This is a genomic window from Kistimonas scapharcae, from assembly GCF_039540975.1.
Taxonomy (GTDB): Bacteria; Pseudomonadota; Gammaproteobacteria; order Pseudomonadales; family Endozoicomonadaceae; genus Kistimonas; species Kistimonas scapharcae.
Genome location: NZ_BAABFL010000476.1, coordinates 1 through 57,671, shown reverse-complemented (window position 1 = coordinate 57,671; position 57,671 = coordinate 1). Strand labels below are relative to the sequence as shown.

Annotated in this window: 51 protein-coding genes (1 of these 51 running past the window's edge); 44 read left to right on the top strand and 7 right to left on the bottom strand. The window is 46.8% G+C overall.

Features of this window, described 5'->3' with window-relative positions:
• From ABD892_RS25190 to ABD892_RS25180, 3 genes are all read left to right on the top strand, one after another.
• Positions 1 to 711: the 3' portion of a glutathione peroxidase gene (locus ABD892_RS25190; protein ID WP_345199075.1), read on the top strand. It extends 27 nt beyond the left edge of the window; only the last 711 of its 738 coding nucleotides appear in the window; its start codon lies beyond the left edge, outside the window; the stop codon is at positions 709 to 711.
• A 143-nt stretch (positions 712 to 854) separates the two neighbouring features.
• Positions 855 to 2,603, top strand: a complete 1,749-nt coding sequence (gene ggt / locus ABD892_RS25185) for a gamma-glutamyltransferase (RefSeq protein WP_345199074.1) — start codon at positions 855 to 857, stop codon at positions 2,601 to 2,603.
• A gap of 77 nt (positions 2,604 to 2,680) precedes the next feature.
• A complete protein-coding gene (locus ABD892_RS25180) occupies positions 2,681 to 3,346 on the top strand; it encodes an ion channel (RefSeq protein WP_345199073.1) in 666 nt (221 codons plus the stop codon).
• A 54-nt stretch (positions 3,347 to 3,400) separates the two neighbouring features.
• On the opposite strand, the gene ABD892_RS25175 is transcribed toward ABD892_RS25180, so the two are convergent.
• Positions 3,401 to 6,544 carry an efflux RND transporter permease subunit gene (locus ABD892_RS25175; RefSeq protein ID WP_345199071.1) on the bottom strand — a complete coding sequence of 1,048 codons (3,144 nt, stop codon included), beginning with the start codon at positions 6,542 to 6,544 and terminating at the stop codon, positions 3,401 to 3,403.
• Positions 6,544 to 7,773, bottom strand: a complete 1,230-nt coding sequence (locus tag ABD892_RS25170; protein WP_345199070.1) for an efflux RND transporter periplasmic adaptor subunit — start codon at positions 7,771 to 7,773, stop codon at positions 6,544 to 6,546. Before ABD892_RS25170 ends, ABD892_RS25175 begins: the two co-directional genes overlap by 1 nt.
• A 540-nt stretch (positions 7,774 to 8,313) precedes the next feature.
• Here ABD892_RS25170 and ABD892_RS25165 point away from each other — a divergent pair.
• The 4 genes from ABD892_RS25165 (at position 8,314) to ABD892_RS25150 (ending at position 12,274) form a co-directional block, all read left to right on the top strand.
• The gene (locus ABD892_RS25165) at positions 8,314 to 9,006 is read left to right on the top strand and encodes a response regulator (RefSeq protein ID WP_345199069.1); all 693 of its coding nucleotides are present in this window, start codon (positions 8,314 to 8,316) and stop codon (positions 9,004 to 9,006) included.
• A gap of 23 nt (positions 9,007 to 9,029) precedes the next feature.
• Positions 9,030 to 10,463 carry an ATP-binding protein gene (locus ABD892_RS25160; RefSeq protein WP_345199068.1) on the top strand — a complete coding sequence of 478 codons (1,434 nt, stop codon included), beginning with the start codon at positions 9,030 to 9,032 and terminating at the stop codon, positions 10,461 to 10,463.
• 93 nt (positions 10,464 to 10,556) lie between these two features.
• Entirely contained in the window at positions 10,557 to 11,255 is a 699-nt protein-coding gene (gene nfi / locus ABD892_RS25155; protein WP_345199067.1) for a deoxyribonuclease V, read from the top strand.
• Positions 11,256 to 11,419: 164 nt separating this feature from the next.
• Positions 11,420 to 12,274, top strand: coding sequence for a nuclear transport factor 2 family protein (locus ABD892_RS25150; protein ID WP_345199066.1), 855 nt, complete (start codon positions 11,420 to 11,422; stop codon positions 12,272 to 12,274).
• Positions 12,275 to 12,316: 42 nt separating this feature from the next.
• On the opposite strand, the gene ABD892_RS25145 is transcribed toward ABD892_RS25150, so the two are convergent.
• The 4 genes from ABD892_RS25145 to ABD892_RS25130 form a co-directional block, all read right to left on the bottom strand.
• On the bottom strand, positions 12,317 to 13,099 hold the full coding sequence (locus ABD892_RS25145; protein ID WP_345199064.1) for a YciK family oxidoreductase: 783 nt from the start codon (positions 13,097 to 13,099) through the stop codon (positions 12,317 to 12,319).
• Between the two features lie 62 nt (positions 13,100 to 13,161).
• A complete protein-coding gene (locus tag ABD892_RS25140) occupies positions 13,162 to 13,878 on the bottom strand; it encodes an HAD family hydrolase (protein WP_345199062.1) in 717 nt (238 codons plus the stop codon).
• 85 nt (positions 13,879 to 13,963) lie between these two features.
• Positions 13,964 to 14,683 (bottom strand): bifunctional 2-polyprenyl-6-hydroxyphenol methylase/3-demethylubiquinol 3-O-methyltransferase UbiG, encoded by a 720-nt coding sequence (ubiG, locus tag ABD892_RS25135; RefSeq protein ID WP_345199061.1) that lies wholly within the window; start codon positions 14,681 to 14,683, stop codon positions 13,964 to 13,966.
• Positions 14,684 to 14,694: 11 nt separating this feature from the next.
• Entirely contained in the window at positions 14,695 to 16,038 is a 1,344-nt protein-coding gene (locus ABD892_RS25130) for a TRZ/ATZ family hydrolase (RefSeq protein ID WP_345199060.1), read from the bottom strand.
• Between the two features lie 512 nt (positions 16,039 to 16,550).
• On the opposite strand from ABD892_RS25130, the gene gyrA reads away from it, so the two are divergent.
• The 29 genes from gyrA (at position 16,551) to ABD892_RS24985 (ending at position 47,705) form a co-directional block, all read left to right on the top strand.
• Positions 16,551 to 19,154 carry a DNA gyrase subunit A gene (gene gyrA / locus ABD892_RS25125; protein WP_345199059.1) on the top strand — a complete coding sequence of 868 codons (2,604 nt, stop codon included), beginning with the start codon at positions 16,551 to 16,553 and terminating at the stop codon, positions 19,152 to 19,154.
• 184 nt (positions 19,155 to 19,338) lie between these two features.
• Positions 19,339 to 20,421, top strand: coding sequence for a 3-phosphoserine/phosphohydroxythreonine transaminase (gene serC / locus ABD892_RS25120; RefSeq protein ID WP_345199058.1), 1,083 nt, complete (start codon positions 19,339 to 19,341; stop codon positions 20,419 to 20,421).
• A 74-nt stretch (positions 20,422 to 20,495) separates the two neighbouring features.
• Positions 20,496 to 21,590: a prephenate dehydratase gene (gene pheA / locus ABD892_RS25115; protein WP_345199057.1), complete on the top strand. Its 1,095-nt coding sequence runs from the start codon at positions 20,496 to 20,498 to the stop codon at positions 21,588 to 21,590.
• 52 nt (positions 21,591 to 21,642) lie between these two features.
• On the top strand, positions 21,643 to 22,767 hold the full coding sequence (gene hisC / locus ABD892_RS25110) for a histidinol-phosphate transaminase (protein ID WP_345199084.1): 1,125 nt from the start codon (positions 21,643 to 21,645) through the stop codon (positions 22,765 to 22,767).
• Entirely contained in the window at positions 22,757 to 25,009 is a 2,253-nt protein-coding gene (locus ABD892_RS25105) for a bifunctional prephenate dehydrogenase/3-phosphoshikimate 1-carboxyvinyltransferase (RefSeq protein ID WP_345199055.1), read from the top strand. The genes hisC and ABD892_RS25105 overlap by 11 nt, the downstream gene beginning before the upstream one ends.
• Positions 25,005 to 25,694, top strand: coding sequence for a (d)CMP kinase (gene cmk / locus ABD892_RS25100; RefSeq protein ID WP_345199082.1), 690 nt, complete (start codon positions 25,005 to 25,007; stop codon positions 25,692 to 25,694). Before ABD892_RS25105 ends, cmk begins: the two co-directional genes overlap by 5 nt.
• Positions 25,695 to 26,027: 333 nt before the next feature.
• A complete protein-coding gene (gene rpsA / locus ABD892_RS25095; protein ID WP_345199054.1) occupies positions 26,028 to 27,707 on the top strand; it encodes a 30S ribosomal protein S1 in 1,680 nt (559 codons plus the stop codon).
• Positions 27,708 to 27,930: 223 nt separating this feature from the next.
• Positions 27,931 to 28,233: an integration host factor subunit beta gene (locus ABD892_RS25090; RefSeq protein WP_345199052.1), complete on the top strand. Its 303-nt coding sequence runs from the start codon at positions 27,931 to 27,933 to the stop codon at positions 28,231 to 28,233.
• Between the two features lie 44 nt (positions 28,234 to 28,277).
• Positions 28,278 to 28,565: a LapA family protein gene (locus ABD892_RS25085; RefSeq protein ID WP_345199050.1), complete on the top strand. Its 288-nt coding sequence runs from the start codon at positions 28,278 to 28,280 to the stop codon at positions 28,563 to 28,565.
• 3 nt (positions 28,566 to 28,568) lie between these two features.
• A complete protein-coding gene (lapB, locus tag ABD892_RS25080) occupies positions 28,569 to 29,744 on the top strand; it encodes a lipopolysaccharide assembly protein LapB (protein WP_345199049.1) in 1,176 nt (391 codons plus the stop codon).
• Between the two features lie 163 nt (positions 29,745 to 29,907).
• On the top strand, positions 29,908 to 30,624 hold the full coding sequence (gene pyrF, locus ABD892_RS25075) for an orotidine-5'-phosphate decarboxylase (RefSeq protein WP_345199047.1): 717 nt from the start codon (positions 29,908 to 29,910) through the stop codon (positions 30,622 to 30,624).
• 19 nt (positions 30,625 to 30,643) lie between these two features.
• Complete coding sequence (locus ABD892_RS25070; RefSeq protein ID WP_345199046.1) at positions 30,644 to 31,117, top strand: transcription termination/antitermination NusG family protein; 474 nt, start codon at positions 30,644 to 30,646, stop codon at positions 31,115 to 31,117.
• A gap of 529 nt (positions 31,118 to 31,646) precedes the next feature.
• On the top strand, positions 31,647 to 32,555 hold the full coding sequence (locus ABD892_RS25065) for a glycosyltransferase family 2 protein (protein ID WP_345199045.1): 909 nt from the start codon (positions 31,647 to 31,649) through the stop codon (positions 32,553 to 32,555).
• A gap of 22 nt (positions 32,556 to 32,577) precedes the next feature.
• Positions 32,578 to 33,696: a glycosyltransferase gene (locus ABD892_RS25060; RefSeq protein ID WP_345199044.1), complete on the top strand. Its 1,119-nt coding sequence runs from the start codon at positions 32,578 to 32,580 to the stop codon at positions 33,694 to 33,696.
• A gap of 16 nt (positions 33,697 to 33,712) precedes the next feature.
• Positions 33,713 to 34,789, top strand: a complete 1,077-nt coding sequence (rfbB, locus tag ABD892_RS25055; RefSeq protein ID WP_345199042.1) for a dTDP-glucose 4,6-dehydratase — start codon at positions 33,713 to 33,715, stop codon at positions 34,787 to 34,789.
• 2 nt (positions 34,790 to 34,791) lie between these two features.
• Positions 34,792 to 35,664, top strand: a complete 873-nt coding sequence (gene rfbA, locus ABD892_RS25050; RefSeq protein WP_345199041.1) for a glucose-1-phosphate thymidylyltransferase RfbA — start codon at positions 34,792 to 34,794, stop codon at positions 35,662 to 35,664.
• Positions 35,664 to 36,056: a sugar 3,4-ketoisomerase gene (locus ABD892_RS25045; RefSeq protein ID WP_345199040.1), complete on the top strand. Its 393-nt coding sequence runs from the start codon at positions 35,664 to 35,666 to the stop codon at positions 36,054 to 36,056. The genes rfbA and ABD892_RS25045 overlap by 1 nt, the downstream gene beginning before the upstream one ends.
• Positions 36,057 to 36,136: 80 nt before the next feature.
• Complete coding sequence (locus ABD892_RS25040; protein ID WP_345199038.1) at positions 36,137 to 36,391, top strand: phosphopantetheine-binding protein; 255 nt, start codon at positions 36,137 to 36,139, stop codon at positions 36,389 to 36,391.
• Positions 36,375 to 37,718: an AMP-binding protein gene (locus ABD892_RS25035; RefSeq protein WP_345199037.1), complete on the top strand. Its 1,344-nt coding sequence runs from the start codon at positions 36,375 to 36,377 to the stop codon at positions 37,716 to 37,718. Before ABD892_RS25040 ends, ABD892_RS25035 begins: the two co-directional genes overlap by 17 nt.
• On the top strand, positions 37,675 to 38,436 hold the full coding sequence (locus ABD892_RS25030) for an SDR family NAD(P)-dependent oxidoreductase (RefSeq protein WP_345199036.1): 762 nt from the start codon (positions 37,675 to 37,677) through the stop codon (positions 38,434 to 38,436). The genes ABD892_RS25035 and ABD892_RS25030 overlap by 44 nt, the downstream gene beginning before the upstream one ends.
• 11 nt (positions 38,437 to 38,447) lie before the next feature.
• Positions 38,448 to 39,188, top strand: a complete 741-nt coding sequence (locus ABD892_RS25025; protein WP_345199035.1) for an acyltransferase — start codon at positions 38,448 to 38,450, stop codon at positions 39,186 to 39,188.
• Between the two features lie 33 nt (positions 39,189 to 39,221).
• Complete coding sequence (locus tag ABD892_RS25020; protein WP_345199034.1) at positions 39,222 to 39,788, top strand: DapH/DapD/GlmU-related protein; 567 nt, start codon at positions 39,222 to 39,224, stop codon at positions 39,786 to 39,788.
• A 40-nt stretch (positions 39,789 to 39,828) separates the two neighbouring features.
• Positions 39,829 to 40,929 (top strand): DegT/DnrJ/EryC1/StrS family aminotransferase, encoded by a 1,101-nt coding sequence (locus ABD892_RS25015; protein ID WP_345199033.1) that lies wholly within the window; start codon positions 39,829 to 39,831, stop codon positions 40,927 to 40,929.
• 95 nt (positions 40,930 to 41,024) lie between these two features.
• Entirely contained in the window at positions 41,025 to 41,903 is an 879-nt protein-coding gene (locus ABD892_RS25010; RefSeq protein WP_345199032.1) for an alpha-1,2-fucosyltransferase, read from the top strand.
• An 88-nt stretch (positions 41,904 to 41,991) separates the two neighbouring features.
• Positions 41,992 to 43,110, top strand: coding sequence for a GDP-mannose 4,6-dehydratase (gmd, locus tag ABD892_RS25005; protein ID WP_345199031.1), 1,119 nt, complete (start codon positions 41,992 to 41,994; stop codon positions 43,108 to 43,110).
• Positions 43,111 to 43,165: 55 nt separating this feature from the next.
• Positions 43,166 to 44,131, top strand: coding sequence for a GDP-L-fucose synthase (gene fcl / locus ABD892_RS25000; RefSeq protein WP_345199030.1), 966 nt, complete (start codon positions 43,166 to 43,168; stop codon positions 44,129 to 44,131).
• A 37-nt stretch (positions 44,132 to 44,168) separates the two neighbouring features.
• The gene (locus ABD892_RS24995; RefSeq protein WP_345199029.1) at positions 44,169 to 45,596 is read left to right on the top strand and encodes a mannose-1-phosphate guanylyltransferase/mannose-6-phosphate isomerase; all 1,428 of its coding nucleotides are present in this window, start codon (positions 44,169 to 44,171) and stop codon (positions 45,594 to 45,596) included.
• Positions 45,593 to 46,456 (top strand): glycosyltransferase family 2 protein, encoded by an 864-nt coding sequence (locus ABD892_RS24990; RefSeq protein ID WP_345199028.1) that lies wholly within the window; start codon positions 45,593 to 45,595, stop codon positions 46,454 to 46,456. Before ABD892_RS24995 ends, ABD892_RS24990 begins: the two co-directional genes overlap by 4 nt.
• A gap of 265 nt (positions 46,457 to 46,721) precedes the next feature.
• Positions 46,722 to 47,705 (top strand): glycosyltransferase family 2 protein, encoded by a 984-nt coding sequence (locus ABD892_RS24985; protein WP_345199027.1) that lies wholly within the window; start codon positions 46,722 to 46,724, stop codon positions 47,703 to 47,705.
• A gap of 38 nt (positions 47,706 to 47,743) precedes the next feature.
• On the opposite strand, the gene ABD892_RS24980 is transcribed toward ABD892_RS24985, so the two are convergent.
• Positions 47,744 to 48,946 carry an O-antigen ligase family protein gene (locus tag ABD892_RS24980; protein ID WP_345199026.1) on the bottom strand — a complete coding sequence of 401 codons (1,203 nt, stop codon included), beginning with the start codon at positions 48,944 to 48,946 and terminating at the stop codon, positions 47,744 to 47,746.
• A gap of 430 nt (positions 48,947 to 49,376) precedes the next feature.
• Between ABD892_RS24980 and ABD892_RS24975 the strand changes: the two genes are divergently transcribed.
• The 8 genes from ABD892_RS24975 (at position 49,377) to ABD892_RS24940 (ending at position 57,395) form a co-directional block, all read left to right on the top strand.
• On the top strand, positions 49,377 to 50,648 hold the full coding sequence (locus ABD892_RS24975) for a lipopolysaccharide biosynthesis protein (RefSeq protein WP_345199025.1): 1,272 nt from the start codon (positions 49,377 to 49,379) through the stop codon (positions 50,646 to 50,648).
• A 112-nt stretch (positions 50,649 to 50,760) separates the two neighbouring features.
• Positions 50,761 to 51,534, top strand: a complete 774-nt coding sequence (gene rfbF / locus ABD892_RS24970; RefSeq protein ID WP_345199024.1) for a glucose-1-phosphate cytidylyltransferase — start codon at positions 50,761 to 50,763, stop codon at positions 51,532 to 51,534.
• A gap of 5 nt (positions 51,535 to 51,539) precedes the next feature.
• Positions 51,540 to 52,640, top strand: a complete 1,101-nt coding sequence (rfbG, locus tag ABD892_RS24965) for a CDP-glucose 4,6-dehydratase (RefSeq protein WP_345199081.1) — start codon at positions 51,540 to 51,542, stop codon at positions 52,638 to 52,640.
• On the top strand, positions 52,628 to 53,038 hold the full coding sequence (locus tag ABD892_RS24960; RefSeq protein WP_345199023.1) for a cupin domain-containing protein: 411 nt from the start codon (positions 52,628 to 52,630) through the stop codon (positions 53,036 to 53,038). Before rfbG ends, ABD892_RS24960 begins: the two co-directional genes overlap by 13 nt.
• The gene (locus ABD892_RS24955) at positions 53,035 to 53,898 is read left to right on the top strand and encodes an SDR family oxidoreductase (RefSeq protein ID WP_345199022.1); all 864 of its coding nucleotides are present in this window, start codon (positions 53,035 to 53,037) and stop codon (positions 53,896 to 53,898) included. Before ABD892_RS24960 ends, ABD892_RS24955 begins: the two co-directional genes overlap by 4 nt.
• A gap of 2 nt (positions 53,899 to 53,900) precedes the next feature.
• Positions 53,901 to 54,845, top strand: a complete 945-nt coding sequence (locus tag ABD892_RS24950) for a glycosyltransferase family 2 protein (RefSeq protein ID WP_345199021.1) — start codon at positions 53,901 to 53,903, stop codon at positions 54,843 to 54,845.
• A gap of 12 nt (positions 54,846 to 54,857) precedes the next feature.
• Positions 54,858 to 55,883 carry a hypothetical protein gene (locus ABD892_RS24945; RefSeq protein WP_345199020.1) on the top strand — a complete coding sequence of 342 codons (1,026 nt, stop codon included), beginning with the start codon at positions 54,858 to 54,860 and terminating at the stop codon, positions 55,881 to 55,883.
• Positions 55,884 to 56,666: 783 nt separating this feature from the next.
• The gene (locus ABD892_RS24940) at positions 56,667 to 57,395 is read left to right on the top strand and encodes a class I SAM-dependent methyltransferase (RefSeq protein ID WP_345199019.1); all 729 of its coding nucleotides are present in this window, start codon (positions 56,667 to 56,669) and stop codon (positions 57,393 to 57,395) included.
• Positions 57,396 to 57,671: the final 276 nt, after the last annotated feature.

Sequence of the window (57,671 nt, the reverse complement as noted above, 5' to 3'; positions counted from 1 at the left end):
GTACCAAAGGTAACGTTCCGTATACGTGAAGACGGGGAGTGGGAAGACCTTTCCACCGATGACCTGTTTAAGGGTAAGACGGTGATTGTCTTCTCTCTTCCCGGCGCATTTACACCCACCTGTTCATCGACCCATCTGCCCCGTTACAACGAGCTGGCAGATGTGTTCCGTCGTCAGGGTGTCGATGCCATCCTCTGTGTATCGGTCAACGATACCTTCGTTATGAATGAATGGAAAAAAGACCAGGATGCCGAAAACATCACGTTCATTCCTGATGGCAACGGCGAGTTTTCCGATGGTATGGGCATGCTGGTTGACAAGAATGAGCTGGGTTTCGGGCAGCGCAGCTGGCGTTATTCGATGCTGGTGAAAGACGGAATCGTGGAAAAGATGTTCATTGAACCTGATGAACCCGGTGACCCTTTCCACGTCAGTGATGCCGACACGATGCTGAATTATCTCTGCAGCGATTGGCAGGAGCCCGATGCCTGGGCGCTATTTACCCGTGAGGGATGCCCGCACTGTGCCCGGGCAAAAGCGATGCTTGAGGACAGAGGGTTTGCCTATGAAAACATTCCCTTGATTCGGGGCAGTCATGCTTCCAGAGTCCTCAGGGCAGTCGCCAATGCTGGCACTGTACCGCAGGTATTTCTGAATGGCCGACTGATTGGCGGAGCCGATGATCTGGAGCAATATTTTGCCGCTCAGTGAAAAGTGTATTAACCCTTCGCATAACTTTTTCCGGCGCCCAGGCGCCGTTTTTTTTTAGGGTCAATTCCCGCTTTCGCTTTTTATCTCCACGCCGCTTGCCGTATGCTTTAAGGAGAGAATAAAAAGGGTGGGGGAATGCCGTAGTGAGAGACAGACTTGCATGGCTTTTGTCTGGCTGCTTGTTGTTGCAGGGGGCTTCGTTACAGGCTTCACCGGATGTTGCTGATTCGGTGGTGCCGGAAGAGGGAGCCGGGGCCACGTCGCAAGAGCGGGTCCGTGCCAGCGAGTTTATGGTGGCGGCAGCTAATCCTCATGCGGTCAAGGCAGGTTATGAAATTCTCCGGGAAGGCGGTAGCGCAGTTGATGCGATGATTGCGGTCCAGCTGGTGCTTAACCTGGTGGAGCCTCAATCATCTGGAATTGGTGGTGGTGCATTTGTCGTTTATTACGACAGTGATACCGGACAACTCTCGAGCTGGGATGGTCGGGAAACAGCGCCACAGGCAGTCACTGCGGATTTATTCCTGGATAAAAAAGGAAAACCTCTGTCGTTTTATGATGCCGTGGTGGGTGGTCGATCAGTGGCGACACCCGGCACATTAAAGCTGATGCATAATCTGCATGAGCGCTATGGCAAGCTGGATTGGGAGATGTTGTTCCAGCCTGCCATCCGGTTGGCTCAGGACGGTTTCCGGGTGTCCCAACGGTTGGCGGCGTTGATTGCCAAAGACGAAAATCGGCTACGCCGCTATCCTGTGACAGCGACTTACTTTTTCCCCGGTGGTGAGGCCCTGAAGGAGGGTGATTTACTCACCAATGTCATTTTTGCCAACACCTTGTCGTTAATTGCCGAAAAGGGCATTGAACCGTTTTATACAGGCGAAATCGGGCGTGACATCGTGGCTGCGGTTCGTTCTGTTATCGATAACCCCGGTGTCCTGAGTCGGGAGGACCTGGCCAATTACCAGGTCTGGGAACGGGAACCGGTCTGTATTGATTATCGGGGTGATGCTGTTTGCGGTATGGGGCCTCCGAGTTCGGGTGGACTGACCGTTGGACAGATTTTGGGGATGCTGGAGCCATTCAATCTCACTGAGTTGGGGGCTGAGAATCCGGAAAGTTGGCGGCTCATTGGTGACGCGTCTCGTTTGGCGTTTGCGGATCGTGGCCACTATTTAGCGGATGCTGACTTTGTCACGCTGCCCGAGGGGCTGTTGGACAACGATTATCTCCGGCAGCGCAGTGAATTACTGAATACCAAACGCGCCCTTACCAATGTCAAGCCTGGTACACCGCCCGGTAAGATAAATCTACAACGTGCCAAAGACGAATCAATTGAACTGCCATCAACGACACACCTGAGCATTGTGGATGCAGAGGGCAATGTCGTTTCCATGACATCGACCATTGAGAATGCATTTGGTTCACGACTGATGGTCAGGGGTTTCCTGTTGAACAATGAAATGACCGATTTCTCATTTCTCCCCAGCAAGGATGGCAAGCCTGTCGCCAACCGGATAGAGCCGGGAAAACGTCCCCGTTCATCCATGGCGCCGACCGTTGTGATGCGGGATGACAAGCCTTATCTGGTGGTGGGATCGCCAGGTGGCAGTCGTATTATTGGGTATGTGGCCAAGACATTGATTGCCCATCTGGACTGGCAGATGCCGATTGATGAGGCGATCCAGTTACCCCACCTGATCAATCGATTCGGACCCTATGATCTTGAAGCGGGCACGGCAGCAGAAAAACTGGCAACTTCTCTCAAGGCAATGGGGTATCAGGTTAACTTGCGTGATCTGAACAGTGGTTTGCATGGCATTGTAATCACGGAAAAGGGCCTGGAGGGAGCGGCAGATACTCGCCGTGAGGGTGCCGTGATGGGAGACTGATGCGATCCGGATATAAGGCTGACATAAGCGTGTGCTATAACGCTATACCATGTAAGAGGGAATTGAAGGGAGTGTGAATGGTTTTTCTGGGTAATTTTCGACAGACCGAGGTACCCCGCTTTGGGTTTTCCATGCTGTTGTTGATGCTGATGACGGTGGTGGTGGTGTTTCCCTTCATGCCGGATGTGATTCGGGCCGGTTTTATGCTGAAAGTGTCGTTGACAATGCTGCTGGTGGCCTCCGTTTATATCCTGAGTCATAAGCGCAAGTTTTTGATTATTGCCAGTATGCTTGCCTTTCCGACCTTTATTACCCTGTGGTTACCGGTACTCTATAACAAACCGACGTTTATTTTTCTGGATAACATTACCAATCTGATGTTTTTCAGTTATGTGATTTATGAATTGTTGGTACTGATCTTTTCTGCAAAGCGGGTAGATCGCAATATCATATACGGCAGTATGTGTGTGTATATGCTGTTGGGGTTGCAGGGCGCGTTTATTTACACACTCCTGGAGTTCTGGATGCCTGGTTCATTCCATGGTGAGGGGCTGGCGAGTATTCACGATATTTCAACGTTTATTTATTTCAGCTTTGTCACGCTGTCGACATTAGGATATGGAGACATTGTGCCGGCTACCCGTGCTGCCCAGGCAATCGCCAGCATGGAGGCACTTATTGGTCAGTTTTACCTGACGGTGCTGGTAGCACGACTAGTCGGTATCCACATCAGTCAGCGTTAACAAGGTGGTTAACCAATAAAAGAAAAGCCCGTCGTTTAGACGGGCTTTTGGTTTTTAGGCTGTATGGCTTTTGTAATCAGGATCGTTGTGTTCGATCAATTCACCTTTCACCCGTTCACGCATGGCCTGGATGATCTTATAAAGCACCGGCGTCAGCAGTGTGCCAAGGATCGTGGCGGCCAGCATACCGCACATGACCGTGGTACCCAATGAACGACGGCTGGCTGCACCTGCACCACTGGCAACCACAAGCGGCATAACACCCAGGATGAAGGAGAGCGCTGTCATCATAACCGCACGGAAACGCAGCCCTGCAGCATTAAGGGCTGCGTCAAAGATGCTATTGCCCTGCTGGCGTTGAACCATGGCGAATTCGACGATCAGGATCGCCGTCTTCGCCGAGATCCCTATCAGCAGTACCAGACCTATCTGGGCATAGATATCGTTGACCATGCCTGTCACGAATAACCCCGCCATGGCGCCGAACACAGCGATGGGGACTGAAGCAATAACCGCAAACGGAATGTTCCAGCTCTCATACTGGGCGACGAGGAACAGGTATACGAAGATCAGTGCCAGTGAGAACAGAATCGGCGCAAGGTTGCCTGCCTGAATTTCCTGCAGGGACTGGCCTGCCCATGAGAAGGTGTAACCGTCAGGCAGTTTGGCACCCAGTTCCTTCATGGCATTGATGGCGTCACCTGAGCTGTGCCCCGGTGATGCCTGACCATTCACCGTGGCAGACCGGTACAGGTTGAAGTGGGTGAGACTGGTCGGACCCAGGATCGGCGTCAGGCGTGCGAACGTGGAAAGCGGCACCATTTCACCGTCCTTGTTACGGACATAGAAGTGTTGCAGATCCTGAGGTTCCGCACGGTACTCGGTCTGGGCCTGGATGATCACCTGGTAGATACGGCCAAACTTGTTGAAATCGTTGATGTACAACGAGCCCAGCTGTGCCTGCAGGGTCATGAAGACGTCCGACATGGCAATGCCCTGTACCTTGACCTTGTTGCGGTCAACTTCCAGGAAGTACTGGGGGACATTGGCCCGGTAAGTGCTGAATACACGACTCAGGGCCGGATTCTGGTTGGCTTCATAGATCAGGCCGTTGAGGACTTGGGCCAGCTCCTGGGGACTGCGGCTCATGGTGTCCTGCAGGCGGAAGTCGAAGCCGCCAGTGCTGCCGAGGCCGGGAATCGGGGGCAGGTTGAAGGCCATGGCCTGTGCATCAGGGAGTGTCCAGAGGGTGCCCTGGATGCGGCCCAGAATGGCGTTCAGCTGAAGGTCCGGTGATTTCCGTTCAGCCCAGTCTTCCAGTACTGCAATACCCAGTGCATTGTTGGAGCCGGCGCCACCGAGCAGGCTGAAGCCGGATACGGAGATAAAGTCCGTGACACCTTTCTGCTGCAGCATCAATTCAGTGATGCGGTGCATCACGTCTTCGGTACGGTTGACGGACGACGCGTCAGGTAGCTGTACATCCACAAAGATAAAGCCTTGGTCTTCCTCCGGTACGAATCCTGTGGGCACCGTTTTCGCCAGGAATCCGGTACTGCCCAGCAATACCAGGAACAGGATGCCCATCAGCGTGGAGCGACGCAGCATCCAGCGCACCCAGCCGGTATAACCGCCCGTGAGCTTGGTGATGAACAGTTCAAAGGGCTTCAGGAACGCCATGTGTCCCATGCGGCCCTGTTTCAGGAGAACGACGCACAGCGCGGGGCTGAGGGTCAGTGCGTTGACGGAGGAGATCAGAACCGCAACCGAAATGGTCACCGAGAACTGTTTATATAGCTCACCGGTAATGCCCGGCATGAAGCCGACGGGGACGAAAACCGCCAACAGCACCAGTGTTGTAGCGATAACCGGGCCGGTCACTTCCCGCATCGCCTCGATGGTGGCGGCGACCGGTTCCATTTTCTCCTTGGTGATTAATCGTTCGACATTTTCGATGACCACGATCGCATCATCGACCACCACCCCGATCGCCAGAACCAGACCAAACAGCGTAATACTGTTGATGGTGTAGCCAAGGGCGTTCATCACCGCAAAGGTTCCGATCAGGGAAACCGGAATCGCGATGGAGGGGATCAATGTTGCACGCCAGTTCTGAAGGAACAGGAATACAACCAGGATAACCAGACCAACGGCCTGATAAAGGGTGGTTACCACCTCATCAATAGACGCATTAATGAATTTGGTAGTGTCGTAGGGGATATGGTATTCCAGTCCCTGTGGGAAGTTCTTGGAAAGGGTTTCGATCTCTGCGTAAACGCTCTTGGCCACCTGGGTCGCATTGGCATCAGGGAGCTGATAAATAACGATAAAGGCTGTCGGATTGTTGTTCAGCTTGGCGCTGGCGCTGTAGGTTTTGGAACCCATCTGGATTTTGGCGACGTCCCGAAGGCGAACGATGGCGCCATCGGTCTTGGCACGGATAATGACGTTGCCAAACTCTTCCGGGCTGACTAAACGACCACGGGTTTGGATCGTATATTCAAACTGCTGGTCTGGCAGGGTGGGGCCCTGACCGAGTTTGCCGGCAGCAACGATGGTATTCTGTTCCTGCAGTGCCTTCTGGATATCCGCAACGGTGACGTCCAGGGAGTGCATGCTGTCTGGATCCAGCCAGATCCGCATGCTATAGGTCATTTCGCCCATAACCTCGACTTTGGCCACACCGTCAAGACGTGCCAGGGGTTCGGTCAGGTAGTTGGTGGCATAGTTGCTCAGGAATATCTGGTCAAACTTGTTGCCTTTGGCAAACAGGTTGATACCCATCAGCATGTTGCTGGACTGCTTGATGGTGGTGATACCCTGACGACGCACCTCTTCCGGCAGGCTGGATTCAGCAATGGCGACCCGGTTCTGAACGTTGACCTGTGCCATGTCGTCATCGGTGCCACTCTTGAAGGTGACCGTAATGGAGGCTGAGCCGTTGTTGGAGGCTGTCGACTCAATGTAGAGCATATCCTCTACGCCGTTGATCTGTTCCTCAATCGGACGAATGACCGATTCTTCAACCACGCTGGCGCTGGCGCCGGGATAGACAGCGGAAACTGTCACCTGGGGTGGCGCCAGTTCAGGATACATATTAACTGGCAGGGTATAGAGGGAGATCAATCCCGCCAGCGTGATGACTATCGAGATGACAAAGGCAAACTTCGGCCTGTGTATGAAAAACTGACTGATCATTACTCGGCCCCTGCGCTGGCTTCAGATGTGGTGCCGGCGGTAGCTGAGTGGGATGACGGCTCTTTCGGGTTGGACAGGGTGCCGGTTTCCAGGTTGATGGTTTTCATGACAGGGTTAACCACAACGCCGGGACGGACCTTCTGAAGACCCTCTACAACGATACGCTCACCGTGTTGCAGCCCTTTGTTGACTACCCACATGGCGCCAAGGCGACGACCCATGTCCACCATCCGGGTTTCAATTTTGTTGTCCGCTGTCACAACCAGTACAAATCGACCCTGCTGGTTTTCCTGCACGGCGGCCTGAGGAATCAGAGGCATTTCCGTCTTTTCTTTGCTTTCGGCGATCAGGGTCACATACAGACCGGGCAGCAGGATGTTTTCCGGATTGGGGAATTCGGCCCGCATATTGATGGTGCCTGTGGTTTCATCCGCGCGGGTATTGGCGAAGTTGAAGGTGCCGGGCTGGGAGAACTCGCCACCGGTCGGCAGTCGCAGAGACAGGTCAAAATCATTCGGGCGTTCACGGCTACCGGCGTATTGCTCCAGGTACTTGATTACGTCCTTGTCATTAACAGAGAAGGAAACATACATGGGGTCAGTGCTGGTCAGTACCGCCAGTGGTTCACTGGACGGGCCGACCAGGTTGCCGACACTGTACCGCGCTTTGCCGATTTCACCACTGAACGGTGCGGTAATCCGGGTATACGACAAGTTGATCATGGCGGTTTCAAGCTCGGCCTGACGAGCCTGCACAGATGCACGGGCCTGGGCGTCGTTACTGGTCAGTGTGTCCACGTCAGACTGACTGATAAAGCCTTTGGGAAACAGTTCACGACCACGTTTCAGTGCTTTTTCCGCACGGATCAGTTCTGCCTTGCTGCTACTCAGGTTGGCTTTGGCCTGGCTGATAGAGGCTTCAAACGGGGCGGGATCAATCTGAAACAACAGTTGACCTTTTTCGACCCGGTCACCTTCGATAAAGTCACGACGGATCAGGTAGCCTTCCACCCGGGCGCGGAGCTTTACTTCTTCGACGGCTTCGGTACGGGCGACAAATTCCCGGTAATCCCCAACGGGGCGGTTTTCAACCGTGACTACGGATACCGCAGGTGCCGGTGCGGCTGTCTGTTGCTTGTCAGCATCATCGCTGCACCCTGCAAGCAGGAGTGAGAAGCCAGCGGCAAGCGCGAGGCTCGTCTTGATAGAAAATCGGTTGGTTATGGTCATTCCTGTATCTCATTCAGCTGTGCAGGCACAGACAAGTCATCCATCACTGCTGACGGTAAGACGGGTATCTGTCAGCAAGGTTGCTCTTTAGTTGTAAAAGCCGTTGTCTATCCCGAAATGGGCCTATTGCCAGTCATGGAATAGCAATGAAATACGACAACGGTAGAGTTTTGGCGTAATCGTACCACTATAAGAGCGCACCCGGTGCGACAGAAGCTGTAAAAATACGTGTTTTTTTCCGTTCCGGCAGGTTTCGACTTGCGTTAACACACGGGAGAGTATAGCGTTCATTCCCGATTGAAAACTTCACATTGTGTATAAAGCTGTCTGCCTGTTGTAAGCACTGCCTTTTGTCGTGTCAGTAATGCACGGCGACACGTCTTATTTACGGCATCCTTACAATCAGTAAAACCCATCAAAAGGTTGGTGGATTACAATAGACTCATGATGGAACGCGACGGCGAAACGGGTACTGCGAAGTAGTGGAGTTTTCTCTGCTGAATTTCCAAGATAAACAGGATCTGCAAAGCACGACAGCCTATGACCAAAATACTGCTGGTAGACGACGATATCGAACTGTGTGAACTCCTGGTCGAATTGCTCGGTACGGAAGGATTCAATGTAACCGCGGTTCATGATGGTGCGGCTGGCGTAGAAGCTGCGCTGACGGGTGAATATGAGCTGGTGCTACTGGATGTGACCTTGCCCAAACTGAATGGGTTCGAGGTTCTGCGTACCATCCGGCAGCAGAGTCAGACACCGGTATTGATGCTGACAGCCCGTGGCGATGATGTGGACCGCATTGTTGGTCTGGAAATCGGTGCAGATGATTATCTGCCGAAGCCATACAAGCACCGTGAGCTGGTGGCACGTATGAAGGCGATCCTGCGGCGTACCCAGATAGAGCCGGAAAAAACAACATCGCGTAAAAAACAGCTTGAGATTGATGATCTGATGCTGAATCTGGCCAATCATGAAGTCTATGTGTCAGGGGATTTGCTGGATGTTACCGCGACGGAGTTCATTGTTCTCAAAACGCTGATCGAGAAAGCCGGTGAGCTGGTGACACGTGATGAATTGACCCAGACCGCGCTTAGTCGTCGGCTTGAACCGTTCGATCGTGCCATTGATATGCATGTCAGTAACCTGCGTCGAAAGATCGGCAATAAGCCTGATGGGCGTCCCAGGCTGAAGACTGTGAGAGGTTCCGGGTATTTTTATATTGGCGAATGATTTCCGTTGATAAGCATCCGCCAATGTTGAAGAAGCCTGGGGCTTTCCTCAAAATTGTTCGTACTTTTTTTCTCCGTATCTGGTACCGGATCTACTGGAAGATATTCCTGTGGTTCTGGCTAGGTACCTGTGTGCTTGTAACAGCCGTTATTTTAACGTTGCTGTATACCGTTGAGCCCGGTGATTTTTTGCCTGAAAAGCGGGCGTTACTCGAAGAGTTGCAGAGCAAGTCGTTGATGGTGGATCGGGCTGGGTTCTACAACAGCGCCCCTATTGATGTCCTGGAAAAGGTCAGCCGCGCCATGCCATTGTCGTCTTATACCTATCTGGTATTGGTGTCTGGCGATGGTCGTTTGATTAGTCTCGGACGTTATCCTCTGCGGAAGGTCAGAAAAACCGTCTTTGAAATGGCGCCAGGTGTCGCACCGGAAATCCGGCTAACGGAAGGGCAGGTTATTGTTGGACCGGCTACCGTCCGTCTTCGTTCCGAAGATTATTCCTTTTTCATGGTGAAGAAGCGGCCAAGGTATCTGTTTTCCCGTGTAGACAGCATTACCCGTAGTCATCCGGGTTTTGTCTGGACAGCTTTGCTGGTCAGTGGGCTCTTGTGTTTGGTATTGACGCTTTATCTGGTGAGACCACTGCGAAAATTACAAAGTGCAGTCGGTCTCATTGCCAGTGGTGATCTATCGGCCCGTGTCGGTCGGGTAGTGTGCAAACGGCACGATGAATTTGGTGAACTTGGGCGAGATTTTGATGTGATGGCGGAGCAACTGGAGCGACTGGATCAGCATAAGCTGCAGCTGTTGCGTAATGTGTCTCATGAGCTGCGATCACCGTTGACCCGGTTGCAGTTGTCGCTGGCTCTGGCGCGAAATAAAACCATTGGCCAGGCAGAAGTTGAGCATGATCGCATTGAGCGGGAGATTGGTCGTCTGGATGAGATGATCGGCCGCATCATCCTTTGGTCCAAGATGTTAACAGCAACGTCAACCGAGCAGACAGAATCTTTCCGGCTGGATGATACAGTGAAAATGCTGGTTGAGGATGCGGATTTTGAGGCCGGCGCCAAAAACCGTTCTGTTGAGTTGATTCACTGTGATGAATGCACGGTTCAGGGCAACAAGAGCTGGTTGTCCAGTGCGGTTGAAAACATCATTCGTAATGCTATCCGGTTTGCACCGGAAGACTCAGTGATCAATGTTTCGCTGGTTAACGCTGAGCTGGTAATCACCTTGACAGTGCGTGATTATGGCCCGGGTGTCCCTGAAGATGCCGTTAGCCATTTGTTTGAGCCGTTTTACCGTGTTGATGAGACCCGTGGCGGAGATAACAGTGGCAGCGGTCTGGGGATGGCCATTGCCCGTGCGGCGGTTGAAGGGCATGGTGGTGCCATTTCAGCCCGTAATGTTGTTCCGGGTCTGGAAATTACCATTGAGCTTCCTGTTACTCATTGAATATCGTCAGTCGTGTCGTTTCATTCGAAGCGTCTTCTTTATTTCATTGATATGCTAAACCGGCAGATAGCAGGGGCTGGTCGGGACATATCAATGACAATTCTTTGTGGTAGTGATGAGCAGGCTTTCAAGTGGACTGGGGATGTGTCGGCAGCTCGTAGCCTTCAGACCCGCCTTTCCGCTTGTGTGATTCGTGAAAACCGGTGGTCTTCCCTTCAGTGTGTGGCGGGTGCTGATGTTGGGTTTGAAGAGCGAGGTGCCATTACCCGGGCGGTCATTGCAGTGTTGCAATGGCCCACTCTGTTTTTGATTGAATATGCGGTAGCCCGGCTGCCGACGACCATGCCCTATATCCCCGGGTTGCTCTCTTTTCGTGAATGCCCTGCATTGCTTAAAGCCTTGGGTCAGTTGTCAGTGATGCCTGATCTGGTGTTCTGTGACGGACAGGGTATCGCACATCCGCGCCGGTTTGGTGTTGCCAGTCATTTTGGCTTGTTGTCAGGTTTGCCGACTATTGGTGTAGGGAAGTCCCGACTTTGCGGTGAGCATGTTGAGCTGGATGATTATGAGGGTGCCAGCACGCCACTTCTGGATCGTGGGGAGTGTATTGGTCGTGTTTTAAGAACGCGTGCACATGTCAAGCCGGTCTACGTCTCTATTGGTCATAAGGTTGATCTTGATACGGCTGAGCAGCTGGTCGGTGAAGCGACACGAGGGTGTCGTTTGCCTGAACCGATCCGGTGGGCGGATGGGATTGCCTCCAGGCGTCCTTCGTTTATGAAGCGGTTATGAGTAGAGGCTGCTTAGGCTATTGATGAATAAACATAATAAACCGGTATGCCTGCTGTATTGGATCATTTTAACCTCACACGTTACTCATCTTCAGACATAAATGGAATCGGGCGTCTATCCTCTCTATTCCCCCCGACGACTGCCGTGTCTGGAGTGAATTGATAATGACTATTGATGATTTTATCCGACAATTTAATCGTGCCTGTGAAGAAGGTTCTGTGGAGGGGGTGCTCGAAGTAAATGCGCCCGATGATATTACTGGTTGGGCTTTGGGACCTGATGATAACTATATGACACTTGATGCCCTTTCGCGTGAGGCGTCAGACAGGTTTGAGTCGATAGAGACGCGTTCGCTGGAGGGGATGCGGGATAAATGGTGGTTTGGTAATGAGCAGGTGGTTTGTCTTACCTATGTGTTTGACGAAACGATCTGTTATCGCAGTGGTGAGGTAAGCCATTTAAAGGGGGTGCGGGTAACCTGGTATCTTGAGAAGCATCATGGGAGCTGGTTGATACGACATGGTCACTGGTCGTTGCCTTGTGGTGAGGGGAGAAGGCCCAGCCAGCCGATTCCGGCGCGTGGTGCTGTTTCGCAGTTTGCCTCCTGTCGTGCATCGGGAGGCCAGCTTGAGGTGTTGCTATCCTGGTTGCAGCGTTGCTCTGATTGTCTGCGGAAAAACGATCCTGAGCGCGCTCTGAATGATCTGCTGGTCGTTGATGATAATGTTGTGTACTGGCGTCTCTCGGATGCGTCTGCGCTGTGTTCGCGTCAGGCGTTTCTGGACTATTGGCGGGAGCGTTTTGTGGGTCGGGCGATGGATTTACAGTTTCAAAATCCTGTTGCTTATGTTTGTTTGCCCTATGCCTGTCTCTCGGCTGATGCAACCCTGGTTGAGCGGTGCCTCTTTTCCGGTGAAGTAATAACGGTTTCCCCTGTTCGGTGCACGTTTGTTATGGAGCAGCAGGTGGGGCATTGGCGGGCTCGGCATATCCATTTTTCTGTGCCTGATTACGTTTAGTCTACTAACCGGCTGGTGGCTGCCAGCCGGTGGGCGAATCCATTACTGGGCGTTAATTATGTGGCCGCTGATAGACAGGCTGTCATCGCCTGTAAGGTACAGGTAGGCTGCCATAATCTCTTCAGGCGCCTTGAGTGTCATCGGGTCTTCCCCGGGATAGGCGCTGGCTCGCATGGCAGTACGGACGCGACCGGGGTTGATGCAGTTGACGCGAATTTGGCTGATACCGTCTTCTTCATCTGCCAGTGTCTGCATCAGGCCTTCGGTGGCGAACTTGGATACCGCATAAGCTCCCCAGTTGGCGCGACCTTTATGGCCAACGTTGGATGTGGTGAAAATGATGGAAGCCGGGCCGGATTCCCGCATGATCGGCAGGAGTACCTGGGTCATCATGAATTCAGCATTGACATTCACTTGCATGATGCGCTGCCACATATCCGGGTCATATTGTGAAAGGGGGCCCAGTTTGCCCAGCAATCCGGCATTATGCAGAAGACCATGAAGTTGTCCGAACTCTTTCTCGATAGTGGCTGCCATGGTTTCATAGTCATGCATGGCCGCGCCTTCCAGGTTCATTGGGTAGATGGCAGCCTGGGGCCAGCCGTTTTCTTCGATGATGTCATAAACTGCTTCAAGTTTTTCCGTCGTGCGGCCCAGCAGGATGACGGTGGCGCCGTGGCGGGCGAATGCCAGAGCAGCGGCCTTGCCGATGCCATCACCGGCACCGGTCACCAGAATGACTTTGTCCTGCAGAAGGTTCTGTGGTGCCTCATAGCGGTTGGCGGGCGTGGTAGTTTCTTTATTGTTGCTAGGCTGTTGTGACATGGTGTTCTGACTGCGTGCAATGGTTTGAAAACGTGTCAAAGCTTACGGGTGGGTTGGGGAGCTCATTGGTGCGGGAGCCGCCAGCGGTTGTCATCCAACCACTCAAGTATGTGGTCGGGTTGTTCTGCATTGTAGTCTGCTTCCCAGTCCTGCGGATTGTCCGTATCCGGGATGAATCCGTACAAGGCGGCGATAGTGGTCATGCCGGCGCTGCGTCCTGCGTCAATGTCCCGCTTGTGATCCCCGATATAAATGCAGCGACTGGCTTCACAATCCAGCTGCTCACAGGCCAGCCACAATGACTCAGGATCAGGTTTACTGCGACGGACATCATCCGGACACACCAGGACACTGCTACGTCGACTCAGTTGCAACTGTTCCAGTATCGGCTCAGCCAGGTAGCGGGGCTTGTTGGTGACAATGCCCCAGGGCAGATTGTGGGCTTCTATCGCGGTCAGCAGTGCGGGAATACCGGTATACAGTGACGGCGTAGAGTGGCGCTGCTGGTCCTCAATGTGCTGAGCGTAGCACTCCAGAAAACGGTTCCGGTAAGCGTGAAAGTCCGGTGCTGATTCGGTCAAGCCATAGGCCAGTTCCACCATAGCCCTGGAGCCATTGGATACGTTGGCCCGGATAATGGGGGAGGGTAGTTCAGGGCGATTGTCTTCCGCCAGCATGGCATTCAGAACATGGATGAAGTCGTCGGCGGTGTCGAGTAATGTGCCATCCAGGTCAAACAGGATGGCGTTGATATCGGTGGTATCCAGAAGTTCGTCCATTCTCGTTCTTTATAGGTGATGGGCTTGCAGTGGTCTGGCTGAAAGCCCATCGTTTATCGTTTTATGCGTTCGGGTGCTGACCGTTTTATGGCTGCTTGCTGGTGTGGACGAGATAGTTGACGTCCAGATCCTGCTCTTTTAGCCGGTAAACCGTGGTCAACGGGTTGTAGACCATACCTGTCATATGTCTTATATCAAGTCCGGCGCTGCGACACCAGCCCGCAAGCTCATGCGGGCGAATAAATTTATCGTGCTCGTGTGTTCCCTTGGAGAGCAGTTTCAGGATGTATTCAGCACCGACAATGGCAAAGAGCCACGATTTTGGGGTTCGGTTGAGGGTGGCAAAGAACACATGTCCTCCCGGCTTGACCAGTCGTGCACAGGCGTCGATGACCTTGCCCGGGTCAGGAACGTGTTCCAGCATCTCCAGGCAGGTCACCACATCAAAGCTGCCGGGTTGTTCGTCGGCCAGCTGTTCCGCTGTGATCTGTTGATAATTGACTTCCACGCCGGTTTCCAGACTATGTAAACGGGCAACGGCGAGCGGGGCTTCACCCATGTCGATACCGGTTACAATGGCGCCCCGCTGAGCCATTGATTCGCTGAGGATGCCGCCGCCGCAGCCGACATCCAGAACGTTTTTTCCGGCTAGGCCAACCTTCTCGTCGATGTAGTTGAGGCGCAGTGGATTGATCGCGTGCAGCGGTTTGAACTCGCTTTCACGATCCCACCAGCGGCTGGCCAGGGCTTCGAACTTGGCGATTTCATCGCGGTCGACGTTGGCGTTGTAGCGTTCCTCGGTCATGCATTGGCCCCTTATGCGCGTTCGGAGATCTTTTTCTGCCACTGGCGGGCGTTTTCAATCAGGAATGGTCCATCCAGCGTGGTCAGGCGACGGTTGTCCATTAGTAGGCGGCCATTGACCCAGACATGGGTTGCCTGGTTGCGGGTGGCGGTGTACACCAGTTGGGAAACCGGGTTATAGAGCGGATAGTTTTCGATGTCATCCAGCGCGAATGCTGCTATATCGGCCAGCTTACCGTTTTCCAGTGAGCCCACCTGATCCTCAATGCCCATGGCGCGGGCGCCGTTGATGGTGGCTGCCGCCAGGGCCTCATGGGCGCTGAGAGCTGTGGCGTTATGGCCTACGGCTTTAGCCAGCAGGGCGGCAGTGCGCATTTCACCCAGCATATCCAGGTCGTTGTTGCTGGCGCAGCCGTCGGTGCCCAGGGCGACGTTGATGCCTTCCTGCTGCATTCTGTCGAGAGGCATAAAACCGCTGGCCAGCTTGAGGTTGGATTCCGGGCAGTGCACCACGTGGCAACCGTTGCGGGCAATCAGCTGGTAATCCGCTTCGTTCATCTGGGTCATGTGGACGCACTGCAGGCGTGGTGACAGGAAGCCAATGTCGGCCAGACGTTGGATTGGGCGGCGACCATCCTTTTCCATTGCCTGATTGATTTCGTCAGCGCTTTCGTGGATGTGCATCTGGACCGGCAGGTCGAGCTGTTCCGCGAGAGTCGCAATTTTCTTCAGGGGCTCGTCGCTGACGGTGTAGGGGGCGTGGGGTCCAAAGCCAACCCGAACCAGTGAGTGGTTACGGAACTTGTCGTGTGTCGCCAGGCCTTTTTCGATGTAGTCGTCAGCATCTTTGCCCCATGTGGTGGGGAAGTCCAGGATGGGGAAGACAATCTGGGCCCGCATGCCGGCATTATTGGCAGCGCTTGCGGAGGCGTCAGGATAGAAATAGTTATCGCTGTAGGTGGTGGTGCCACAGCGGATCATTTCTGCGATGGACAACCGGGTACCGTCATGGACAAATTCTTCGCTAACCCAGCGGCCTTCGGCGGGCCAGATATGGTTGTTCAGCCAGTCCATCAGCGGCAGGTCGTCAGCCAGTCCACGGAACAGTGACATGGCGGCATGACCGTGGGCATTGATGAAGCCTGGTATCAGGGCGTGACGGTCCAGGTTGTGTTCCTGTGAAGCCTGGTAGCGACCATCGACATCCGTGGTTGGCAGGATGTCGATGATGCTGTCGCCCTGAATCGCCAGGCTGTGATGTTCCAGTATGTCACGGTTGGTATTGACCGGAATAACCCAGCGGGCGTGGATCAGGGTATCGACCTGCTTGATGCTGTTTGCGGCGTTCTGTGTCATCAGGGAATCCTGTCAGGCAGTATTGTCGTGCAGTCTTTCTGCTATTTGGCTGCATCATATCGTATTTCTTGGGCAGGCGTGACCGTCGGAAACCCTTTTTATGGATATATCTGTCTATTTGTGGGTCTCAAGGTTATAGCGTGTGCTGATGGTGATGTGATGGCAGGAGTGGGAGGGGGTATGGCCAATCATTCCGGTGCCATATAGGCAGATTTAGGCCGGTATTTTTGGTGATGCAGTAAACAGCCTGTGGTATCATGCCAAAGTTTATCAAATCATTGGAAGTTGTCGGTGTTCAGGCGAACTGATAGCCGTTTATGTTCGTCAGCAGTCTTTCGGGCACTGGCAGTTGCATAACTTCCCGATACCGTTGGTCGATCAGGCAGGTTTGTCCGGTATAAGCCGGGCAGCAACCGGACAAGGGGTTCGTTTGCGCCTGTTGTCCTGGCCTCTTTCCTCAGGGGACAGGATCTTTCCGGCGGGTCATCTGTAGCAAGGAATATTGGGCGTTTATGGTGGATACTGCGAACGAAATTCTTCCGGTCAATATCGAAGACGAGCTGAAACAGTCGTATCTCGATTATGCCATGAGTGTAATCGTCGGGCGTGCCTTGCCTGATGTCCGTGACGGCCTCAAGCCCGTGCACCGCCGTGTGCTGTTTGCCATGAGCGAGCTGGGCAACGACTGGAACAAACCTTACAAGAAGTCCGCGCGTATCGTCGGTGATGTCATCGGTAAATACCATCCCCATGGTGACTCGGCGGTCTATGAAACCATTGTGCGCATGGCCCAGGATTTCTCCATGCGTTATACCCTGGTAGATGGTCAGGGTAACTTCGGTTCCATTGATGGTGACTCGGCGGCAGCCATGCGTTACACCGAAATACGCATGGACAAGCTCTCCCACGAGTTGCTGTCTGATCTGGACAAGGAAACCGTGGACTATGTGCCCAACTATGATGGCACGGAACAGATCCCGGCGGTCATGCCGACCCGTATCCCCAATCTTCTGGTCAACGGCTCTGCCGGTATTGCCGTCGGCATGGCGACTAATATTCCGCCGCATAACCTGACCGAAGTGATCAACGGTTGCCTGGCGTTGATTGATAATCCCGACCTCACGGTTGATGATCTGATGACCTATATTCCCGGTCCGGATTTTCCAACCGGCGCCATTATTAATGGTAAAGCAGGGATTCTTCAGGCTTATCGCACCGGTCGTGGTCGTATTTATATCCGTTCCAGAGCGGAAGTGGTGGATGATCCCAAGCGTAAGCGTCAGGTCATTATCATTCACGAAATTCCTTACCAGGTGAACAAGGCGCGTTTGATCGAGAAGATTGCCGAGTTGGTGAAGGAACGCAAGATTGAAGGTATTTCCGAGATTCGTGATGAATCCGACAAGGATGGTTTGCGGGTTGTTATCGAATTGCGCCGGGGTGAAGTGGGTGAGGTTGTACTGAACAATCTGTATGCCCAAACCCAGCTTGAAAATGTATTTGGCATCAACGTGGTTGCGTTGGTGGACGGTCGGCCGAAAACGCTGAACCTGAAAGAATTGCTGGAAGCGTTTGTCCGGCATCGCCGCGAAGTGGTCACTCGTCGTACCGTCTATGAGCTCCGTAAGGCTCGTGAGCGTGGGCATTTGCTGGAAGGTCTTGCGGTTGCCCTGTCGAATATTGATCCGATCATCCAGATGATCAAGGATTCGCCGACCGCTCAGGAGGCGCGTGAGCGTCTGATGGCTAAAGGTTGGGACGCAGGTTATGTGCAGAAAATGCTTGAGCGTGCAGGAGAAAACGCCTGTCGTCCTGATGATCTGCCGTCTGTGTATGGTGTTCAGGGAAATCTTTACCACCTGTCACCTGCGCAGGCACATGCCATCCTGGAGATGAAACTGCACCGACTGACAGGCCTTGAGCATGAAAAACTGCTCAATGAGTATCAGGAATTGCTGGTCAGGATTGCTGAACTCAGTCTGATTCTGGCGGATCCGGCGCGTCTTATGAGCGTTATCCGTGAAGAGTTGCAGAAAGTCGTTGCAGAATTTGGTGACGAACGTCGTACGGAGATCACCAGTTCCCGTCGCGATCTGACCGTTGAAGACCTGATTACTGAAGAGGACATGGTGGTCACCCTGTCCCACGCGGGTTATGCCAAAACTACACCGTTGGCGGAATATCAGGCTCAGCGTCGTGGTGGTCGTGGTAAATCGGCGGCATCGGTCAAGGAAGAAGATTTCGTTGAGCATATGCTGGTTGCCAATACCCATACCCGTATCTTGCTGTTCTCCAGCAAGGGTAAGGTGTACTGGCTGAAGGTGTATGAGATTCCCCAGGCAGGCCGTACGTCCCGTGGTCGTCCGGTGGTGAATATCCTGCCGTTGGCGGAAGGTGAAAAGATCACGGCCATGCTGCCGGTTGAGGCGTTTACCGAAGGGCATTACGTCTTCATGGCCACCCTGCGTGGTACGGTCAAGAAGGTACCGTTGGAACAGTTCTCGCGTCCGCGCTCTTCCGGTCTGATTGCTCTTGAATTGAATGAAGACGATATGCTGGTCGGTGCTGCGATCACTGATGGTGATCGAGATGTCATGATGCTCAGCAATAGCGGTAAGGCGATTCGTTTCAAGGAAACCGATGTGCGTGCCATGGGACGAACCGCCCGTGGTGTCCGAGGTATGCGTCTGGCGGATGATCAGCACGTAATCTCTCTGATTATTCCGGATGATGACGCACACATCCTCACTGCCAGTGAAAATGGTTACGGCAAACGTTCTGTCGTCAATGACTTCCGTCTGACAGGTCGTGGAGGTCAGGGTGTTATCGCCATGCAGTGCAATGACCGTAATGGTCAGATGGTCGGTGCGGTGCAGGTGTCTGGCGGCGATGAAATCATGCTGATTTCCGACCACGGTACGTTGGTGCGTACACGGGTTGAGGAAATTTCCGTGATGAGCCGCAATACCCAGGGGGTTCGTCTGATTCGTCTCTCTGCCGGTGAGCGCCTTGTGGGTGTGGAGCGGGTGGATGAGCCAGAGGAGGACGAGTCTGTGCTGGTGGATGATGGTATCCAGGAACCGGATGCTGAAGCGGAAGCTGCAACGGAAAGTTAAGCGTCATTCAGGCAGGCTGTCACCATAACCGGTACAGCCTGTCGCTTATATCGATGACGTAAACAATGCAGAATTGCAATAAAAACGAAAATCGAGCCAAACGAGCAAACTTTTCCGATGATTCCCTGTCTAACGGGAATTAGCGATAGAAGTGCCAAAACGGTGAACAACAGGCAGTGCCGTCATGACAAGAGCCTTTAATTTCTGTGCGGGTCCCGCCGCATTACCCACTGAAGTCCTTGAGCAAGCCCGCGATGAGATGCTGGACTGGCAGGGGCGTGGCATTTCGGTCATGGAGACCAGTCACCGGAACCCGGAGTTTATGGCGGTGGCTGCCCAGGCGGAGCAGGATCTGCGTGATCTGCTGGCCATTCCTGATAACTACCGCGTCCTCTTTATGCAGGGTGGGGCAACCGCGCAGTTTGCGACTGTGCCACTCAATCTGCTGGGTAAGCGGATGTCGGCAGATTACCTTGATACCGGACACTGGTCTTCCAAAGCGATCAAAGAAGCCTCTCGTTATTGTCAGGTAAATGTTGCTGGCAGTAGTGCAGATGCCAACTATACAACGGTGCCCGACGCTTCACGGTGGCGTTTGTCGACAGACGCTGCCTACGTCCACTACACACCGAATGAAACCATTGGCGGATTGGCCTTTGTCGATATTCCGGATACGGGTGATGTTCCGCTGGTGGCGGATATGTCCTCATCTATTCTTTCCGAACCACTGGATATCAGCCGTTTTGGTCTGATCTATGCCGGTGCGCAAAAAAATATCGGCCCTGCGGGTATTACGCTGGTGATTGTGCGTGAAGATTTGATGGGTTTTGCCTCGGATGCCTGCCCGTCGCTCCAGAACTACCAGTTGGTTTCGGATAATGACTCCATGCTTAATACGCCGCCAACCTTTGCCTGGTATCTGTCTGGACTGGTTTTTCAGTGGCTAAAACGTCAGGGCGGTCTGAAAGCCATTCAGGCATTGAATCAGCGCAAGGCTGGCAAGTTGTATGCGGCCATTGATGGCAGTGATTTTTACAGCAACCCGATTGAGACTGCCTACCGGTCCATCATGAATGTGCCGTTCCGTTTGGCAGATGATGCCCTTAATAGCACGTTTCTGAGTGAGTCCGCAGATGCAGGCTTGTTGAATCTCAAGGGGCACCGGGTTGTCGGCGGCATGCGCGCCAGCATCTACAATGCAGTGCCTGAGGCGGCGGTTGATGCGCTGGTTGCCTTTATGGCCGACTTTGAGCGACGCTACGGGTGATTGTGTTCTTCATAAAAAGCCTGTCTTCTACGCATGGCTGTTTGGCGAGTGATAACAGATAACGGGTGATCAAAATGGCGGACCAGGAAAAAGACCTGAAAGGGCTTCGGGATAAAATCGACAGTATTGATGGCAAGATTCTGGAGTTGATCAGTGCCCGTGCGGCAGTGGCCCAGGAAGTTGCCAGGGTCAAGGAAGCGGCAGGTGCCACCGATGCTTTTTTCTATCGCCCGGAGCGTGAGGCTCAGGTATTGCGTCGGATCATGTCACGCAATGATGGTCCTCTGGATGATGAAGAAATGGCGAGGCTGTTTCGTGAAATTATGTCGGCCTGTCTTGCCCTTGAAGAGCCAGTACGGGTTGCCTACCTTGGGCCTGAGGGAACCTTTACCCAGCAGGCGGCGCTGAAGCATTTCGGGCATTCTGCGGTCAGTGTGCCCATGGCGGCTATCGATGAAGTGTTCCGGGAAGTGGAATCGGGTGCGGTTAATTATGGTGTAGTACCGGTAGAGAACTCATCGGAAGGCGTGGTCAGCCATACCCTGGATTCCTTTATTCATTCTTCGATGCGCATTTGTGGCGAGGTGGTGTTGCGAATCCATCAGCATCTCCTGGTTGGGGAAAATACCCGTGAGGAAAAAATCACTCGGGTCTATTCCCATGCCCAGTCGCTGGCACAATGCCGCAAATGGCTGGATTCTCACTGGCCCATGGTGGAGAAAGTGGCTGTCAGCAGTAATGCGGAAGCCGCGCGTAGGGTCAAGGGTGAGTGGAACTCGGCAGCGATTGCCGGTGATATGGCCTGCGAGCTGTATGGGCTGAAAAAAGTCGCGGAAAAGATCGAAGATGAGCCGGATAACTCCACCCGCTTCCTGATTATTGGCAACCAGGATGTGCCAGCCAGTAATGAAGATAAAACCTCTATCGTTGTCTCTATGCGCAATCAGCCGGGTAGTCTCCACAGGTTGCTGGCGCCCTTTCACTGCTATGACATTGACCTGACCCGGATCGAAAGTCGTCCGTCGCGTTCGGGCGCCTGGAATTATGTCTTCTTCATTGATTTTACCGGCCACCGGGATGATCCGAAGGTGCAGTATGTGCTCAAGGAAGTTGAGGCATTTGCATCAGAGTTGAAGGTGCTGGGTTCATACCCCAAAGGGGTTCTGTAAATTACCTGGTGACGGGCCTGTCAGGCTCGCAATAGTGGGAGTAAAAACAGAGATGGGGTGTGATTACATAGCGCTGGCAAATCCCGGGGTTCAGGGGCTGCAACCGTATCAGCCGGGAAAGCCGGTCAGTGAAGTCGCCAGGGAGTTGGGGCTTGAAGAAAGCGCAATTGTGAAGCTGGCGAGCAATGAAAATCCGTTGGGTCCTTCACAGAGAGCGGTGGATGCGATGGCTCGGGCTGTGGGTGATTTGGCCCGCTATCCGGATGGTAATGGCTTCGCGTTGAAAGCGGCGCTGTCAGCCAAGTATGGTGTTGCGGCGGAGTGTTTTACGCTGGGTAATGGTTCCAATGATGTTCTGGAGCTTGTGGCCAGAGCTTATGTGGCGCCGGGTGATGAGGTCATTTTCTCCGAGCATGCCTTTGCGGTATATCCCATTGTGACCCTGGGTGTGGGTGGTGTCCCAGTTGTTGCTCCGGCTCAGGACTGGGGGCATGACCTGGCTGCCATGGCGGGCCGAATCAGCGACAAAACCCGCGTTATCTTTATTGCCAATCCTAATAATCCGACAGGTACCTGGCTGAAGCGCGATGCGTTGCAGGCGTTTTTGGATAGTGTGCCTGAGCATATCATCGTCGTTCTCGACGAGGCTTACTGCGAATATGTCGATGAGGTGGAGTATCCCAATGGGCTGCTCTGGCTGGAGCGTTATCCGAATCTGGTGGTGACACGTACATTTTCCAAGCTATACGGGCTTGCTGGGTTGCGGATTGGCTATGCGGTGGCCGGTGCAGCAATTACCAATGTGCTGAATCGTATCCGTCAGCCGTTCAATGTGAACAGTGTGGCTATGGAGGCTGCGCTTGCCGTTCTGGAAGATGATGCGTATCTTGCGCGTTCCCGGCAAGTGAATGCTGAAGGCCTGCGTCAGCTGGAGGCTGGACTGTCCGGTTTGGGTTTGGTGTGGATTCCCTCCATTGGTAACTTCATCACATTTGATACCGGCGGCAATGCGAATGGTATCTTTGATCGTTTGTTGCAGCGTGGTGTGATCGTACGTCCGATTGCTGCTTACGGTATGCCGAGCCATCTGCGGGTGTCTGTAGGTACAGAGGCCGAGAATCAGCAGTTTCTGGATGCCCTGAGTGCGGTCCTGAAGGAGATCGCCGATGGCGGATAAACCCTCGCTGCCGCTCCTATCGGACAGTACGGTACTGGTGATCGGGCTGGGGATGATTGGTGGCTCCCTGGCCGCCGCGCTGAAACAGCGCCATGCGTGTCATCGTGTGCTTGCCTGGGATCGTGATCGGCAATCGCTGGCCATTGCGCTGGAGCGGGGCATCATTGATAGCTATCCAGACTCTCTGGAGCTGGCGGTTGATGAGGCTGATATTCTGGTGTTGGCGGTTCCCATTCTTGGTATCGGGTCACTGCTGAAAGAGTTGGTCGGTCTTGAGGTCGACTGGTCCCGCAAAGTTATTACTGATGTAGGTAGTTGTAAGCAGATTGTCTTAGAGAGTGCCCGGAATGCTTTTGGACGCTTGCCTGAAAATCTGGTGCCAGGTCATCCTATCGCGGGTTCAGAGCGCAGTGGGGTTCTGGCGGCGAATCCTGATCTGTTTGAGGCCCACAAAGTTATCCTGACGCCGACGGAACAAAGTGCTGAAAAGGCAATTAATCGTGTAACCGGATTATGGGCAGCCTGTGGTGCCGATGTGCTTCATATGGATGTCGCTCATCATGATGAAGTACTGGCAAAAACCAGTCATTTGCCGCATTTATTAGCATTCTCTTTGGTGGACACCCTTGCGGGTGAGAAGGATAACCAGGATATCTTTCGTTATGCGGCCGGCGGTTTCAGGGATTTTACCCGGATTGCCGCCAGTGATCCCACCATGTGGCATGATGTTTTTCAGGCCAATCGCCAGGCTGTGCTGGAGGCGCTGGATGCGTTTCGGGAGGGTCTGGACACTTTGTATCAAGCCGTTTCAAGCGGTGACAGTCAAACCATGCGGGGTATTTTCACCCGGGCCAGGGCGGCGCGGGAGCATTTTACCAGCATGCTGGAAAATCAGGCGTATCTGAAACCCATGACAAACAGCCAGTTGACCTATGTGGCCCAGCCGGGCGGTTCCGTACGCGGCGATATTCGTGTGCCAGGCGATAAATCGATTTCCCACCGGTCCATCATGTTGGGTGCCCTTGCGCAGGGCGTCACGGAAGTTGATGGTTTTCTTGAAGGTGAGGATGCGCTGGCGACGCTGCAGGCGTTTCGCGATATGGGTGTGGTCATTGAAGGTCCGCACAATGGGCGTGTCATTATTTATGGTGTCGGGTTGTACGGGCTGAAGCAGCCGGCCGGCCCGCTTTACCTGGGCAATGCCGGTACCGCGATGCGACTCATGGCAGGGTTGATGGCGGCTCAGAGGTTTGATGTTGAGTTGACCGGTGATGAGTCTCTGTCAAAGCGGCCTATGGGTCGAGTGGTTGACCCTCTGCGGGATATGGGGGCGGAGATTGAGACCATGCCGGAAGGGCGTCCTCCTTTGAAGATCCATGGTGGCCGTTCGCTCAAGGGCGTGTCTTACCCCATGCCGATGGCTTCTGCACAGGTTAAATCGTGTTTGTTGTTGGCGGGTCTCTATGCCGAAGGTGAAACGTCCGTAACAGAGCCGGGCGTGACCCGCGACCATACCGAGCGTATGCTGTCGGGTTTTGGTTATCCTGTGGCTGTTGAGGCTAATCATGCTGCCCTTTCCGGTGGAGGTTCACTGACAGCAACGACCATTGATATTCCTGCAGATATATCTTCAGCGGCGTTTTTTATGGTGGCAGCGAGTATTGCGCCGGATTCCGATGTGTTGCTGAAGCATGTGGGGATTAATCCGACCCGCACCGGCGTTATTGATATCCTGCGCCTGATGGGGGCGGATATCACCCTCGACAATGAGCAGACGGTCGGTGGCGAGCCGGTGGCAGATATCCGGGTGCGCTCTGCCCAGCTTAAAGGGATTGAAATACCACAGGAATTGGTGCCGCTCGCTATTGACGAGTTCCCCGTGCTGTTTGTCGCAGCAGCCTGTGCAGAAGGGAAAACGTTGTTGCGTGGTGCAGAGGAGTTGCGGGTCAAGGAGAGTGACAGAATCCAGTCCATGGCGGATGGATTGCAGGCGCTGGGTGTTGATGCCCGGCCATTGCCGGATGGTATTGAAATTCTGGGTGGTGACATGGGTGGCGCAACCATCGACAGTCATGGTGACCACCGTATTGCCATGGCGTTTGCGGTGGCGGCGTTGCGTGCCAGTGATGAGATTATCATCAAGGATTGCAGCAATGTTGCCACATCATTCCCCAATTTTGTGGAGCTGGCCGATTCGGTTGGCTTCAGACTTAAAGTGATTGAGAAGATCAGACGTGATTGAAAACAATGTTCCTGTTGTAACCATTGATGGTCCGGGAGGATCCGGTAAGGGAACGCTTGCCCGTTTGCTGGCCCATGAGTTGGGCTGGCACCTTCTGGATAGTGGTGCACTGTATCGTTTGACGGCGTTGGCGGCTGTGAATCACGGCGTCAGTCTGGAGGACGAAGAATCCCTGAAAGTGCTGGCAGCCCATTTGGATGTGCAGTTCCTTGCCGGCTGCGATGATTCCTCGAAGGGTGGCATTGTGCTCGAAGGTGAGCATGTGGAAAATACGATCCGTACCGAGGAAGTGGGTGCCTGGGCGTCCAAGATTGCTACGCTTCCGGAAGTGCGCAGGGCGCTGCTGTCAAGGCAGCGGGCCTTTGCGGAAATGCCAGGCCTGGTGGCTGATGGCCGGGATATGGGCACGGTGGTGTTTGATGATGCGAACATCAAATTCTACTTGACCGCCAGCACTGAGGAGCGTGCAAGGCGTCGTTTTGAGCAGTTGCAAGCCCAGGGGGTAGATGTTAGTCTTGACCGCCTTTTAGCCGATATAAAGGCGCGGGACGATCAGGATAGCAACCGCGCAGTTGCGCCGCTCAAGCCCGCTGATGATGCGATTATCATAGACAGCACTAAACTGACAATACAGGAAGTGCTGGATAAAGTGCTGGATACCATGCGTCGTAACGCAGTGATCTGAAAATCGGCACCTATATTCGAATTATGCATCAGTAGATAGCTATAAGCCTTGTAGTCTTATAGTTGTGCCATGCAGTTCTGATGTGCGGCATAACGTAAAGTAGGTAGCAGCTGTTTGCTGAGGCAAGGTGGGGTGATGGTCTCGACGACCGGAAAAGTGGCAGGAGCCTTATCCTGTTGCAGGTCGTACAGCCAGTGACGGACTGTAACCCCTTTGTGATGATTAACCCGTACAGGCTGGTGGTGCGGTGGGAATCATGCGAAATCATCAACGTTTTGGTCCAGTTCAGGCCGCGTTGCTCTGTTTCGTTTGACATCTTTAACAGGAATGACAATGACTGAATGCTTTGCCGACCTCTTCGAAGAGAGTCTGAAAGAGATTGAAATGAAGCCTGGTTCCATCATCGATGGTATCGTGGTTGATATTGATGGCGACTGGGTTATCGTTCACGCTGGTCTGAAATCCGAGGGTGTTATCCCTGTGGAGCAGTTCCGCGCTGAGAACGGTGAGCTGACCATTCAGGTGGGCGACACTGTTCAGGTAGCTCTGGATGCAGTCGAAGACGGTTTCGGTGAAACCAAGCTGTCCCGTGAGAAGGCCAAGCGCGCCGAATCCTGGAAAGAGCTTGAGAAAGCCTTTGAAGCCAATGATGTGGTCAAGGGCATTATCAGCGGCAAGGTCAAGGGTGGCTTCACTGTTGACGTCAGCACTATTCGTGCGTTCCTGCCTGGTTCTCTGGTTGATGTTCGTCCGGTTCGCGACACTGCGCACCTGGAAGGCAAAGAGCTGGACTTCAAGGTTATCAAGCTGGATCAGAAGCGCAACAACGTGGTTGTTTCCCGTCGTGCCGTTCTGGAAGCTGAAAACAGTGCTGAGCGTGATGCTCTGCTGGGCACCCTGCAGGAAGGTCTGGAAGTCAAGGGTATCGTTAAGAACCTGACCGACTACGGCGCGTTCGTTGACCTGGGTGGTGTTGACGGTCTGCTGCACATTACTGACATGGCGTGGAAGCGTATCAAGCATCCGAGCGAAATCGTCAACGTTGGTGACGAGATCAACGTCAAGGTTCTGAAGTTCGACCGTGAGCGTAACCGTGTATCCCTGGGTCTGAAGCAGCTGGGTGAAGATCCGTGGATCGCCATCAAGAACCGCTTCCCTGAAGGTACCCGTGTATCCGGTCACGTGACCAACCTGACTGACTACGGCTGCTTCGTTGAGCTGGAAGAAGGCGTTGAAGGTCTGGTTCACGTGTCTGAAATGGACTGGACCAACAAGAACATTCACCCGAGCAAAGTCGTTTCCCTGGGTGATGAAGTTGAAGTTATGGTGCTGGATATCGACGAAGAGCGTCGTCGTATCTCCCTGGGTGTCAAGCAGTGCAAAGCTAACCCATGGGAAGAGTTCTCCGGTCAGCATAACAAGGGCGACAAGATCAAGGGTAACATCAAGTCCATCACCGATTTTGGTATCTTTATCGGTCTGGAAGGTGGTATCGACGGTCTGGTTCACCTGTCTGACATCAGCTGGAACGAAGGCGGCGAAGAAGCAGTTCGCAACTACAAGAAGGGCGAAGAAGTAGAAGCCGTTGTTCTGTCTATCGATGCAGAGCGTGAACGTATCTCACTGGGCATCAAGCAGCTGGATTCTGATCCGTTTGCCATGTATGCCGACACTAACCCCAAGGGCACTATCGTCAAGGGTACCGTGAAGGAAGTGAGCGCCAAGGCAGCTATCGTAGAGCTGGGTGAAGAGATCGAAGGTACTCTGAAGGCTTCTGAAATCAGTCGTGACCGCGTTGAAGACGCCACTAACGTGCTGAAGGAAGGCGAAGAGATCGAAGCTCGTATCATCAGCATTGATCGTAAGAGCCGCGTCATCAGCCTGTCCATCAAGGCGAAAGACGAAGCTGACGAAAAGGCTGCCATGAAGGAGCTTCGCGGTAAGCAGGAAGAGCCTGCCGCTGGCCCAACCACCATCGGTGACCTGATTAAGGCGCAGATGGAAGGCAAGTAAGTCTTACGACTGAATTGCTGTAAAAAAACCGCCGGTCTTACCGGCGGTTTTTTTATGCTTATCAATAAGTTGCTTGATTATCGAAGGGGAATTGGCTAGCTTAGAATTTTAGGCTCACAGGGTTCCGGGCAGTGAATTATCAGGCGTGTGAATTGTGTATACGCTTCGTCCGGTACGGGAGGCATGGGGGCGCGGTAACCTACCGTGATGAGGGAAGCACACTATGACACGATCGGAATTGATAGAGCGTATAGCTGAGGCGCAGGATCAGTTGATGCTCAAGGATGTTGAGTTGGCGGTAAAGGCCATTATTGATCAATTGTCTGGCTCATTATCATCGGGGGCGCGAATAGAAATACGCGGATTCGGCAGCTTCTCTCTCCATTATCGTGCGCCGAGAAAGGGCAGGAATCCCAAAACGGGTGAAACTGTCGCGCTTTCCGGTAAATATGTTCCTCATTTTAAACCCGGCAAAGAGTTGCGTGAGCGGGTGAATCAGGCTGCACTGGACGGTGTTGGCCGGTAATAATTCGGGTATGTAATAACATGGTCATCAGGTGGGTGTGTCTATTGCTGTGGTCTGTTCTGGCTATAGCGCTGTTTTTCCTGCTTTTTTCTTTTGTGCTGGAAAATCCGGTTGAGGTCACATTGACTATCCTGGGTTACCCCTTGGCGCCAGCTTCTCTCTCGGCGGTTGTTATTACTGTTTTTTTGCTGGGCGGCGTTGTTGGTGTCTTTTCTGGCATGATCATGGTGGCGCGCTTTCGTGTCAGGCATGTGCTTTTGAAGCGTAAAAATGAGCAGCTTGAGACGGAGGTCAAAAAACTGAGAATGAATGCGCTGAAAGGGTTGAGCTGATCCATGTTTGACCCCCTTTTGCTGGCGCTAATAATGGTATCCATCGCAGCTGGCTTTTTCCTGGGATATCGTCAACGCAGGCAGTCGCAACGCCAACGGCAGGAAGGATCGCTCAATAGCGAATACTTTGTCGGTCTTAATTACCTGTTGAATGAGCAGACCGATGAGGCGATTGAGTCGTTCATAAAAGCGCTGGAAATTAACGCTGATACAATCGATACCTACATTGTGCTTGGGCGCTTATTCCGCCGTCGTGGTGAGATCGAAAAAGCGATTCAGGCGCATCAAGACCTTCTGGCCAGGCCAAGTCTCACCCATGAGCAGTCGCTTCGCGTTCAGCTGGAGTTGGCGCATGATTACATTAAAGCTGGTTTGCTGGATCGCGGTGAGTCATTGCTTGAGGATATGCTGAAAACGCCCTGGTCGGGAGCGGATGAGTCTGTCCAATTGCTATTGTCGGTCTATGAGCAGGAGAAAGAGTGGCAGAAGGCGATTGATGTCATTCATCAGGCCCAAGGTGTTGATAGCCATCTCTATCAGCATCAGTTAGCGCATTACCACTGCGAGCTGGCGGAAGCGGCGCTTGAAGGCAATGATGTGTTGACTGCACGAAAGAATCTTCGTCTGGCCTTTGCGCGGGATCGGGATAATGTGCGGGCGACATTAATTCTTGGTAGTCTTGAGTGTTCGTTGAAAAGTTATCGCGAATCTGCGCGTGTTTTACAGCGTATCTATCAACAAAATCCCCTGTTTATCTCAGAAAGTATTCCATTGCTTGAGCGCTGTTTTGAGGCGCTGTGGTCCAGTCGTGGATTGTCGGTATATCTCGGAAAGTGCCTGCGTGAGTATCCTTCTGCGGCAGTTGTGTTGGCTTCTGCCAGGCTGATTGCGCGGCAACAGGGGGATAAGGAAGCGGGGAGGTTTATTGCTGAACAAATCGTTAAGCGTCCTTCGCTAAAAGGTTTGAATGCACTGATTGACCTCAATATTGAAAATACGGAAGGTCGTCCGCGACAAAACCTTATGTTGCTGCGAGAGTTAACGGGTCGCCTTCTTGAAAGTAAGCCTGTGTATCGTTGTACGCAGTGTGGTTTCGATGGAAAAACACTTCACTGGCGATGCCCTCGGTGTCATCAGTGGGGCACCACTGAGCCAATCATGGGTATTGAAGGGGAATAAGTTAACCGATTTTGGTGATGGGTTTGTGTGCAGCGTGACGACTTGTTTGGTTGTTTTGAGCATTGCTCTACTTGGTCAGCAAGATGCATTGTAATTTTTCATGCTGTATACTCGTTCAGAATTTTGCCCCAGCTGTGCTCATTTCTGAGAGATCGCATTACTCATGATTTCAACCACTTCACATTGTTCTTCCCCTGTCATTGTCGCGCTTGATTTTCCTGAGGCTGCGTCGGCGCTTGCCATGGCGGATAGGCTGGATCCTGCGATGTGTCGTGTAAAAGTGGGTAAGGAGCTGTTCACCTGTGCAGGGCCTTCCGTTGTTGAAGCGTTGCAGAGTAAAGGATTTGATGTTTTTCTTGATCTGAAATTCCATGATATCCCCAATACAACCAGTAAGGCGGTTGCCGCTGCAGCCAGGTTGGGGGTATGGATGGTGAATGTGCATGCTTCAGGTGGCCGTCGTATGATGGAAGCTTGCCGAGAAGAGCTTGAGCGGCTTCAGCTTGATCGCTCGCCATTGTTGATTGCGGTTACCGTGCTCACCAGTATGAGCGATGAAGAGTTGCTCGAAATTGGCTACAAGTCCGGTGCTGCAGAGATGGTGCGTCATCTCGCTGCTTTATCAGTAGATAGCGGTATGGATGGTGTTGTGTGCTCGGCTCAGGAAGCGGCAATGCTCAAGCAGTCCCATGGTATAAATATCAAGCTGGTGACGCCCGGTATTCGCCCGGAAAATTCCGATGTAAATGATCAGCGTCGTATTGTAACGCCGGCTCAAGCTGTGCAGAATGGCAGTGATTACCTGGTCATTGGTCGGCCGATTACGCAGGCTGCAGAACCGGTTAACGTGCTGGAGACGATTATCGCCAGCCTGAACTGAGCAACAGGGAAAAACTCTTATGGATGAGTGGTATTTGCTGCGTAGCAAGCCCCGGCAGGAGCTGCGGGCTGTTGAACATCTTGAGCGGCAGGGTTTTACCGCTTATTGCCCAATGCTGCAGAAGAAGAAAGCCAGAATAGAACCTTTGTTCCCTGGATATGTCTTTCTCCAGCATGAAGCATTTGAAGATAATCCTGACTATGGCAAGGTGCGGTCGACACGTGGTGTTATGACGTTTGTTCGCTTCGGTGATGAGTTTGCAAAAGTACCTGAAGAGTTGCTTGAAGGGGTTCGTCATCAGGAGGAAAGCCTAAAGGGCTGTCCTGCATTCGTGGAGGGCCAAATAGTGGGGTTTGCTGATGGCCCATTTTCTGAAATTCAGGCGGTATACCTGTGTGAGCGCGGTGAAGAGCGTAGTGTTGTCCTGCTCAATGTGTTAAACCGTGAGCAGCGAATGGTTGTTCGCACTGATAATCTTCGTAAGCAAAGCTGAAATATTTTGAGAGCGCCTTCAGCGCAAAGCTTGCTCGTGTATTGACACTTTTTCAGTGTAATTATTCGCTTATTGGCATGCGTTTTCCGACGATTGCTCTAGTCTGGTAGTCGTTTCATGGGTATCAATTCTTTCATACTTTCAAAAAGTTAGCAGATGCTAAAAGTCAAGATTGCATCTCGTTCGTGACCACGTAGAATTCACCTATCTTTTCTGTTTTGGCTATAACGGGTGGGTGAAGTGCGAAGTCCTGTCAGTCATCTACTAATACGTTTATGCGGTAGTTTCTACAACACCCAGCCAATACTCCATATCTCGTAATCAATCAGGCAGCAACAGTCACCACAGGTGTACAGGAGTGAGCGTAAGCAGGTAAAACTAATTCTCGACATAAAGCAGGCCGCAGTTCCGACAGGTGCGATATGAAGTTGGCGGGCGGTAGCGTGTCTGGGATTTGTGTTTAATCTGCTGATATCACTGCTCTGAGTGAGTCACAGAGTCGTAAAATGCTCAAGCTAGATGTAAACGAATGAAAACTGAGGAACGTTTGTTTAGCGTAGTCATACCCGCCTATAACTACGCAGAGAGCCTGCCACGGGCCCTGGAATCCGTTCTGCAACAACCGGGAAACGATTATGAGGTGCTGATTGTTGATGATGGTTCTACGGATGATACGAGCGCAGTCATTGAGCGTTTGAAAGCGTTATATCCGGCAAGGTTTAATGCTGTATCCAGGGAGAACTCAGGCCCTGCTGCAGTGAGAAACTATGGAATCACTAATACAACCGGTGACTGGCTAATTTTTCTTGATGCCGACGATGAGTTAATGCCTGATGCACTGGCAGAGTTGCGGCGCTTTATTGTTGAACATGAGTCCGTACGTTTGATTGTCGGCGGGCACATGGTCGCTGATACGGATGGTAGTGAGCGCTACCGTGGCGTGAAAGTGTTACCGGCAGATCCTGAAGCACGTCTTGCAGGCTATCTGTTGAAAAAGACAATCACACCGTCCAATGGTGCGACAGCTATGCACAGGAGTATATTCCAGCGTTGTCTTTACCCAGAGCAGTTTAGAAACTCTGAGGATATTCCAGTATTTGCCTATGCGCTGACCAATTTTGAAAGTGCTGCACTTGATAAGCCCATCAATCGTATTTACAAGCACGCTGATAGCCTCAGACACAACCTGATATATGCTGACGATATTGGCACGCGCCTGGTTGAGGAGGTTTTCCGTGAAGACCATATCCCGGCCCATCTCCAAAAATACAAGCGTGTTTATGCGGGGCAGCGCTGCTTATCGTTATTCAGAACGTTTTACCTCGCAGGTCAAAAGGAAGCTGCGCTAAAGTATTATCGCGAAGCGCTTCGCTATGACTGGCGTGCACTCTTTAAATTTTCGTATACCAAAAAGGCTATCCGTCTGTTGGTTGCCTGATCTAACTGATTGAATCTCATTAATGACGTCAAAACTGCGTATTCTGCAAATTCAGAATAATTTTAATGTCAATGAATCTGATCTTGCTGAGCAAATCATAAAAGGGTTGGATAGAGATCACGTTGACATTACAACGGCTTTTTTAAAGAAAAAGCCTCGCCCAGATGACCAGGTTAGTGCTGCTGACAAATCCGTGTATTTTGATTTCAGTAGCAAACAACTGAAAGGATTACAGCGGTACCTCGCTCTTTATCGTCTTTATCGTTTCTGTAAAAGCTACCAGTTCGATGTAGTGATATGTCATCGATTTAAACCAACCCATTTGTTTCTCTTATTGAACCGGTTTTTGTCATTCCGTTTGTGCATCAGTGTGACGCATGGTATTGGTGACTTTGATCGTCGCTATCGTCAGAAGGTCGTTAATCGTTTGCTGAGAAATAACTGGCGTTTCATTGGTGTTTCTGAAGCAGTAAAAAATGACTTAGTAAAACATTGCCATAGTCTGAATGATCAGAATACGCTGGTTATTAATAATGCCATTGATATTCAGCGTGCACATGACGTACAGCATTCGCGGGAAAAAGCGCGTGAGATGTTGTCAATTGATCCTCAACGTTTTGTATTCGGAACGATTGGTAGACTGGTGCCGGTCAAAGGGCATAAGTATCTGATTGATGCCGCCAGAATGCTTAAAGATAAATACCCTGCGATGCAGGTTGTGATTATTGGTGGTGGACGTCTGGATCAGACGCTTCAAAAGCAGATTGATGAGCATCAATTGAATGATGTCGTCAAACTGGTTGGCTGGAAAGACAATGCGCTGCAATATGTCAGAGCATTTGATGTGTTTGTATTGCCTTCGCTCAGTGAAGGCATGCCCATTTCACTGTTAGAAGCGATGAGTGGTGCTCTTCCTACAATTGGTAGTGATATTCCCTCTATTCGTCCAGTGATTGAAAAGGTTGGAAAGTTAGCTAAGCCTGAAAACGTCGAGTCATTAGCCCAGGTTATGGAAAGTTATCTTCAGATGTCACCGGAACAGATTACGCAGTCGGGAGAAGCGCATCTGAAATACCTGCAGGCGAATCATGCGATTGAAGATTACAGACGCCACTACAGGCAATTGATTGAGCAGGTTTGACAGTTTGTCGCTTACTATGAAAGAAAGAAATACGATCCTTGTGACAGGTGGAGCCGGTTTTATTGGATCGGCGGTCGTTCGTTACCTGATTAATGAGACAGAGCATACCGTTGTTAATGTCGATAAGCTGACCTATGCGGGTAATCTTGAATCACTCAAATCTGTAGCCAGCCATTCACGTTATCACTTTGTTAAAGCTGATATTTGTGATAACGACTCAATGATGAAAGTCATCAGAGAATTTAAGCCTGGTGCTATTATGCATTTGGCAGCAGAAAGCCATGTTGACCGTTCTATCGATGGGCCTGCGGCTTTTATTCAGACCAACATCGTAGGCACTTATGTGTTACTTGAGGCCGCACGTGACTATTGGAATACGCTGCATGATGCTGAAAAAGGTCAGTTTCGTTTTCATCATATTTCGACAGACGAAGTGTATGGTGATCTTGAGAACGATACTGATCTCTTTAGTGAAACGACATCGTATGCACCTAGCTCACCATATTCTGCTAGCAAAGCCAGTTCTGACCATTTAGTGCGCTCCTGGTATAGAACCTATGGTCTTCCTGTAGTACTGACAAATTGCTCAAATAACTACGGTCCGTATCATTTTCCGGAGAAGCTGATTCCGCTGGTTATCTTAAATGCTCTTGAAGGTAAAGATTTGCCTGTCTACGGGCAGGGGCAACAAATAAGAGACTGGCTATATGTAGAGGATCATGCCAGGGCGCTGTATACCGTTTTAACGGAAGGTAAAGCTGGTGAAACCTATAACATCGGTGGTCATAACGAAAAGCGTAATATCGATGTCGTCAAAACGATTTGTGAATTGCTGGAAGAGTTAGCGCCTAAGAAGCCTGACGGGCTTAAGCGGTACAGCGATTTGATTACGTTTGTTTCTGACCGTCCCGGGCATGACAGACGTTATGCAATTGATGCAAGCAAAATCCAGAAAGCACTGGGCTGGGTACCGGAAGAATCCTTTGAAACGGGCATCCGAAAAACCGTGAAGTGGTATCTCGATAATCTTGAGTGGTGTCGTCATGTACAAGATGGCAGCTATCAGCGGGAACGATTAGGAGTGGGTGAATAACAATGAAAGGAATCATTCTTGCCGGCGGCAGTGGAACCCGGCTTCATCCAATTACCCGTGGGGTTTCTAAACAGTTATTACCGGTTTACGACAAACCGATGATTTATTATCCGCTATCAGTACTTATGCTGGCGGGTATACAAGATATTCTTGTCATCACCACACCTGATGATCAGGTTCATTTTTATAATGTACTGGGTGACGGCAGCCAGTTTGGCATTAATCTGACCTATGCCATACAGCCAGAGCCCAAAGGGCTTGTACAGGCTTTTACCATTGGCCGGAGCTTCATTGGTAATGATCGTGTATGTTTAGTGTTAGGTGATAACATCTTCTATGGACAGGGATTTACGCCAAAACTTCAAGAGGCGGCTAGTCGGGAAGACGGTGCAACAGTATTTGGTTACCGTGTTAAAGATCCAGAACGTTTTGGTGTTGTTGCTTTTGATGAATCAGGTCGTGCGACATCCATAGAAGAAAAACCAGTATCGCCTAAATCTTCCTATGCTGTCACAGGCTTGTATTTTTACGATAATGAAGTAATCGATTTATGTCGCGAAGTGAAACCATCGGCTCGTGGTGAATTGGAAATTACTGACCTGAATCGGATGTATCTTGAAGCAGGGCAACTTCATGTGGAGTTGTTGGGACGTGGATTCGCATGGCTTGATACGGGCACTCATGATGCATTACTTGAAGCAGGACACTTTGTTCAGACAATAGAACATCGTCAGGGACTTAAAGTGGCCTGTCTTGAAGAGATTGCATTTAACAATGGGTGGTTGAGCGCCCAGCAATTGATTGATCAGAGTAAGATATTGAATAAAACTAGTTATGGACAGTATCTTCTTAATCTTGTTGGAGCCGCTGTTTGATGAAAGATTCGTTGGTGTTTAAAGAAATTAAAGACAACCGCGGTGCTTTAGTTGCTATTGAAGCTGAAAAAGATATCCCATTTGGGATTAAGCGCGTCTATTATATATACGGCACAGCTGAAAAAGTTAGGCGAGGTTATCATGCGCATCACGAATTGCAACAACTAGCAGTCTGTGTGAAAGGTGCTTGTACATTTCTCTTAGATGACGGTAACAAAAAAGAAATACTACGTCTCGAAACACCAAATAAAGGGGTGTTAATCAATAAAATGGTATGGCACGAGATGTATGATTTTACTGACGATTGCGTTCTGATGGTATTGGCAAGTGACCATTATAAAGAAGATGATTACATTCGTGATTATGATGAGTTTGTTGACTTGCTAGGTTAGAAGAATGTTTTAGTGTCATTACATAAGCGTAATGACTGTTCATTATTGAAGTTCAGTATATATATTTTTTTAAGTTTATGATGAAAGATATCATTGTTCGTAAGTTTGATGAGGCATTGGATCAGACCTCTAAAACGTTATTGATTCCGGAACTCAAGGATAATTCTGTATTGCTTGAGACAGGGCTAGACTCTTTAGGCTTTGCAGTGCTTGTCGCGCTGCTTGAAGAAGAGTTGGGCTTTGATCCGTTTCAAATGACCGATGATCCAGTTTATCCAAAAACGTTCGGGGAGTTCGTCAGCTTCTATGAGGTCATGAATGAAAAAAGAGCGTAATATTTTTTCTATCATAGAATCAATTCCTGATGATCGAGTTTTTTTGGATGATGGTCATAAAACTATTACCTATGGACAGCTGAAAGATAGGACTAGACAACTGGAGCGGGATCTCTCCCCCTTAGAAGGTAAGATTTGTGCGATAACATCAGATTCCAAGATGAGTTTGGCCTGTTATTTACCTGTTTTATCAAAAGTTTGTCGTGGTTTGTATTTACAACCTTCTGGTCTGAGTTCTGAATACTTGACTGATCTTTATAAAGAGATAGGGGTTAGTTATAGGCTTGATCTAAGAGATAATAAATTTTATCTTGAAAAAATATCAGATATAAATTCAAAAGAAGTATTGGCGTCAGGTATAATCTTATCGACTTCAGGAACATCTGGACAACCAAAGGTATTAAGTTATTCACTTTCCTCATTGATGAGTAAGACTAAGGTTGATATAAACAGAGGTTCTGATTTTAATTGGGGATTATGTTATGACCTTAATCGATTTGCTGGATTGCAAGTCTATTTGCAAGCCGTATCATCAGGGTCGACAATAACACCATTAAAAACGTGCATGCCTGTAGCTGAACAAGTTGATATGTGTATACGCACAGGCGTGAATGCTATTTCAGCTACGCCTTCCTATTGGCGTCAGCTGGTTATGGCTCCACAACTAAATAAATTAAATATGCGTTTGATAACGCTAGGTGGAGAAATTGCAGATCAGTCAATACTGACTGCTCTAAGGAAAGCGTTTCCTGAAACCAGAATTGTACATATATATGCCTCTACAGAGGCTGGAGTCGGCTTCAGTGTTAAAGATGGTAAAGAAGGTTTTTCATTGGATCGCGTTCAGTTAGAAAATACTAATTTATCTCTTAAAGTTATTGATAATGTATTATTCATAAGAAGCAATTCATCAGCTGAATCTATCCTTTATGGAAAAATAGATATAGATGGTGAAGGTTTCATTGATACGGGCGATCTTGTAGAAAAAAAAGAAGATCGTTATATATTTAAAGGTCGAGTTTCAGGCACTATCAATGTTGGTGGTAATAAAGTTCTGCCTGAAGAGATTGAAAAGGTGCTGAATTCTCACCCTGCTGTATTAATTTCAAGAGTGTACCCTAAAAAGAATTCGATACTGGGTGCTTTGGTATGTGCAGAGGTTGTTCTCAATGCCGCTGTAGATAATGCAAGTTTTAAAAATATTGACTCACAGTTGAAATCATGCTGCAAAGAACTTCTAGAGCCCTTCAAAGTGCCTGCTATTATAAAGCAGGTTGATAATATTGAAGTGTCAACTGCTGGAAAAATTATCAGGTCCTATGAGTAAGAAAATCGTTATCGTCAGCGGTGCGGGTAGAGGGCTTGGATTAGCCTTATCAAAGCAACTAATTAGCGAAGGCTATAAGGTTATTGGTATTGGTAGATCACTAACGGCTGATTTCGAAGAGCTTTGTGCTTGCAGTGATTCTGCTGCTTTCTATGTTTATGATTTTGTTAATGTAGAAGGCATATCTAACCTCGTTAAAGAGATTACTAAGGCGCATGGACGACCTTATGGTCTGATTAATAATGCTGCTATTGGAAGTGATGGCATATTAGCGACAATGCATGATAAGGATATCGCAAACGTTTTAAAGGTAAATGTCGAAGCGCCAATATTGCTTACTAAGTATGTAAGTCGTGCAATGCTGTTGAACAGAGTCGGGCGAATCATTAATGTTAGTTCCATTATTGGCTCAACTGGCTTTAATGGCTTAAGTGTTTATGGCGCATCAAAGTCTGCGTTGTCAGGATTTACTAAATCTCTATCTAGAGAATTAGGCAAGGCGAGTATTACGGTAAATACATTAGCACCAGGTTACCTTGAAACGAATATGACAAAGGGCTTGGAGGGAAGTAAGCTGGATCAGATTAAACGTAGAAGTCCGCTAGGTCGTCTTGCAAATGTTGATGATGCTGCAGCTGCTTGCATATTTTTGTTGTCGGAAGCGGCAGGATCAATTACTGGCACTACCATCACTGTCGATGCTGGTAGTACGGCATAAAGAATACTCCTATGATTCATAATACTGCTATCATCGAACCTGGTGCACGTATCGGGAATAACGTTAAAATTGGGCCTTTCGCATATATCCATAAAAATGTAATTATCGGGGATAATGCTGAGATTGGAAGTTATTCCGAACTGGGTATACCGACAGGCTTAGCAAAAGATAGCGACCTTTTGATCGGATCTAACTCAATTATTCGCAGTCACTCAGTTCTATATCAAGGATCCCGGATTGGATCCTATTTCAGAACGGGGCATTATGTTACTGTCCGCGAAAATAGTCAGATCGGTGAGCATGTTCAATTAGGATCAAGAACCGATGTTCAGGGTGATTGCATCATAGGCAGGTATACTAAATGCCATGCTGATGTACATATCGGAAAGCTATCCAATGTTGGAAATTATGTTTGGCTATTTCCTGAAGTATTGTTGACTAATGATCCTACGCCGCCAAGTGAGGAATTACTCGGTGTTACAATCAACGATTTTACTGTTGTTGCATCCAAGGTGTTGCTGATGCCTGGTGTCACTATTGGAAGAGATTGCCTTGTTGGGGCGGCTAGCCTGATAAAGGAAAATGTACCAGATAGTAAAGTCGTAACGGGTAATCCAGCTAAAGTGATTTGCGATGTTAATATTCTACGACATCATTCTAATCCTAAACAAAAAGCTTATCCTTGGCGGAGGCGGTTCCATCGGGGTTATTCTGAATCTGATATTCAATCATGGATTGAAGAGTTTAGTTGATAAATTATTTTTATGTCATAGATGAATATAGTTATGGCTAAAATTAAAAAAATAATTGCACAAGGTTTATTTCAGAATCTGAGAAAGATATTTTATATGTTTGTCTCAGAGATACCGATTAAAGCGATAATTAATCAACCTTTGCAGGCGATGGGGAAAGGGAGAGTTCTTTTAAAAGGTGATGTTACATTTGGATATGCTTATTCAAAGGATTTTTATTCAAGGTGTGGTTATATTGAAGCAAGAAGTAAATCAGCAGTCATTGAAATTAATGACAATACCTTTGTTAATAATTCATTTACTGCTATTGCGGATTCATCCAGTATCACTATAGGTAAAGACTGCCTGATAGGAACCGATGTGCAGATTTATGATAGTGACTTTCACGGTTTGGCGCCGGATGAACGCAGATCGACTTCTGGTGAATCACAGCCTGTCCATATTTCCGATAATGTTTTTATTGGTAATAATGCAATTATTCTTAAAGGATGTCGTATTGGGGTAAACTCAGTCATAGCTGCCGGTTCACTGGTTTGTAACGATATACCTGATAATGTCATTGCCGGTGGGGTTCCATGTAAAGTGATCAGAGCTCTTTAATTTTGTATTGTCAGTAATATTTATCAGTAAATGATGTAACATGATTCCATTTCTTGATTTAAAAGCGATTAATCATCAATACCAGCAGGCATTAAAAGAAGCTGCAGCACGAGTCATAGACTCTGGCTGGTATATTTTAGGCGAGGAAGTCGCTCAGTTTGAAAATGAGTTTGCTGCCTATTGTGGTACAGAATATTGTATTGGTGTTGCTAATGGTCTCGATGCATTGACACTGATTCTGCGGGCATGGATAGAACAAGGGCAACTGACAGAAGGTGATGAAGTCATTGTACCTGCCAACACGTATATTGCCTCAATTCTCGCAATTACTGAAAATCGCTTGAAACCTGTTTTGGTTGAGCCTGATCCTGAGACATTTAACCTTGATCCTACGCTTATTGAACGTCATATCAATGAAAAAACACGGGCAATACTGACGGTTCATTTATATGGTCAGATCACTGTAATCGACACAATAATGTCAATTGCCAGAAAGCATAATCTCAAGGTGATTGAAGACTGTGCACAAGCGCATGGTGCATGTTACCAAGGCAAAAAGGCTGGAAACATTGGTGATGCGGCTGGTTTTAGTTTTTATCCGGGTAAAAATCTGGGGGCACTTGGTGATGCAGGGGCGATTACCACGTCAGATCCCCAATTGGCTGAAACGCTGCGGGCACTTCGTAACTATGGGTCTCTGGAAAAGTACAAAAATATACATCAGGGTGTTAATAGTCGACTGGATGAAATGCAGGCCGCTTTACTGCGTGTGAAACTGCGTTATCTTGATATGGAGACGGAAGTGCGTCGTAGTATAGCTGAGTACTATAGCCAAAATATCGCTAACCCAGTAGTTCAGTCACCCATTGCTCAAGTTCGTGAATCACACGTTTGGCATTTATATGTTATTCGTACGGAGTTGAGGGATCGGCTCGCTGCCTATCTACAGAAGCAAGGAATACAAACTGTCATTCATTATCCTATCCCTCCTCATAAGCAAGCCGCATATATTGATTTGAATAGCATGAAGCTCCCGATCTCTGAAAAACTGCACAATGAGGTTCTCAGTCTGCCCATGAGTCCAGTGCTCTCAGCATCAGATATTGATCGAGTTGTTGATGCTGTCAATGTATTTCAATAGCAATTTATAAAGATCTACATTGTTTTACCGTAATGTATTTGAAGACTATATGTACTGAAGAGAGCTTCAATTGAGAGCCTCTACGGAGTTTAAGAATGATTATTGCCAAACCTGTAGGTGGCCTGGCGAACCAGATGGGTGTCTATGCTGCAGCCAAAGCGCTTGCCACTCATCATAATGTACCGTTAAAAGTAGATGTGAGTGAATGCAGTGAAGGGACATTGACAGAATTCAGATTGAAGCATTTGAATATCAAGACTGAGATTGCTACACAGCATGAGATAGATGCTGTTGTTGGGCTTACTGGCTATCCGTTGGTCAATAGCATTAAGAAAAAGCTTAAAAAGAAGTTTAAGTTGAATACTTGGGGTGAATATAAAGAATATTCGCTGACGTTTGACCCAGAATTCTTCAACTTGCCAGCAAAACAATATTTAAGAGGTAATTTTCCGAGTATTGTTTACTATGAATCAATAAAAAAGGTATTGCAGGAAGAGTTCACTGTTAAAAGCCTTGGGACAGACAAAACTCGTCACTGGGAAGAGCGAATCAGGAATACAAGAGATAGTGTTTGTTTGCATATAAGACGAGGTGATTATACTGATCCTAAGGTACAGGCATATCATGGACTATTAGATTTATCATACTATGAGAAGTCAATCTCTCATATGTCAAATGTATTGCTATCTCCGGAATTGTTTGTTTTTTCAGATGAAATTGAATGGGTTAAAGAGCATTTAAAAACAGATCTGCCTATACATTATGTAGATTGTCATAGTCCTTATGATGGTCATCTTGATTTTCATCTTATGCAACAATGTCATCATTTTATCATTGCAAATAGTGGCTTCAGCCGTTGGCCTGCTTATCTTTCAAATTATCCTGAAAAAATTGTTTGTATGCCTCAGGTATGGTGTGTAGATGATGAATTTAGTGATAGAGATATTGCTCCTGCTGATTGGATAAGAATATAAGCCGTTCAGGAATGAGCAGGCTTCGAAAACTCCGAAAATATAGTGCCAGCTTATTTAAATATTGATGTTTGTTGAAAGTAATATCGAAATGACAAAAAAAGCTCTTATCACAGGCGTTACAGGTCAAGATGGTTCCTATCTTGCTGAATTCCTTTTAAGTAAAGGGTACGAAGTTCATGGTATCAAGCGTAGGGCATCATCGTTCAATACCGATCGAATAGACCATATCTATGAAGATCCCCATATCAATGATCAACGTTTTATTTTGCACTACGGCGATTTGAGCGATAGCTCAAATCTGACCCGCATAATAAATCAGATCCAGCCAGATGAAGTGTATAACCTGGCTGCACAGTCTCATGTTGCAGTGTCATTTGAGTCGCCGGAATATACCGCGGATGTTGATGCTTTAGGTACATTGCGTCTGCTCGAAGCGATTCGCTTCCTCGGTCTGGAGAAGAAAACACGTTTCTACCAGGCATCTACCTCTGAATTGTATGGTTTGGTGCAAGAAGTTCCGCAAAAGGAAACGACACCGTTCTACCCACGCTCCCCTTATGCTGTGGCAAAACTGTATGCTTACTGGATTACCGTAAACTATCGCGAGGCGTATGGTATGTACGCTTGTAACGGGATTCTTTTCAATCATGAGTCGCCACGCCGTGGTGAAACCTTTGTTACCCGTAAAATCACCCGCGCACTCAGCAATATCGCTCAGGGACTGGAGCAGTGTTTGTATCTCGGTAATATGGATGCGCTCAGGGACTGGGGGCATGCCAAAGACTATGTTGAGATGCAATGGTTAATGCTTCAGCAGGAAACGCCGGAAGATTTCGTTATCGCGACGGGGGTTCAGTATTCTGTTCGTCAGTTTGTTGAGCTGACAGCTAAAAATCTGGGTATCACCCTGCGCTGGGAAGGGAAGGGGGTTGATGAGTGTGGTTATGTCGAATCCATAACCGGAGATAAGTCACACGCGCTAACAATCGGTCAGAAGATTGTTGCTGTAGATCCCCGATATTTCCGTCCTGCTGAAGTCGAAACACTGTTGGGTGACCCTACTCGCGCAAAGGAAAAGCTGGGTTGGACGCCATCGACATCACTCGAAGAAATGGTGAGTGAAATGGTTGATAATGACCTTGTATCCGCCCAACGCCATGCATTGCTCAAGCAACATGGCTTTGATGTGAAAGTGTCTCGGGAGTGAGCATCTGTCAATCGAGATTGTTTAATGAATTGACAGGGAGACACCAGGATAGATTATGCAAAAAAATATTTTTGTAGCAGGTCATAAAGGAATGGTCGGTTCGGCCATTATCCGCCAGCTGAGACAGCAATCAACTCAACATCGAATTGTGGTTGCTGATCGAAATGACATTGACCTTACCAACCAGGAAGCGGTTCGCGACTTTTTCACCAGCGAACGTATTGATCAGGTATATTTGGCTGCAGCAAAAGTCGGTGGCATTCATGCCAATAATGCCTACCCAGCAGAATTTATTTACGAAAACCTGATGATTGAGTCAAATATCATCCATCAGGCCTATACGTCGGGTGTAAGGGAACTGCTTTTTCTTGGCTCCAGTTGTATCTATCCAAAGTATGCGCAACAGCCGATAGTGGAAACGGAACTGTTAAATGGCGCATTGGAACCAACGAACGAAGCCTATGCGATTGCTAAAATTGCCGGGATTAAGCTTTGTGAGTCTTATAATCGGCAATACGGCGTTGATTATCGTTCTGTAATGCCTACAAACCTGTATGGTCCAAATGATAATTTCCATCCAGAAAACAGCCATGTCATACCGGCCATGATGCGTCGATTCCATGAGGCAACTTCTGCCAATGACAGTGAGGTCGTTGTCTGGGGATCAGGAAAGCCTATGCGGGAATTCCTTCATGTGGATGATATGGCTGCTGCCTGTTTGCATGTCATGAACCTGGATAAAACCATCTATGAAGAGAATACAGAACCCATGATGTCGCATATCAACATTGGAACCGGTGTTGATTGCACAATCAGGGAGCTGGCAGAAACCATGGCTACGGTTACCGGTTTCAGAGGCAAACTCCGGTTTGATACATCAAAACCTGATGGTACCCCAAGGAAGCTTCTGGATGTCAGTCGAATCCATAAAATGGGCTGGGAGTCATCCATTCGCATTGAACAAGGCCTGGCTGATACCTATAAATGGTTCCTGGAAAACAGTCGTACATTACGTGCATGATAAGGCTCTGGCCAGACGCCAAACAGGATAGAATATTTTGCTAATACCCGTCATATTAAGCGGCGGTTCAGGAAGTCGTTTATGGCCTGAGTCTCGTTCGCAATACCCCAAACAGTTTCTGCCGTTAACCGGTTCCGAGTCCATGATTCAGAGTACAGTGGGACGTTTGGCTGGACTCAGTGACTGCGCGCCACTTATGGTGATCTGTAATGAAGACCATCGCTTTATTGTGGCTGAGCAATTGCGTGCAGCCGGGCAGGACTACGCAAGCATCATTCTTGAACCCAGTGCCCGTAATACTGCGCCAGCGTTAGCTATTGCAGCACTGAGAGCATTATCAAATCACAGTGATGAAGATCCTGTCCTGCTGGTTCTGGCTGCCGATCATGACATCCGTAATGTAGATGAATTTCAGAAGGTCGTTTCCAAAGCGATACCGGCGGCGAATGATGGACAGCTGGTGACCTTTGGGATAGTGCCAACAAAACCTGAAACCGGCTACGGTTATATCAAGGCGGTGCAAGATAGCGGCATTCATGGCGGATGTACCTATTCTGTGGGAGCGTTTGTCGAAAAACCGGATGAAGCGACAGCTGTTGAATATATTGATTCAGGTGCCTATTACTGGAACTCAGGCATGTTCCTGTTAAAGGCATCCCGCTATCTTGAAGAGCTTGAAAAATTCCGGCCTGACATTCTCACTTCATGTAGACAGGCTATGTCTGACGCCACCGTTGACCTGGATTTTGTACGCCCGGATAAGTCAGCGTTTGAATCATGCCCATCTGATTCAATTGACTATGCTGTCATGGAAAATACGGCCGATGCAGTGGTTATCCCTCTCGATGCAGGCTGGTCTGATGTAGGGTCATGGTCTTCCCTGTGGGAGATCACTGGAAAAGATGACCAGGGCAATGTGGTGAATGGCGATGTTATGTTGGAAGATTGCCATAACAATTACATTCGTTCATCGCGTAAGTTGATAGCAGCCGTTGGTGTTGATGATCTTGTGATTGTAGACACCGATGATGCTGTTCTCGTGACGAGTAAAAACCGCTCTCAGGATGTAAAACGGATCGTTGAGAGGTTAATTCAGTCTCAACGCAGTGAAGCGTGTGCTCATCGAAAAGTGTATCGTCCCTGGGGGCATTATGATGGGATTGATGCTGGAGATAGATTTCAGGTCAAACGAATAACCGTCAAACCCGGAGCAACACTTTCCCTGCAGAAGCATCATCATCGTGCGGAGCACTGGATCGTTGTGCGTGGCACGGCATTGGTGACCAATGGCGAGCAAGAAATATTACTGACAGAAAATCAATCGACTTATATCCCGATTGGTACAATTCATCGTCTTGAAAATCCCGGTAAAGTAGATCTGGAGTTGATCGAAGTTCAGAGCGGCGCCTACCTTGGTGAAGATGATATTGTGCGCTTGGAAGATAATTACGGCCGTACCCGATGAATATGAAAGCGCTACCCTTAGTTTCTGTTATTGTACCGTGCTACAACCATCAGGATTATGTAAGTGATGCAATAAACAGCATACTGAAGCAGACATATTCCAATATTGAACTTATTGTCTTGGATGATGGTTCAACGGATAACAGCCCGGCTGTATTGGCAGAGCTTTCTGAAAAACATGGCTTTTATTATGAGCACCAGCAGAATATAGGCCTAAATGGCACGTTGAACAAAGGCCTCTCGCTTGCAAAAGGGCAATACATTTGCCCATTTGCATCTGATGATGTGATGTTTCTTGATCGTATAGAGAAACAAGTCGCATTACTTGAGTCGCGGCCTGACGTTGCAGTCTGTGCCGGCAATATGATTGCAATCAGTGAAACAGGTGAGATTGCATCAGGGCTTAAAATTAGGCCAGCCCGTGAAGTTGGTTTTGATGATTTATTTTGGAAAAATATTCCTGGTCCTGCAGCGCCGACTACAATGATTCGTTCTACGGTCCTTGATGAAGTGGGTCACTATGATCCGGACATCAGAATCGAAGACTTATATATGTGGCTTAAGATTACTCATGCAGGGCATAAAATTTATATTTTAAATGATTTGTTGGCCTATTATCGACAACATAGCGGAAACCTCCACTCTAATTATAAGTCCATGTTTGAAAATGAGTTGAGAATAATTGGCTCGTATGCGTCTCACCCTAAGTACAATGAAGTAAAAAAGCGTTTGCTCATAAGTACGTTTGTCAAAACCGCTAATCGAGACAAGCAGTTTGCAAAGGAACTATTGAGCCAAATATCATTTTTTGATGCACCACTTAAAGTTTCAAAAGGCGTTGTAAGATTGATTGCAGGTTAAATTGCCGTTGCAAATAGTATGATTTCAATTGATGCTAATATATCCCTGAAAATATTTCTATTACATGTTGAGTTTATCAAGCTAAGGCTCGATTAATGCTTTTGCACGGAAGTATAATAAATATAACTCGATTGTTTAGATAAAAGTATTGGTCAGAAAGTGATCGTCAATAATATAGTGTCCCAAGTAAAGGTTGTTATAGAGAGTGTGCACAAGAAACGGTGATTGCATCGTGCGATATACTTATATAAGTAGTAATGAATAAATGGAAAAAAAACTGATCAGTGTATTGATGCCCGTTCATAATGCAGAACTGTATCTTCATGATGCAATCAGCTCTGTGCTTGAACAAGACTATAGGGATATAGAATTTATAATCATAGATGATGGCTCTACGGATAATAGCCTCGAAGTTATACGCGGATTTGAAAAAAACGATAAAAGAATTGTTTTGCTTGAAAAAGAAAATAGTGGGATTGTCGATACGCTAAATTATGGGTTTCAACACGTAAGTGGTGAATATGTCGCCCGGATGGATGCAGATGATGTCTGTATGGCACATAGATTATCCACTCAGCTGAAGTTTATGAAAGAAAATAGCCTGGATCTCTGTGGTAGCGCGATGAGGCTATTTGGAAGTAGCTCAAGAATAAAAAAGTATCCTGAAAGCCATGATGAATTAATGACTAATCTTGCGCTATATGGAAAGACAATTCCCCATCCAACAGTGTTGATGAAGACTGAAATTTTACAGTATCACTCTTACAGTAATAAATTTCCCTATGCAGAAGATCTTGCTCTTTGGTTAGATATTGCATTCGGATCCAATTATAGATTGGGAAATTGCCCTGATGTCCTTATGAATTATCGAGTACATGGAAAGCAAACTTCAAAAGAAAAAAAGCAGCAACAGGTAGCTTCGACAATAGGTGCAACAGATTATTTTCTTAGAAAAGAGTGCGGTATCTTCACTGATCAAGAGTTGAATGCTAATTATATATTGTCGAAATCTCGAATGAAGAGTACGACTCAAAATATTTCGGACTATAGTAGCTATATTGAAAAAGTCAGAAGTTATCTTTCAAACAAAAATCTAGACCTAAAATATCTGGATGAAAAGTATTATGAAGTCTGCAGGAAAAATACCTTTCATGGCTTCATGGTAAAAGATTTGTTTCTTAAAACTGCAGCAAACCCATCTGTCAGACAAAGATTCGAGCTGAGTATCAAGGCAGCATTGAGAATTTAGGGTGAAATTAAATTCACCCTAAATAGAGAGCATTCTATTTAATGTTGTTTTGCTAAGCCAGTTTTCGTGGTTGCAATAGCTAAGGCTAATGGTAACCATGTTATAAGCCAGAATTCACCTGGTCGGTTAATCAGACTGTAAACATCTGTGACCATACTAATGCTTCCAAATAGCATCAATGCAAATGCGCACTTTGCTAGATAACTGCTCCAAAATTTCTTAACCGCTAAGAGCATGCTGACAGCCATTGCTACTAGTAAAGTAAGACCTACGAAACCGTAGTTAAGAGTCATTTGCAAAGGCAGATTATGCGCGTGAGGGACTAGCCACTTACCAATCCAAATATTAGGTTGGTGTTCAAAACCGTATCCAACTAGTGGTGATTGACGTATAACTTCAATTGCTGCCATCCATATGTTATTACGATTGTTCATGCCTGTATCGAAAATTTTGGGTGAAAGCAATACATGGCCATAATTTACCGCAACAAATAATACGCCCAATGCGCCAACAAGTAGAGCGATATTGGTTTTTGAATTACGTACAACAATAGATATCAGAGCAAAGGACGTGATGAGCGCTATAATTGGACCTCTTGACCATGTCATCAAGACATAGAAAGAAAGAACGCTGACACCTATAATAGCTGCGGCTATTTCAAATTTTGTCTTTGCTCTTATCGTTAGCCAGGTAAAGAGATAAATAGCATATACACCATAAAAAATACCTGCATTGATGGGATGTTTGAAATCACCGTACTTACCTATTCCCATGCTAAAAAGTCTATAGGAGCGATAAGCAAGTTGGTGATCTTGAATGATATAGTGGTTGATAAGTGCGATAGCAGCACTGACTGTGATGACCAGCGTCGCTAATAGCAATAGCTTTTCTAATTTACAGGTGTTCTTAGCACATTGAGTAGCGGCATATACATACAACAGTACATACAGGCAACGCTTTAATAAATCACTGAGATCTGTCTCAGTATCGCTCCAGGACCAGGATAATGCGGCCCAGGCAACAAACATAAAAAAGATTACTTCAATTGTGCCGGGCTTAAGATGACGAAAATGCCGTATTTTCAATAAAACTGAAATCGTGGCCGGCAAGATAAGCCAGACATACGTTTGAGAGATAGCGCCACCTTTTCCAAGCCATGTAATAGCCGTTAGTTGTATGAAAAGGCCGAATGGCAGCAGATAGCGGGTGATGAAGTCATCAGCCTTGTCTATTTTGCTCATCGAGTGCCTCATGCTTGAGGTCGTGTCATTAATTATCAGGTTGTTCATTAAGCTGCTGGCTGTATGGTAGTTAAGAGAGGTAGATAGAAGGCGCTTATTTTAACACTTTATGCATAACTGTCAGAGAGATTTATTTCATCTTAGAATATTGTATAGTTTAATTGTGTAAAGTACTGACATAGTAGAATCAAAATCAGTAGTGTTATCATAAAATAGTCAACTGAAAAGGAAGGTATAGCTTTATTCCTAGTCAGCTTGTTTAGCTGTATGACAACGTTAAAGTACTATTTAGTCAGATCAAGTCATGCCAAGTTTTTTCAGTATGAAAAGCTCTTATATATTTCTTGCTTGTTGATTAATAAAATTCGTAATAAGTTAAAATGATTTTCCCTTCAATGTTGTCAATAATAGATGTTTGTGAAAAAGCTTCATGATTTTATATGTTAAAAATCAAATTCTAAAAAATCCCAAAATGAATTGGGCAATAGCGGATCAAGCATTAGTTAGTGGAGCCAATTTTTTAACCGGCATTATCTTAGCTCGGCTATTAGGTTTGGAATCGTATGGCGTTTTCACACTCGCGTGGTTAGTCGTCCTATTTTTTAACAGCCTACAGCTTGCAACGATAGTGCAACCAATGATGAGCTTATCCCCGAAATATGAGGGTGAAAAGCTAAAAGAATTTTATGGTTCAATGTTATATATCCAGCTGTTATGGATTATAATTTATCTGCTTGTAATTTGTATTGGCATCGTTTTCCAAAATAAATTTGAATATGCTGCTAGAATTAGTGAATATATTATTCCAGTCTTTTCAGTTCTCATTGCTTTTCAAATACAGGACTTTTTTAGAAGACTCTTTTTTACTTTGTCGAAACCAGGAAAAGCATTTTTAAGCGATTCGATCAGCTACCTTGGTAGAATACTTCTATTCATTCTCCTTTATCATCTCGATAATCTGACCATAACAAATGTACTCTATGCAATTACATTTGTTAGTCTAGTCGCAATAGTACCTGCTTTAAGCATAAAAACTAGCATCAAAATGTTTCACTCACATCATCCACTGAATATTAAGGAGAACTTTGATTTTTCTAAATGGCTTTTAGGTTCAGCATTATTGCAATGGACAACGGGTAATTACTTTTTTGTTATGGCGGGGATGTTACTAGGTCCTTTAGCTGTTGGTGCCGTAAAAGCATGTCAGAATATTATTGGTATAACGCATATTTTATTCCAGGCCATGGAGAACTTTGTTCCATCACAGGCTACTAAAGCACTAAGAGATGGGATAGGTGGATTAAAAAAATATCTATTGAAGCTTGTTTGTCTGGGTGGCTTGGGGACTGGCTTGATAATTATGACTGTTGTTGTATTCTCCGAAGCACTTATAACACTGGTCTATGGTGAAGAGTATACGCAATACTCTTATCTGATGAGCTGGTTTGGAATTTTGTATTTCCTGTCATATTTATCCTTACCAATAAGAGCAGGGTTAAGATCTATTGAAAGAAATAGTGTTATTTTTTATGGATATATTATATCTACAGCTTTCTCTTTACTCAGCGCGAAGCCGATTGTCTCTTCATATGGTGAGCTGGGCGTGATTCTAGGAAGTATATTATCTCAACTAATTATATTGAGTGTGTTAGGTGCATGCTTCTTGCTTTATATCGTGAACTTCAACAGAGCTAAACGATAGTTGTATGTAATGTGTTGAAATTACTACTCGATAAATTGTTTCTAATGATAGGGATGATTATTAAAGCCTGAGTTTCAAAGGCGTTAATTGAAAAATATTAAGAGAGTATAATATGAAAGTGCTATTATTGGCAGGTGGTTACGGTACAAGGTTAAGTGAAGAGACGGATGTGCGTCCAAAACCAATGGTCGAAATTGGTGGTAAGCCTATCCTATGGCATATAATGAAACTCTATTCAGAGCACGGTTATGACGATTTTGTAATCCTTTTAGGTTACAAAGGCTATGTGATAAAAGAATATTTTGCTAACTACTTTTTGCATCAAAGTAACGTAACAATAGATCTAAAAAATAATTCAATGGAAGTTCTGGAAAACACCAGTGAAGCTTGGAAGGTGACTCTCATTGATACTGGGTTAAATGCTATGACAGGAGCGAGAATAAAAAAAGCTCAAAAGATAGTAGGTGATAATCCATTCATGCTAACTTATGGTGACGGCGTTTCAGATATTAATATAAATGAATTAGTCAAATTTCATAAAAGCCACGGCAAGGCAATGACTATGACCTCTTCACAGCCAGAAGGTCGATTTGGGGCGCTTATAACGACCGAAGATAACAAAGTTGAGAGGTTTATGGAAAAGCCAAAAGGAGATGGCAACTGGATAAATGCAGGATATTTTGTTTGTGAGCCTTCCGTCTTTGATTACATAGCTGATGATGATTCTGCAGTGTTTGAACAAAAGCCTCTGGAACGTTTATCACATGAGGGACAAATATACACCTATAAGCATGACGGTTTCTGGAAACCAATGGATACACTGAGAGATAAAATCAAGTTGAATGAAATGTGGGACAATGGTGTAGCACCCTGGAAAGTTTGGTGACAGTAATGTTTAATAATATTTATGCAGGTAAAAAGGTACTTGTAACAGGTCATACAGGCTTTAAGGGCAGCTGGCTAACAACGTGGCTACTAGAATTAGGTTCTGTAGTTTGTGGTATTTCAAAAGATATACCTACTGAGCCATCAATGTTTGAAGAGCTTGGGTTAGAGAAAAAGATTGAACACAATATTTGTGATATACGAAACTTAGAAGAAATAAAAGAAATTATCACAGCATTCAAGCCAGATTTTTTATTCCATTTAGCGGCACAAGCTATTGTCTCGGTTTCCTATGATCAGCCATTAGAAACAATCTCGTCAAATGTTATTGGAACCACAAATGTATTAGAGTGTTTACGTTCACTTAATCATCCATGTAATGCAGTTATAATTACAAGTGACAAGTGTTATGAAAATGTTGAATGGGTATGGGGCTATAAAGAAACTGATCAAATGGGTGGGCGTGATATATATAGTGGTTCCAAAGGTGCTGCTGAAATAATATTCCATGCTTATCAGCAGTCTTTCTTTAATGGAAAGAATGAACATATACGTATGGCTACTGGTCGTGCAGGGAATGTGATTGGGGGGGGGGACTGGGCTGCAGACAGGATAGTCGCAGACTGTATGAGGGCCTGGAGCAGTTCTGAATCTGTTAATATACGTTGCCCAACAGCTACTAGGCCTTGGCAACATGTACTCGAGCCATTAAGCGGCTATCTGTTATTGGGGCAGAATTTGGCTCAAAATATTGAAAGCCATGGTGAGCAATATAATTTTGGTCCTAGATCTGATGTAAATCATACAGTCAAAGACCTGATTAAGGACTTGTCTGCCTATTGGAAGTTCAATGACTCAGAAGATGCTTATGTTGTGATAGATAATTTACCCTTTAACGAAGCAGGGCTTTTAAAACTTAATTGTGATAAGGCATTATTTAATTTGAAATGGCAAGCTGTTTTAAATTATCAAGAATGTATAAAGTTTGTTAGTGAATGGTACTTTGCTTTTTACCAAGGTGAGCAAGATATGTTAGCTTTTACTATGAAGCAAATTGCCGAGTACAAGGAAATTGCAGTAGACAGGAAAATATCATGGACGGTGTGATAATAACCCCTCTAAAAGAAATAGCTCATGATAAAGGTAATATATTTCACGCATTGAAAAAAAGCGATAATGGTTATTTAGGTTTTGGTGAAGCATATTTTTCTTCAATAAAAAGTGGTGCGATCAAGGGATGGAAAAAACATAATGAAATGACTTTGAATTTGATCGTTCCTATAGGGGAAGTTGAATTTGTTTTATACAATAAGGGTAAATTTGAACAGTTTATATTATCTCCTAGGAATTATTGTAGACTAACCATTCCACCCAATATATGGGTTGCCTTCAGGGGATTGGCACCTTTCGATAGTATGCTGCTGAATATAGCTAATATTGAACATAATCCTTCGGAATCTGAAGCGTGCGAACTAAATGATATTCCTTATGTGTGGAGACCATGAGAATACTGATAACGGGTGCGAATGGCATGCTGGGTTCTGTGCTATCAAAAAAGCTAAAAGGACATGAAGTTTTTGCTTACAGTCGCGCAGAGTTGGATATAACTAACAGAGTTGAAATAAAACATACACTTAAAGATATCGATCCTCAAGTTATCATCCATGCCGCAGCCTATACTAATGTTGAACAATCTGAGGTTGATCCAGACAAGGCATATTTGGTAAATGTAATCGGTACACAAAACTTAGTTGACGCTTGTGTTGGTAATAATGTTTTATTTGTTTACATATCAAGTACAGGTATTTATGGAACAAAGAAAGTAAACTCACCTTACAATGAGTTTGACGAAGCTCTACCAACAACAATACATCATAAATCAAAACTCGAAGCGGAAAAAGTTGTAATAAATCACTTAAATAAATTTCTTATAATAAGAACAGGTTGGTTATTTGGTGGTAGTATCCAAAAAGAAAAGAATTTTGTTTTTAAACGATATTTAGAAGCTTCATCAAAAAAGAAAATCTATTCTGATCCTAATCAAATAGGTAATCCAACATATGTTGAAGATTTAGTAGATCAAATAAATCTGCTTATAGATAAGCAGCATTATGGCATTTTTAATTGCGTTAATAATGCTGTGAACGTAACACGCTTGGACTATGTTCAAAAAATTATTTCTCTATTTGAATTAGACTGCCAGGTTGAAGCTGCCCCAAAAGGAATCTTTAAGCGAGTAGCTCCTGTATCAAGTAACGAATCTGCAGAAAACAAAAAGCTTGATTTTTTAGGGGTAAACATTATGGGTGATTGGCAAGAAAGTTTACAACGCTATGTCAAGCTGGTTAGAAGTAAGGAAGTATAACTATGTTGCTTACTGTAGTAATGTCTGTAAAAAATGGTGAGCCCTATCTTTCAGAAGCTATAGAGAGCATATTAAATCAAACATATAAAGATTATGATTTCATTATTGTCAATAATAATTCAACAGATAAAACGGCTAGCATTTTAGAATATTATCGTAATCAGGACTCTCGTATAAGGGTAATTACTAATAATCTCCCCTATACCTATGTTGAAGGAAGAATGCTTGCATTCGAGAAAGTAAAAACGGATTGGGTTGCATTGATGGATGCTGATGATATATCAGAACCGATGCGTTTTGAAAAACAGATCAATGCAATAAGAAAATATGGTGACAAGTTGGGTGCTATTGGTGTTTGGGCAAAACAAATAAATAACAAAGGAAAAGTACTAGCAAATAGCACATTTGGTGCTACTTCTATCGATGAGTTCGAAAAGTTAAATAATGCTAATGAAACGATTGGATTAATTGATCCAACTGCAGTATTTCACTTGCCTACATTTTATAAAGCAGGTGGGTATCGGCCTTATACAGTACCAGCAGCAGATTTAGACTTATGGTATAGGATAGCTGAAGCAGGTAGAGCTGTTCTCGTCATACCTCAATATTTATTTAAGTATCGAGTGCATAACAACTCTGACTCTGTTAGACGTTCAATGCTACAGCGAAAAAAAACACACTTTATAAATTATAATATGAGAGTTCGCAGAACTGGACAGAACGAAATAAGTTGGGATTTCTATTGTAAAAACATATGGCAGAAGCCATGGTATCGATTTAAGAAGTTAAGAACAGATTATGGAATGGTGTTTTATAAAGTTGCGGGATTGAATTATGCAGAAGGTAGCAAGGTGCTAATGCTATATTGGCTTGTTCTAGCATTTTTTATAAATCCTATATTTGTAATAAAGAGACTGTATGGACAAAAGTTAAAGAGTAACAATTAAGACCATATCACTATGAAGTTTTTTATTGCTGAACTTTTTAAATCTCTAGAAGAAAGTAATGTTAGGTATGCTGTGCTAAGAAACTATGAATCTTTGCCAGAAAAGCCAGCAGACAGTGATTATTTTGATTTGGATTTAATCGTTTCCTCAAAAGACTATGAAAGATATCGAAGTGTTGTACATAATGTTGCTGCTAAACATGAAGCAAGTATTATCAAAGAGTTTAGCAGGAGCTATGTAAAGCATATACGTGTGGTAAAATTGCTGGAAAGCCACTATGTAGCTGTTCAGCTTGATGCACATATCAAAGGGCAGGGATGGCATGGTTACTATTATTTGCATGAAAATGAAATTCTAGAAAACAGAAAGAAGTATAATAATATTTACGTGGTTAGTGACTTTCATAAAGCATTGATTAATTGGTTAGATAAGTTGTTATGGGGAGGATATATTAAAGATAAATATAGAAATGATATACAAAATATAATGAAGTCCCATGTAAAACTTTTAGAAAATTTTCTAGCTAAAGTTCTTCCTGAAAAGGAAAAAAAGGATTTATCTAAAATAGTTACAATTGGGAATCTAAATGATTCTGTTCCTTTTAGGGGGAGATTGATAGCTGGAATTCGGCGGTTAAGTATTAAGCAATACTCATTGGCCACATTTTTTTGGACAGCAGATTTTTACTATAGGGAGTTAATATTAAGAATAAAGCCGCCAGGATTGAAAGTTATCTTTAAAAAAGATAATTCTCATTCGAATAAAATATTCGATGATTTAAAGACAATAGTTTTAGGTGAATCACTTTATTTAACTTGTCAAAAATATCCAAGTACGTCATTTAAAAGGATATATACAATATTAAGAAAGCAGGGTTTGGTTGCTATCATATCAAGCCGGTTAGTAGATAATAATTATCAAGCTTTCGAAATGTGTTTATCAGAGTCTAATCATCGAAATGAAGTTATTGGACATATACTATCAAGATATAAAAAGGAGCGATTATTTGGCGCTACAGTAGTGTACATTGCTAATTAGATCACATCTTGTACAGGGTTAATGTATGCAAGGGTAATATCATGAGAGTTCTTGCTATCATAGACTTCACAGGCATTATGCCAGTCACAAAAAGTGCTCCTTTTCGTTATATTTTCATTCGCAGAGTGTAAATGGTTGCATGTACAAGAATGCTATCAGTTTGATAGAGCAATTCTCCGTACTTCAAGACCCTCTCCAAAGCTGGAAAGCGAGACACACTCTGCGATGTATTGCTGTTGACCATTGTTCAGTCATAGCTTGTCCCGAAGGCTTAAGGGACATATCTTTATCCCAAAGACCACCTCTAATGCTTGAGTAAATATGGCATTTTTAAATAATGCGACTGTATTACAAGAGTATTGTAAGAACAGATAGTGTTACTAAAATCTAGTAATTAAAAAATTCTCTATCGACTGTATAAAAGTCTATAACAAAAAAATTGTTGAAGTAAATTTAACAGACTGAGAGATTCCTCGAGCTCATAGGCAGAGGTTACAGTCTAACTTGATCAGATTTTTGCATGTGTTGATGGTGCTCCTCGTGGTTAGATTAAGATCGTTGAAACACAATGAGAATACTGCCTTCTTTGATCTGTTTGAGTTAGAAAAATCTGATCGCAATCGATACCGAGCTATAACAGAGTACAATAGACAAAGTCTTTGTAGAAAGTATAAGCTGAATTCATTAGTTAAAAATTGAAATCTTGCATTACAAATTTTTGATTGCCTTATGCCTTGTTAGACATATTGTTAAATATTTAAAAATTCATAAATAAGGGGAGCTATGAAGATACTGAATTTGGGATGTGGTGTAAAAACTAGCGATAAGATTGGCGTGATTAATATAGATTGGTCAATTTACTTGCGATTAAAAAATAAGAAAATATTGTCGCCAATATTACCTCTGTTTTTCAGAGGAGAACGCTTAAATAGACTTAAATCACTGCCAGAAAATATTATGGTGCATAATCTGGCAAAAGGTATACCCTTCAGCTCAGATTCAGTTGATGTTGTTTACCATTCTCATATGCTAGAACATTTGGACAGAGATGTTGCAGAAAAGTTCTTAATGGAAGTTAAAAGGGTTCTTAAAGTTGGTGGAATACATCGTATTGTAGTTCCTGATTTCGAAGAAGCCTGTAACGCTTATATCAAACATATTGCATTATGTGAAGAGAATCCTGATGAGTATAATAATCACGATTCATATATTGCTTCATTAATTGAACAGTCAGTGAGAAAAGAGTCATTTGGCAGCAGCCAACAGAGTCCATTGAGGCGATTTTTTGAAAACCTTATTCTTGGTGATTCTCGACGAAGGGGAGAAAATCATCAATGGATGTATGACAAAATAAATTTGAAAGCAAAGCTGATAAACTGTGGATACAAAGAAGTTTATGAGCAAAATTATAACTCAAGTGAAATTTCAAATTGGATTGATTATGGACTAGATAATGACAAAGATGGCAATCAGTATAAGCCAGGGTCTCTTTATATAGAAGCTCGTAAATAAAATTCACCTGAGTGCGGTGCTTCGCATGGTTCAAGAGTCGCAGATTCCTGATATAGAAACAGTTGGTAATGTATATCTAGAAGAGTAGAACTGACTGTTGAGACGCACGATCAAGTGCTCTTAAACTTATAATCACCGTCTCATAGATGGTAGTAGTATCGATAGAATGTGTTGAGTTACCTCACTCAGAAATTTAGTAAGTACTCAAAAACCGGTACATAAGGCGATTTCACGTTCTGCCGCCTAAGCTCATCCCCATGTTCCCATTACCGCCTG

Excerpts from the sequence above, each read along its gene's own strand:
- gyrA (WP_345199059.1), top strand. The coding sequence starts at position 16,551 with ATGGTGGATACTGCGAACGAAATTCTTCCGGTCAATATCGAAGACGAG.
- ABD892_RS25160 (WP_345199068.1), top strand. The coding sequence starts at position 9,030 with ATGTTGAAGAAGCCTGGGGCTTTCCTCAAAATTGTTCGTACTTTTTTT.
- hisC (WP_345199084.1), top strand. The coding sequence starts at position 21,643 with ATGGGGTGTGATTACATAGCGCTGGCAAATCCCGGGGTTCAGGGGCTG.
- ABD892_RS24950 (WP_345199021.1), top strand. The coding sequence starts at position 53,901 with ATGTTGCTTACTGTAGTAATGTCTGTAAAAAATGGTGAGCCCTATCTT.
- pyrF (WP_345199047.1), top strand. The coding sequence starts at position 29,908 with ATGATTTCAACCACTTCACATTGTTCTTCCCCTGTCATTGTCGCGCTT.
- ABD892_RS25065 (WP_345199045.1), top strand. The coding sequence starts at position 31,647 with ATGAAAACTGAGGAACGTTTGTTTAGCGTAGTCATACCCGCCTATAAC.
- ABD892_RS25040 (WP_345199038.1), top strand. The coding sequence starts at position 36,137 with ATGAAAGATATCATTGTTCGTAAGTTTGATGAGGCATTGGATCAGACC.
- ABD892_RS24960 (WP_345199023.1), top strand. The coding sequence starts at position 52,628 with ATGGACGGTGTGATAATAACCCCTCTAAAAGAAATAGCTCATGATAAA.
- ABD892_RS25070 (WP_345199046.1), top strand. The coding sequence starts at position 30,644 with ATGGATGAGTGGTATTTGCTGCGTAGCAAGCCCCGGCAGGAGCTGCGG.
- ABD892_RS25175 (WP_345199071.1), bottom strand. The coding sequence starts at position 6,544 with ATGATCAGTCAGTTTTTCATACACAGGCCGAAGTTTGCCTTTGTCATC.
- ABD892_RS24940 (WP_345199019.1), top strand. The coding sequence starts at position 56,667 with ATGAAGATACTGAATTTGGGATGTGGTGTAAAAACTAGCGATAAGATT.
- ABD892_RS24975 (WP_345199025.1), top strand. The coding sequence starts at position 49,377 with ATGATTTTATATGTTAAAAATCAAATTCTAAAAAATCCCAAAATGAAT.
- ABD892_RS25015 (WP_345199033.1), top strand. The coding sequence starts at position 39,829 with ATGATTCCATTTCTTGATTTAAAAGCGATTAATCATCAATACCAGCAG.
- pheA (WP_345199057.1), top strand. The coding sequence starts at position 20,496 with ATGGCGGACCAGGAAAAAGACCTGAAAGGGCTTCGGGATAAAATCGAC.
- ABD892_RS25165 (WP_345199069.1), top strand. The coding sequence starts at position 8,314 with ATGACCAAAATACTGCTGGTAGACGACGATATCGAACTGTGTGAACTC.
- ABD892_RS25180 (WP_345199073.1), top strand. The coding sequence starts at position 2,681 with ATGGTTTTTCTGGGTAATTTTCGACAGACCGAGGTACCCCGCTTTGGG.
- rfbF (WP_345199024.1), top strand. The coding sequence starts at position 50,761 with ATGAAAGTGCTATTATTGGCAGGTGGTTACGGTACAAGGTTAAGTGAA.
- ABD892_RS25035 (WP_345199037.1), top strand. The coding sequence starts at position 36,375 with ATGAAAAAAGAGCGTAATATTTTTTCTATCATAGAATCAATTCCTGAT.
- rfbB (WP_345199042.1), top strand. The coding sequence starts at position 33,713 with ATGAAAGAAAGAAATACGATCCTTGTGACAGGTGGAGCCGGTTTTATT.
- ABD892_RS24980 (WP_345199026.1), bottom strand. The coding sequence starts at position 48,946 with ATGAGCAAAATAGACAAGGCTGATGACTTCATCACCCGCTATCTGCTG.
- ubiG (WP_345199061.1), bottom strand. The coding sequence starts at position 14,683 with ATGACCGAGGAACGCTACAACGCCAACGTCGACCGCGATGAAATCGCC.
- lapB (WP_345199049.1), top strand. The coding sequence starts at position 28,569 with ATGTTTGACCCCCTTTTGCTGGCGCTAATAATGGTATCCATCGCAGCT.
- ABD892_RS25145 (WP_345199064.1), bottom strand. The coding sequence starts at position 13,099 with ATGTCACAACAGCCTAGCAACAATAAAGAAACTACCACGCCCGCCAAC.
- ABD892_RS24990 (WP_345199028.1), top strand. The coding sequence starts at position 45,593 with ATGAATATGAAAGCGCTACCCTTAGTTTCTGTTATTGTACCGTGCTAC.
- ABD892_RS24945 (WP_345199020.1), top strand. The coding sequence starts at position 54,858 with ATGAAGTTTTTTATTGCTGAACTTTTTAAATCTCTAGAAGAAAGTAAT.
- ABD892_RS25010 (WP_345199032.1), top strand. The coding sequence starts at position 41,025 with ATGATTATTGCCAAACCTGTAGGTGGCCTGGCGAACCAGATGGGTGTC.
- ABD892_RS25130 (WP_345199060.1), bottom strand. The coding sequence starts at position 16,038 with ATGACACAGAACGCCGCAAACAGCATCAAGCAGGTCGATACCCTGATC.
- ABD892_RS25020 (WP_345199034.1), top strand. The coding sequence starts at position 39,222 with ATGGCTAAAATTAAAAAAATAATTGCACAAGGTTTATTTCAGAATCTG.
- ABD892_RS25140 (WP_345199062.1), bottom strand. The coding sequence starts at position 13,878 with ATGGACGAACTTCTGGATACCACCGATATCAACGCCATCCTGTTTGAC.
- ABD892_RS25060 (WP_345199044.1), top strand. The coding sequence starts at position 32,578 with ATGACGTCAAAACTGCGTATTCTGCAAATTCAGAATAATTTTAATGTC.
- rfbA (WP_345199041.1), top strand. The coding sequence starts at position 34,792 with ATGAAAGGAATCATTCTTGCCGGCGGCAGTGGAACCCGGCTTCATCCA.
- ABD892_RS25025 (WP_345199035.1), top strand. The coding sequence starts at position 38,448 with ATGATTCATAATACTGCTATCATCGAACCTGGTGCACGTATCGGGAAT.
- ABD892_RS25090 (WP_345199052.1), top strand. The coding sequence starts at position 27,931 with ATGACACGATCGGAATTGATAGAGCGTATAGCTGAGGCGCAGGATCAG.
- rpsA (WP_345199054.1), top strand. The coding sequence starts at position 26,028 with ATGACTGAATGCTTTGCCGACCTCTTCGAAGAGAGTCTGAAAGAGATT.
- nfi (WP_345199067.1), top strand. The coding sequence starts at position 10,557 with ATGACAATTCTTTGTGGTAGTGATGAGCAGGCTTTCAAGTGGACTGGG.
- rfbG (WP_345199081.1), top strand. The coding sequence starts at position 51,540 with ATGTTTAATAATATTTATGCAGGTAAAAAGGTACTTGTAACAGGTCAT.
- ABD892_RS24985 (WP_345199027.1), top strand. The coding sequence starts at position 46,722 with ATGGAAAAAAAACTGATCAGTGTATTGATGCCCGTTCATAATGCAGAA.
- ABD892_RS24955 (WP_345199022.1), top strand. The coding sequence starts at position 53,035 with ATGAGAATACTGATAACGGGTGCGAATGGCATGCTGGGTTCTGTGCTA.
- ABD892_RS25170 (WP_345199070.1), bottom strand. The coding sequence starts at position 7,773 with ATGACCATAACCAACCGATTTTCTATCAAGACGAGCCTCGCGCTTGCC.
- gmd (WP_345199031.1), top strand. The coding sequence starts at position 41,992 with ATGACAAAAAAAGCTCTTATCACAGGCGTTACAGGTCAAGATGGTTCC.
- fcl (WP_345199030.1), top strand. The coding sequence starts at position 43,166 with ATGCAAAAAAATATTTTTGTAGCAGGTCATAAAGGAATGGTCGGTTCG.
- ABD892_RS25105 (WP_345199055.1), top strand. The coding sequence starts at position 22,757 with ATGGCGGATAAACCCTCGCTGCCGCTCCTATCGGACAGTACGGTACTG.
- ABD892_RS25150 (WP_345199066.1), top strand. The coding sequence starts at position 11,420 with ATGACTATTGATGATTTTATCCGACAATTTAATCGTGCCTGTGAAGAA.
- serC (WP_345199058.1), top strand. The coding sequence starts at position 19,339 with ATGACAAGAGCCTTTAATTTCTGTGCGGGTCCCGCCGCATTACCCACT.
- ABD892_RS25045 (WP_345199040.1), top strand. The coding sequence starts at position 35,664 with ATGAAAGATTCGTTGGTGTTTAAAGAAATTAAAGACAACCGCGGTGCT.